The following is a 57671-nucleotide window of genomic DNA, read 5'->3' as shown; positions in this document are numbered from 1 at the left end:
TTATTGGCCTTAAAGAACAATCTTCAGTATAAAAATATTAAAGAAACTATAGATGAAGAAGGAAGGAAATTGACACCACAGAAAGTAGTTATTCGGAACATACAGACTATTCTTTCTGGATTACTTGCTAATAGTGAAACTATCAATAAAGCTGGGAAATTGGCTATATTAAATAATAAAGTTTTGGAAAATCAAGATGTAACTAGCCTAACTTATAGTGAACTAGTTCAAATTTTAGAATATATTGACATAAATGTTGTTCCATATATAAATGACAAAAATACAGCAGGACAAGACTTACTCAATTTGTTTTTTACCACGTTTAATAAATATGTTGGTAAATCCGATAAGAATCAAGCTTTTACCCCTGATCATATATGTGATTTTATGAGTAAAGCGGTTGGAATCAATAAAAATTCTAGAGTGTTGGATCCTTGTTGTGGCAGTGGTTCTTTTTTAGTTAGGGCTATGACTGATGCTATGGACGATTGTGATACAGAGACGGAAAGAAATCATGTAAAAAAAGGGCAAATTTATGGTATTGAGTATGAAGAAGGGGCATATGGATTGGCTTCGACCAATATGCTTATTCATGGTGATGGAAACTCTAATGTTATTCAAGATTCTATGTTCAATAAAGGCCAGTGGATCGAAGAGGCTGATATTAACGTTGTACTAATGAACCCACCGTATAACGCCACGAAAAAACATTGTGATCCTGAATATACAAAGAAATGGTCAAGTAAGAAAAAAGAGGATCCATCTAAGGGATTTCATTATGTTGAATGGGTAGCCAGACATGTATCAAAAAATGCAAAGATGGCTGTCTTACTACCAATGCAGACGGCTATTGGTAATTCAAGTGAGATTAAATCTTTCAAAAAGAAAATGTTAGACTCGTACACGCTAGACGCAGTTTTTTCTTTGCCTGTAGATACTTTTTATCCTGGTGCCTCTGCAGTAGCATGTTGCATGATTTTTGATTTATCTCAAAAACATGCACGATCAAATAGAGACACATTTTTTGGTTACTTCAAAGAAGACAACTTTATAAAAAGAAAAGGTCTGGGGAGAGTTGAAAAGACTGATGAAAAGGGAAATAGCCTTTGGAAATCTACAGAACAAACATGGCTTGACGTATATAGAAATAAACGTGAAGTTCCAGGCTTATCAGTTATGCATAAAGTTACGGAAGAAGATGAATGGCTTGCTGAAGCTTACATGGATACGGATTACAGCAAGTTGGACGAAAATCTTTTTCAAAGAACTATAAATGAATATCTTGCTTATCTAATAAAGGAGACAGTTTAGAATGGAACTAAATACGAAAAACTGGAAATTCTTTGAGTTTGATAAAATATTTGTTATAAAGAAGGGGTTTTATAACAAGAAGCCAGAAGCAAGTGGAACTGGAAGCATACCCTTTCTGGGAGCTTCTGATAAAAACCATGGAATAACCGAATATTATACTCTTGATGAAATTTCATATGCATCGAAAACAGGTGATGGCAAAAATGCTCCTTTAGAAGATAAATTATTTTCTGGGCACTCTGTATGCGTTACGAATAATGGCTCGGTGGGATATGCTTATTACATGGATAAGCAATTTACATGTTCTCACGATGTAAATCCACTTTATAGAAAAAACGGAGAATTTAATTTTTATACTGGAATGTTTGTTGCCGCTGTCATTATGAATGATCGATATAGATGGGGGTATGGTAGAAAATGGCGACCCTCACGTATGAAGCATTCTAGAATAAAACTTCCAGTTCTATCGAATGGGGAATCACCAGTGATCGATAGTAAAAATACGTATTCTGACCAGGGATATATTCCTGACTGGGATTATATGGAGCGCTATATTAAATCTTTGAAATGCAAAGTACCTAAAACAAATAATAAAAGAAATATCAGGGAATTGGACACACATAATTGGAAAACCTTTTACCTACATGATATATTTCACGCGTGCATGGGGAATGGAATTGACGCAATAAATATATCTACAGACAGTCCAATATATAATTATGTTACTAGGAATAGAAATAATAATGGTGTAATTGCTAAAATTGATGCTATTAATAATGAAAAGCCATTTTTGTCTGGGAAAATGACGTTGGCATTAGGGGGGACATACTTAGGAACGTGCTATGTTCAAAATAAAGATTTTTATACAGGGCAGAATGTTGCAGTTTTAACGCCTAAAGAAAATATATCTATTTACTCTAAATTATTCATTTCTGCAATCATTAGAAATGAATGCATGATAAAATATCAGGCTTTTGGTAGGGAGCTAAATTCTCATTTTAAGAAGGACTTCACCCTAAAATTACCTGCTAGAATTGATAATTCTAGTAATAGTATTGTAGATAAAGGAGGATCTATAATTAATTCAGAGGGATATGTTCCTGATTGGCAATTTATGGAAGAATACATTAAATCATTACCAAATGGTGATTTAATTTAAAAAGACCAACATTCTCAACTAAACAGTTGAAATGTTGGTCTTTTACTATAGGATCAGCTCATCTGTTCCTAGCGTAATATCGATCAGTTTATAGCTAGGAGTATCCTTAAAAAGTTCAATGATACAATGCTCATTTTTAAGCAATCTTATTTTTTTATTTTGAGCTGCATCTGGATCGTGGGCAACAAGTTCGATTTTTTCTTAACTGTCTTGTGAAGCTGCAAAGCTATATCAGCTGTTATGGGGACAGCTGCTGTAGGCGCTAACGCACAAAGTGCACAAGCAGATACTGTCTCGGATAACGGAAATGTTGCGGTTGTTCAACAACAACCTACGAATGATAAGCAAACTGCACAAAATGAATTAGATCAAGCAAAACAAGAACAAACACAAGCTCGATCAGATGCAGATAAAGCTCAAAATGATTTAGATAGTGCAAAAGATGCTGCTAAAACAGCGTCTGATGATGTACATAAGGCAGAAGATGAAGTTGCTCAATGAAAGAAGAAGCAACACCAGAAAATATTGAGAAAGCCAAAGATGAGATCGCTACTCAAGAAAAAAATGTGGCTGATGCTTCTAAATAAAGCGGTAGATAGTGCGGCTGATGTTTCTACCAAGCAAATAGCTGTTAAAATGCTGCGGAAGATGTAGATAAAGCCCAAACAAGTGTTGACCAAGTTCAAAAAGATGTAGATACAGTTCAAGCAAATGTAGATCAAGTACAACAAACACTTGACGGCACGAACGCTAAGAAAGTACAAGATAACTTAGATAAAGCAAAAGAACAAGTTACAAAAGATAGTGCTGATCTCAACGAGAAGCAAGTCCAAGTCGGTAAAACACAGCAAGATTTATCTAATGAGAATAAAAATGTTTCAGAAAATATTCAAACTGTAAGCAAAGCAACTGAAGATGTCTCAACTAAACAAGCAGTAGCTGACAAAACTGCTGGTGATAAAACACAAGCTAAGTCGGTTGTTGACCAAGCAAGCAACGTGGTTGATACAGATCAAGCTAAAGCAGATGAAGCTAAGAAGACCTTAGACGGAACTGATGCACAAGGAATCATTGATACGGCGAAAGCAGCTAAAGGGAAAGTTGCAGTTGATCAGATCGATGTTCAACAAAAACAACAAGCTTTGGATAATGCTACGACAAATAAGCAGAAATCTGAAAATGATTTAAATAGCGATAAAATAGCTGTTGATACAGTTAAAAAAGATGTAGATAATAAGCAAGCAGAAGCTGATAAAACACAAGCTACTTTTGCTCAAGCTAAGGCTAAACGTGATCAAGCACACGATAAAGTTGCTGAGATCACAGATAAGTTGAATAGTATCAATACGATCGTATTACCTGATGGATATGGTAGTGTTAAATCTGCCAAGGAATTAGATTGATTTAAAGATCAAGGATTTTCATTAAATCACTTTAAGCATAGTGAAGCTGATAAAAAAATCAAGATTACACCAACTAATTTGACAACTGAACAGCAAAAAGAATTAACTCTTTGGATTGCTAGCCTGCTCAATTCAGCTCGTGAGTCAATAAATGCAGCTAAAAATATTGTGAGTGATCAATCTATCAAATATGCTCAAATTGTTGCTGATAATTATTGAGATAAGTTCGATCACGATACAAGTGCTTTAGAGAAAGCAAGAAAAGAGACATTTGTTGCCGCTTCTACTATGTCTGAATCTATTGCAAGAAGATATGTATCATTTGGTGAATCTAATTTAGATAGTGTCAAAGAGGGAATTTATAGATCAATTTTAGGTATGATTTTTAATGATGCCTCATCTGGTTGGGGGATGCTACCCAATTAACGGCTCTATGGACAAATAGTAGTGATAAAGAATATTTTGGCTTTTCAATTGACAAGTATGGAGTATTACATTTCGAAAACTATGCGGGCTTGTTGTTAGGAAAGGATACTACTACAGAATATCCAGTGGTAAATGATGCTGAATTTTTACAAACACAGTTAAAGAGTTCACAAAAAAGTGATCTTCAGACAAAACAAGTGGCTTTTGATAGTGCCGAGAAGCAAAATAACGACGCACAAAGCGTTTTAACTTCTTCTAAAGGTAATTAATTTATCTAATTTGGAAAAAGAGCTCGCTCAGAATCAAAATACGTTCAATTTTGCAGTTGCTAGCCTAAACCGAGTTCAAACTGATTTAAATAATGCTAAAAACATTTTATCTCAAGATCAAGCAAGAGCTGCTGAAGCGCAAAAAGCAGTTGATAACTTAAGTGCAGATATCAAAGTAAAACAAGCTAACTTAGACAAAGCAAAGGCTGTTTTGTCTAATAAACAGCAAGCATTAAAAGCAGAACAAGATGTATTGAATGCTAAAAATGATACTTTAGCTAAGACCAAAGCAGATCTTGATAGTGTAAAACAAGCTTTGAAAGATGCTCAAGCAGACTATGATAAGGAAGTTGCTACTTTGAAACAACTTCAAGAAAAATTATCTGAGCTTGAAAACGCTGATACGATCCTAGTCACAGCACAAACTAATTTGAGCAATGCTAAGCAAAAATTAGCAAGTGCTAAAGCAGATGTTAAAGCTAAGCAACAAGCTTATGGTTTGGCGAAAGCTAATTTAGATGCTAAAAATGCTAAAGTCGATTCAAAACAAGCAAACTTAGACAGATTGGTTGCTAAAGAGGAGGCAGAAAAAGCACTTGAATTAGCTGAAAAGAAAGCTAAGCAATTGGCAGAGGAAGAGGCTAAACGTACATTCTTCTATCAAGCTGGGAATAAGATCTTAGATGGTAAAGGTAATGTTGTCCCAGGATATACAACAAATGGCACACAAGTGTTCAATGCGCATGGAGAGTTTGCTGGTTATCTGACGACAGATGTTAAAAGTCGCCGTGTGAGCCAAGAAATCAAGAAACAAATGGCTGCACAATTACCACAAACGGGTGAAAAGACTGAACAAACTTTTGGTAAGTTAGCTGCTTTGATGGTTGGGATCGCAAGTGCCTTAGGATTAGCTGAGATTGATCGTCGTAAGAAAAAAGAATTTTAATATATAGATAATATTTTTAATAGAGCTCTGAAGTCATTAGACTCAGGGCTTTATTATGTTTTGAAAGGAGTAAATTTTGAGTGAATTTACAAACAGTAGAATCAATTTTTTCAATAGTCGGAAACATTGTTGTTGCAGTGTCATTGTATATAACGCTTAATGAGATTGTAAAATCTGAAAAGGATAGGCAGAGAGAAGTAGCTAATAAAGTGTTTATTTGGTGGGATAAAAAAAGTAGTAAGACTAGAAGTAATATTTTTCAAATTTCCAATCATTCTTCAGAACCAATTCATGATGTTGTCATATCTACAGAAAGAGAGCATGGAGATTTTAACACTGAAACACTTCATCAAACCATAGTAATAGGTATTGTTCCACCAGGGGATTTCTACGTGGAATATAAACCACATATTGAAAGATCAATGAATGCTAGACCTGTCCCTGTGATTTATTTTGTTGATTCGTCTGATAGATACTGGAAAAGGGAGTCCAGTGGTAAGTTGATAGAGTTAGATTATAATATTGCTATTGATGGTGCAAAAGTTAGTTTGCCGCAAGAAGAAGTAATATTGAATAAAGTTAATTCTTGAATACCTCCTTACGGATATAAAAAGTCGAAATACGATATTTTTCATCAAATATCTGTTTTCGGCTTTTTATGTTGTATTAAAGTTTATTTCAAATTATCTGTATATTTAAATCTTACAGACTTTATGGAGGTATTGTTATGAAAAAAATTGCGAAGTGTTTAAGGCCAAGTGGTAGCAAAATGGGAGCAATTTGCTATCGTTTTTTGAAGTTATAGTGAAAAATGCTCCCATTTTGCTACCACTAATTTTAGGTTGAAGCATTGCGAGCGCTCCGCCTCCGCCCACCGCGCTTAGAAAGTATATTGGCTTCAGTCGCTAATGCTCCTTGCGCAAGGCGTTAAGACGCCTTTTGCACGTATCATAGCCTACAGATCGCTACACCCCCAAGCGCTTCGCGTGCTGGCGCAGGATTGTAACAATCTTTGTCTATGAACTGTAAGAAAACGTAACGTTTAATAAGCATTGGAGGATATATCATGGAAAAACAAAAACAGCCTTTTTATCGAAACAAGATGGCAATGATTTTGCGCATCTTCAGCCTAGGAAACACAGTTATGGCATTTGCAACATTTTTACGTGGAATCTATCTGTATATGTCTTTAGTGTGAACACTAGGCTTTTATTCAACCTTATATATCTTTTTTGTCCCAATTATCATTGCGATCACGGAAGTGTTGCATACTAAAGCTGTCGAATATGGTAATCAATTATTTGAACAAAAGCAATTGTTTGAACAGAAGCGGTAAGAAAGATTGAGGGGAAAACAAATGGACGAACTAGATAAAATCACTCGTAAGATCCAAGATCTTATGAAATTAGCACAAGATAATCCAGACGATGAAGAAGATCAGACTGCACTTTTGCTAGCACAAAAACTATTGTTGAAATATAATTTGTCGCTAGAAGATATCCGTTCAAATACTAGTCAAAATGCTCCTGAAGTTTCAGAAATGGATGCTAAGTCTTTGACGCGTATGCCGTGGTGGCAAGTAAAATTGCATGTAGTATTAGCTAAGAATTTTCGCTGCAAGAGTATAAGACGAAGAAGACACCAAAAAACGACATTGATATTTTTCGGCTATGAAGCATATGCTAAGATTGCACTTAGTGGATAGATGTCAAAAAGAATGGAAAACGTGGCTATTGTATAAATGCACATCAGTTTTCCGGTAGCTCCAGAGCAAAAGTGTTTAAAGAAATGTTGAATTATTTACAAAATCATTATGATCTAAGCAACACGATCGTGTTGTCTAATAGTGATGGTGGCTCTGGATATGAACCTGAAGTTTTTCAAGAATTAACATTAGGCTGTAAGCAGCATGAACACTTTTTAGATAGATACCATCTCAATCGGAAAATACGTGAGAGAATGTATTTTTGTCCACAAGAACTATTAAACAAAATGATGGTAGCAGTAAAAAATATTCAAAAGATGACGTGATAAGAGTATTAGATACGATGGAATCAATAGCAGAGGCAGAAAAGGACAGCAAAACTAGAAAATATACAAAATTATTGCGAGAATATTTAGCCAGAAATTGGTCATACATGAAACCGTTGAGATTAAGAGAGTTTTCAGTATCGATCTCAAGGGGCGGATTAGGTGTGTGCGAAAGTTGGCACAGACCATTTTCGTATCGAATGAAACGCCAAGGACGGAGTTGGGGACGTTCGGGAGCAGAGAATATGGTCAGATTGATAAATACGATTCAAAATGAAGATTTTGAAGAAGCAATGCGATCAAATTTTGAAAAAGTGATCGGTGAAGTAGAAAATATCAAAGTAGACATCAATAAGTTATTAAGACCGATCCATGAACCGCATGTTGGAGTTAAACAGGTAGCATAATAAACGACAACGGCTCACATACAGAGCTTGGGGGAATGAAGCAAATATTTGAGCACTAAGTTCTAAAAAATATCATAAAAGATAAAGGGGCGTAGTGTACACGTTAATATTCAAAAAATAAATATAATATAAATAGAAGAGTAAAAAAGTATTAAAAAGAACAGTGAAAAATGGTAAAATGTAAAAAATAAAGAACGGAAAAAGCCTAATAAGACGGCAACTAATACAAATCACAGGAAAAGCTTATGTTTAGGTTAGCGGGAACTTATTTTGAAAATGGCTTCTAAGAGCAAACCGAGGATTAGCGAACGCATACAATTTTAACGATCATCTTGCTAAGATGGTCGTTTTTTGCTATCCTTTGGTGCAAAAGGAAGTGAGCGACATGAGCTTTTATCAGGGGAAAAATTTTGAATTGTGCTATCCAGACAAAAAATATGCCACTGATCTTTTTTGGGCGATCGATAATGACCGGACTGAACTTGAAAAGTGGCTTCCATGGGTAAAAGAAACCAATACCGTCAAAGACGAAGAAAATTTTCTTAAATATGTACAAGCACAAAATGAACAACAAAAAATGCTAGCCTTGACCATTATCGTTGATAAAACAGCTTGCGGGATGATCGATCTGCATGCCTTAGATCTAAACGCTAAAACTGCTGAAATTGGTTACTGGTTAGCGAGTCCTTATCAGCATCAAGGCATCATCACTGTTGGCGCTGAGCAGCTAGTCCAATATGCCTTAACTAAATTAGGGCTAGTTCGAGTAGGGTTATTGGCTGACGTAAGAAATATCAACAGTTTACGAGTTGCCAAGCGTTTGGCTTTTAAGCCAGAAGGAGTTTTACGTTCGTATTTACGCCACAACGGCCAAAATATTGATGTCTACTCTTTTAGTAAACTTAATACAGATTAAATAAAAAAGGCTTTAGCTAAAAACTAAAGTCTTTTTTATTATAGATTAGCGTCGGTTTTGAAATTCAACGGCGAAAGGTCGGTTGATTCTGTGATCAATTCAGCAATGACTTTTTCAGTTTCCGTCAACCCAAGTTGTTGCATTTCAATCGAAGCTGTCGTCAATAATTCAGCTAATTTTTCATCAGATAGATTTTTTGCCTTGGTATCAGTTTCCCGAATTATCTGGGTGAATTTGACTGCTAATTCTTTTTTAAGGTCGGAAACTTTTTGTCCAAATAAAGCATAGTGGGGGTCAACTAAAATACCTAATAGTTTATAGACCCAATAAGCTGAATCTTTGGAATAAGTTTTTTGCCCAACTTTATAAGCAGGGTGGACATCGGTCGCGCCAGCATAAAATGGTACGAAAACACTTTGCGCGGTCACACCCATGGCCAACCAGTGTAGCCCAGAGACTTCAGGCTTATGATCAGGTCGGATCTGTAAGAGATGTGATTCTTGGGTTTTAGCCAAACTAATTGGTCTGAATTTATGCTTTTGTTCAGGAGAACCAGTTCCGATCGGGTCATAAGGCGTATTTTGGAAGTGTGAGCCTAAAACATATTTTAAATCATCTAAATAAAGCAACCGATCCGCTTTTTGAATGAAGGGAAGCTCTTCACTCATCGGATCTTGTGTCACACTTGGAGTTAAGTACTTTTGTCCATACCAAACACGAGGTGTACTGTAGATCTCATCTGCCAGTTCGTGTGTGCCAAAAATATTACGGAAATTAAAAGTAGTTGGATCTGGATTCAAGTGATTTTCTGCCACAAATTCTTGGATCGAACTTGAATACATAAAATTATCGGGATCATTAAAGTCGATCTCTTGGATCGCTAGTTGGTTTGCGACCACGGCATAATGGTCATCAGGGATACGTTGAGCTACAAAATGATGGCCAGAACCAGTTTCAAGGTACCATACTTCATCTTTATCAGAAAATAAGACCCCATTTGTCTCACAAGTACCATATTTTTCGACGATCTCGCCTAAGCGTTTCACCCCTTCTCTGGCTGACTTGATGTAAGGTAAGACAACCGTGACCATAGCTTCTTCTCCGATGCCATCTTTAACTAAAGGATCAGCTCCTAAGACCCGTTCGTTGGCATAGGCACTTTCGGTAGCACTCATTGCTACACCAAATTCATTGATCCCATCTTCTTCAAATAACCCGAATTCACTTGTCCATTCAGGGGTTGCGCTGTATTTAAAACGCACTTTAGGCAAGGGCATCTTAAAGCCGTTATCATTTGAAACAAATTCTTGTTCTGCGCTAAATTCTTCATGGGGATGCACTACCATGTGTTTAGGCCAGGCACTTTTAGCATCTTCGTTGCGCCCAATCACAGTAGAGCCGTCTGCCATGGCTTTTTTACCGACTAAAATGCTAGTACATGCAGAAAAATCAAAACCTTTATAGATCATCATAAAAGACATCCTTTCAATTAATAGTTATTCTTATTCTAACAGATATTAATGAGGACAAAAATACTTAAACGAAACGTTGCGCCTAAAGCTAATTTTTGTCATAATTAGATGTGTATCTTTTTAAAAGGAGATGAGCTAGATGCCATTAGTTCACATTGAACTTATCGAAGGTCGTAGTCAAGAACAACTAAAAGCTTTGGTCAAAGACGTAACTAAAGCCGTAGTTGAAAATACCGGCGCTCCAGCAGAACACGTTCATGTTGTATTAAATGAAATGCAAAAGGATCGTTATGCTGTTGGTGGCGTATTAAAGAGCGACGAAAAATAATAAAAAGTCGAGATGTTTTCATCTCGACTTTTTATTAGGCTAATTGTAAGTATTCTTCTAGGTAATGTGCTAAGCCATCTTGTTCGTTAGTTAGTGGGGTGATATCGTTTGCCAAGGCTTTTAATTGCTTGGTACCATTTTGCATTACGACGCCCCAACCAGCATAATCGATCATTTCAGCATCGTTATGTTCATCACCAAAGGCAATAATATTTTTACGATCGATCTTGTAGGTATCGGCTAAAAATTTAACACCATGGGCTTTATCGACACCTTTAGGCGAGAGTTCTAGGATCGGATTAGGTCCACCCCAAACACCAACATTGATTTTATCGCCAAACTCTTTTTCCAAGGCAGTAGCCGTTTTTGGAAGTTGGTTACGTTCAACTAACATTGTCATAGCGGAAGGATTTTCAGTTAAATTTATGCGGTTTAAAACTTCATTGGCTTGTAAAGTTACCGGGAAAAAGTCATCGATCACAGTATTAGGAACATCAGCTAAAGCCATATTTTTACCTTCAGCAGCAACTACTTTGATCCCTAATTTTTCTTTAGCGGCTAAAATGTCAAAAGCAATATCTTTATTAAAGGTCAAGGCATATTCTTTTTCCCAATCTTTGTGAGGAATATGTCCAACTGCACCATTAAAATTGATCATGGGCGTTTTTAAGCCAAGAAAGTCATAATAGTGCTCAGAAATTCGATTAGGACGACCAGTCACGATCGAAACGATGTGTCCGGCTTTAGCTGCCTTATTTAGGACTTCTTTTGTTTTAGGAGTTATTTTGCTTTCGTTATTTAATGTAGTTCCATCTAAGTCGATAGTGATTAATTTTTGTTCCATGCCATTCAATCCTTCATTAAGTAGTATATCTGCTTTAAGTTATCACATATCTTATTAAATTACAAATTCTCTTTATGGTAAATTTTGAAATATTTTTAACACCTGTTTTTTTCAGGGATAGTGTATAATTTATAGTGGCTTAGTGTTATCTTAGCCATTTCATTTCAGCGTGCAAGTATTATAAATTAAGAAAGGTAAACTATCGTAGCAACTGTTTTGTTTAGTTGTATTACGTAATAGTTGGTAGGGTGAATTAAAATGATTGAAATAATTGAAAAGCAGATCAAAGATATCCCAGTTTTGGAAGTTATCAAAGCTGATAAACGCAATGAAGCCTTACCATTAGTTATTTTTTACCATGGATGGACCGGCTGTAAAGAAAAGGTACTGACCGAAGCTTACGAACTTGCCAAAAGAGATCTTCGGGTCGTTTTGCCTGACGCAAAATTTCATGGTGACCGCAGAGTAGGTTCAGTTGAAAAACATCGCCTACAATTTTGGGAAATCGTAGTGAATTCTGTCAAAGAATTTCCAGTGTTGGTTGATGAATATCAAAAGACTACTGGTATTTTAGCTGGCAAAATAGGTGTAACCGGGCTTTCAATGGGGGCTATTACGACTTGTGCTTTGATGACTGTTTATGACTGGATCACTGCAGGAGTCAGTTTGATGGGAACACCGTGTCCCGTTGACTTTGCTCGCCAATTGATCACACAGGTAGTTGGCGATGATGAATTACCCCATGAATTGATCGAACAGCAACTATCTCAGTTAGCAGTCCTAGATTTATCTAAAAATCCACAAAAAATTGCCGGTCGACCAATGCACTTTTGGCATGGAACGGCAGATGAAATGGTACCATATGTTGATGATCGCGCATTTTTTGAAAGTATCAAGGGAAATGACTATGCTAAAAATGTGACGTTTACGACAGCAGAAGGCCAAGGACATAAAGTGAGCTATGCTGCGGCCGTGGAAATGGCAAAAAAATTTGCTACATATTTCAGTACTAATAAATAAGTTTAGAAAGGAAACTATATTGTATAGTTTAGGTGAAAACAATGGAGAAGCGTGAAAGCGAAGTAATAAAAAAAGAAATTTTAGCTGCGTTAGAGACAGTTATTGATCCTGAATTAGGGATCGATATTGTTAACTTAGGTTTGATTTATTCTGTTGATTTAAAAGAAGATGGTCTTTGCACCGTTCAAATGACTTTAACTACAATGGGGTGCCCGCTGACAAATGTTTTAGCTGATATGGTCGAACGCTCGCTAAAAAATATTGCTGAAGTAAAAAAAGTTGAAGTCGAATTTATTTGGGAACCAGCTTGGTCAGTTGATCGAATGACAAGTTACGCTAAAATGGCTTTAGGAATTCATTAATTGGAGGCATTTCAGTGTTTAAAAGAAAGATAGCAGTTGTTTTTTATGTCATCTTGATTTCGTTTTTTTGTGTTTACTTATTTTTTAAGATCCAAGAACGTGATCTTATCATGCAATTAAACAATAATAACTTATCATTTGATGCGTATGTGGTGACGCTAAAAGAAAATACCTCTTTAGCTGATTTTAATAAAAAAGTTAAAGAAAGTAGTTTAACTGATATTCAAATTCATTACCAAGATAAAAAAGATAAGATAACTTATTTCTACGGTAAAGGAGATTATACGACCCCACCGTTACTTTCGGGGCACTTTTTTGCCAGTTCAGATTTTGAATCTGATGTTCCGTTAGCGATTGTTGGTAAAAAATATAAAAATAAGCTTTATATACCAAAAGATCAATCGTATTTAAAGATCAATGGCTCTTATGTACCGGTGATCGGTGTAATGGGGGATAGTTATACCTCTGATTTAGATAGTCAAATTTTTATTGCAGCGTCAGTTAAAACTTTGGCTAAGTTACAAACAAATAATTTTAAGATCGTGATTGATATGACTTCGCCTGTAAGTGCTAGCACTTTAAAGAAGAAGCTCGGTTTAGCGACAGCAATCAATTTGGTCAAGAAAGATTTCATTATCTCTAATAAATCGTGGATCAACTCACACTGGACCCAATTGGCTGGTTTGTTGGTTGCTGCGGTCGGAATCTTAGCTCAAATGGCTGTGTGGCTTGTTTCCGCTAAGAGACGCTACATTGAAGCTGTTTTCTTACAAACCAATAAAGCTAAATTTATTTTCGAAGAATGGCGCACCTATTCGATTTGGGTTGGCTTAGGAATGATCTTAGGTTCAATGCTAGGGATGTTTATCTTCCAATTGACAAGTTATACCTATTTATTAGCCTTTATGGGCAGTCTATATGTAGGAAGTATTATATTATTTTATCTTTTGATCAGTTTAAGGCTGAGAAAAGAGTAGTTTAGAGGTTTTAATGTGAATTTACCAGTAGATTTTAAAGAAAAGTATCAAGAACTTTTAGGCGATGAAGCCGAAGCATTTTTTGCGAGCTTTGATGGTAAAGTCCAAAAAGGTTTTCGGTTAAATCCCTTGAAAGAAGACTATAAAAATGTCACAAATTCATTGGCAGATCCAGTTGAATATGTGGAGACTGGGTATGTCGGTGAAGTTAGTGGCCGAACTTTAGAGCATCAAGCAGGTTATATCTATAGTCAAGATTTAAGTGCAATGTATGTTGGCGAAGTTGTTGAAGCTAAGCCAGGCGAAAAGATCTTGGACTTGTGTGCTGCACCGGGGGGGAAATCGACCCAGTTAGCTGAAAAAATGGCTAATCAAGGAATCTTAGTTTCAAATGAGATCAACCGCAAACGAGCTACGATCTTAGCGGAAAATATTGAACGTACAGGGGCTAGAAATGTTTTAGTCTTGAACGAAGATCCCGCAACTTTGGCTCAAAACTTTGAGCAATATTTTGATAAGATCGTAGTTGATGCGCCATGTTCAGGTGAAGGGATGTTTCGAAAAGATCCACACGCGATGACTTATTGGCACAGAGACTATCCCGTGCAATGTGCTAAACGTCAGCGTGAGATCCTAGTAGAGGCTTTAAAAATGTTGCGTGTCGGTGGTGAGTTGGTCTATTCAACGTGTACGTTTGCACCAGAAGAAGATGAACAAATCATTGCGTGGTTGTTGGCTGAATATCCTTATTTAGAAATCGTGCCTTTGAAGCATCATCAAGGAATGGATCAAGGAGTCCCTGCTTGGGCAAATGGAGAGGCTTCATTAAGTGGTACGGTACGTTTAATGCCTCATCATTTTAAAGGTGAAGGGCATTTTATTGCTAAGTTAAGCGATACTCGACCAGCACAAGTAAAGAAAGTAAAAAATAAAAAGAAAAAGCGTCAAGCAAGTTTATCAACTGAACAAATAAACTTGTGGCGTGAGTTTGCAGATAATTTCTTAGTCGAGTCACCGTTTAAAGTCAGTGAACTTCGATGCTATGGGGATCATTTGTATTATTATCCTAAAAATGGACCGGATATTTCAAAATTGAAATTTATGCGTCCTGGGCTATTATTGGGAGTCTTTAAGAAGAAACGTTTTGAACCTAGCTATACGTTAGCTTTAGCTTTAAAACCAGCGGAGGTCAAAGCTACATTGAACTTAACTCGATCTCAATGGGAACAGTATGTAACTGGCAATACTGTCTCAATAGCCGAAAAGAAGAAAAATGGATGGTATTTATTGATTTGTGACAATAAACCATTTGCATTTGGAAAACTAGTTAATGGGACAGTTAAAAACTTCTTCCCAAAAGGCTTGAGATTTTGAGATTCCAATAAAAAGTGCCAAGTTAGTGGTTTTCACTAGCTTAGCACTTTTTTTATTTATCAAGATAATTTTCTTTGAGTGTTTTGATCACATCAGCGGTGAAAGCATCATCGAATTTTTGACTGATAAAATAGCCGACAAAGTAAGGCGAGACGATAAAACGAGGAGTTACCTTACAGTAAAGTTTATCGGCTAATTTGTAAAAGAAGAGATTATAAGCCTCACAGCGACCGTCGTTAAAGTCTTTTAATACAAAAGAGACTACTTGTTTGATATAATCAGCGGCTTGAGTGATGCTTTGTTCATCAAAACAAATGTTAAACTCTAAAAAGCCCATGATTGGATGGTCAGAGATGTTGATAAAGGCACCATTTTTTGCCTGAATGGTTTTTCCAGTAAAATATGCAGGATTTATTTCGCGATATCCATCTGCTTCTAGTAAGGCCACGATCTGCATATGAGGATGTGAAAGTGAGCCACCAGAAAGTTTGCCAAAGTTTTTGTATAATAAGACGCTTTGGTATTTGGGATCATTATAAAATATTTTCCATTTTTCGATCGCGTATGCCAAAATTTTTCGCCATTCAGCCGGAGCATAATTAGAAATATTACCATCGTGTTTAGCCGATTCAATTAAAACGAATTGGTCGGTTTTTTCAAGGGTCGGGTATTTATTTTTTAAAAAGATCATGTCATCTTTTTGATCATAAATATTGATCAGATTATCAACATCGCAAAAGGGGCAGACGGTTTCTTTTTGCCCCATCGTTCGTTTCTTTTTACCAATACTGCGATTAAAAACTAAAAGACTATTTGTTTCCATAAATTTTGTCCCTTCACAATTAAATCAACACGATAAATTATAACATATGTTATAATAACTGATTAAAAGTTAGTATTGATCAAAAGGATTTTTTCGGACAAACAATGGTCAATCCCAAAATAAACATCAATGCATTTTAAAGTAATCAACTTGTGCAAAATTTAAAAAGTGTTGTATTTATTTTGAAAATGTTGTAATCTAATTGTAATATAATTCTTTTATCGAGGTGCGATATGAAATATAAGTCCAGATTTGCGATTTGTGCTGTGATAGCAATGCTTGCATTGATTTGTGGAGGTTATTTCATCTATCAGCAACAAACCCACTTTAACAAAAATGTACAAATCAACGGAGTCAACGTTGGTGGTTTAACGGCAAAGGAAGCGGAAGAAAAACTAGCTGCACTTAAAGTTACTAAGAAGGTGTATTTAGATAATAAGTTGATCTATACTTCGCAACCGGCAGATTCCGAGTTTACTAGCAAAGATATTTCTAAATTCGAAGCTGCACTAAAGAAGCAAGCAACTATTTTTCCTAGTTCTAAGAAACAAAGCTTTACGATCACTCCAACTACGTCAAATGGCAAGAGTACGGCATCTTTAGCGACTAATGTTAAAAATGTTTTGACTGAAGCAAATAAGACTAGAACAGCTGCAGTTGATGCATATGCTATTTTGAAAAATGGTAAAGTAAGTGTCGTTAGCGCTAAAAAAGGTGATCAATACGATGTCAGTGTCTTGTTAAAACAACTTGCTAAACAAGAAGGGCAAGAAAAAATCTATCTAAAGGCCAAGTATATTCAGCCAGTTAGCGCAGATAGCACTGAAGTTAAGACCGAAGTGACTAAATTAAAGGAATTAGCTAAACGCAAGCTCACTTACACTGTGCAAACAACTAAATATGAGCTCAGTGCTAGTGATTTAGTCACTTCCGCTCGTTATCAAAATGGGAAGTATGAACTTGATACAACAGCACTTAAAAATAAAATTGCTGAAATAAATCAAAGTCAATCGACTCTAAACAAGAGCTTTACTTTTAAGACAACTGAAGGAAATGAGATCCAAGTTCAAGGTGGAACTTACGGTTGGGCAATTAGCACAACAAAAGCTGAAAAGACTTTGACTAATGCATTACTCAACAATAAAACTTCAGTAGACGCTAAAAGCGATGTTTACGGTGAAGGTTACAACACGGGTGGTATCGGATATGATGTCACAACTAATAATGGGATCGGGACAACTTATGTTGAAGTTTCGATTCAAAAGCAACATTTGTGGGCTTACAAGAATGGTCAACTGGTTGCTTCGATCGATGTCGTGACAGGAAAACACAGTACGAATAACGATACGCCAACTGGTGTTTACTACATCATGTATCTTCAAACAAACACGACACTTACAGGTTCAAAAGCAGATGGTTCGTCTTATGCTAGTGCAGTTAAGTACTGGGCTCCATTTACGCTTGATGGTTGTGGGTTCCATGATGCTGATTGGCGGACAAATTGGTCAAGTACAGCATACCTTGATGATGGTTCATTAGGATGTGTCAATATGAAACCAAGTGAAGCCGAAAATGTCTATAATAATTTGAGCCAAAACGAACCAGTCGTAATATACTAATAATCAAAAAGAGTTCTGAAGTTTTTCTTAACTTCAGAACTCTTTTTTGGTTGATTTATAAATTAGCTAGTGCTTCTTTAACTGCAGTATGTTGTTTGGTCAATAGTTCAACTCGACTAGCGATCGTGTTGAGTCCCATATCGATCTCTCGTGTTAGTGCTGAATCTGCTTTTTTAGGTTCAAAGAAAGCTTTAAATTCAGCGAGACGTTGTGGTTGATCAAAGGCTTTGGCAACGACGGAAACGTAAGTAGGAAATTCCATATCACCACCAACAGTTTGTTCTAACCAATCCCAATTTTGGCGCATCCAATCCCAAGCTAATTGTTGACCTTGGGGATTGGCTAAAATCGCACTAAACCATGCCCGTAAATCTTGTGGCTTGATCACATCAGTAGCAGTAAAAGCTTTAACTAACTGAGCTAATTGGGGCTCATCTTGTGAACTTGTAAGGGCATTTAAGAGGTCTGCTTTATAACTAGCATCAGTTGTTGTTTGGTATTCTTTCCATAGATGCGCAAATGTTTCTGGGGTATTGAAATTAAGAATTTCATTTTTCAAGCAGACACTACGAATATCGGCAGCTAAACTGACCCAAGAACCATTTGAAGCAACAAAAAGTTGATGTAGCGAAGACATTAAGGCTTTATTTTTAGCATATAAAGCGGCTACTAGAATAATTGGACGAGACATTTTTTGATCAAATGAATCGTTTGGTTTAGCTTCGTAGCCGAGTTTTTCTAATTGATTTGCACTTAGCATATCATATAGTTTTTCCAAATTTTTCTTTGCATTTGTATCAGTAGTGACAAAATGTTTTAAATCGTTGGCAACGGCAAATAACGCCGTGTTGATCAAATTTGAGGTAGTTGGATTGGTAATTTCAGGTAATAACGCTACAATTTGTGCATAGCTGATCTGTTGTGCTTGTGCTAAGAGATGTAGATCTTGGAGAAATGCAAAAATAGCAATATCATCCAACTCTGCCAAATGAGCTAATAAGTTCTGACGTAAATTTTGATCGTAATCAACGATAAAGTGAACATCGTTGCCGACATTTAAACGTAGTGGTTGCTTATTTTTAGCCCGAAGTTCTTGATAATTAGGAATAACTAATTTTTTAGTAGTCATTAAAGCTGGTAGCTCAGGATAATTACTTTTCAAAGGTATTTGCCAAAGTTGCTCGGAGTGCTCGTTTTCACTCTTGAAGAAGCGTTGTTGTTCTAAAATAAGCTTATTATTGACTAGTTTAGCCTTTACGACAGGATAACCAGGTTGAGTGAGCCAACTTTCCATGATTGCTTTTAAATCAATGTTGGCAGCTTTACCCAGGGCAGACCAAAGATCATCACCTGTGGCGTTACCGTATTGATGTTGTTTGAAATAATTTTTAAGTCCTAAGCGTAAAGCATCATCACCGATCAAAGAACGGACCATAACTAACATGCGAGCCCCTTTAGCGTATACGATAGCACCATCAAAGAGCGCATCGATCTCACCAGGATCTTTAACGGGAGTGTAAATTGATTGCACGCCGGCAGTTGCATCACGATTTAAAGCCAAGGGGACTTCAGATGTTTGAAATGCTTTCCAAATATCAAGTTCAGGTGCTAGTTTGTCGATCGCAACATATTCCATCATATTAGCAAAACTTTCATTTAACCAGAGATCATCCCACCATTTCATTGTAACGAGATCGCCAAACCATTGATGCGCCAATTCATGGGCGATAACAGTAGCAACACGTTGCTTATTGGCGAGCGTGGTGTTGTCTTGATCTAATAGCAAGTAGACTTCACGGTAGGTGACTAGGCCCCAGTTTTCCATAGCACCTGCTGAGAAATCAGGTAGGGCAACTTGCCAGCTGTGGGGAAGTGGGTAGGGTGTTTGATAATAATTTTCGTAAAATTCGATCGAGCGCTTAGCAATGTCAAGTGCAAAAGCTAAATTGGTTGCAGCATGAGCTTTGGTAGCAAATACGCCAATCTTGACACCACTAGTAGTCGTAGTATATTTTCCTTGAAGTTCACCAAAGACAAAGGCAACTAAATAAGTCGACATCTTAACTGTTCGTTCAAAGTAGTGCACACCTTCACTGACCTTTTCTTCAGGCATATTGCTCAAAGCAATTTCACCGGGCTGTTCATCAAATTTAAGTGCCAATTTAAAGGTAGCTTTTGCTTCTGGTTCATCGACACAAACAAAGGCTTGGCGTGCAGCAGAGGTTTCAAATTGTGTCCCGACTAACTGCTTTGTTTGACCATCAACTTGATAATAAGAAGGATAGATTCCCATCATTGTATCAGTTAAAGGGGCACTATATGTAATCTCAAGCGTGATTTTACCAGGAGTGACATTACTAATGATCAAGGCATCTTTAGTGTTATCAACGCTAAAAGTAACCGGTGTATCATTAAGCGTAACTTTAGTGATCGTTAAATCTTTTTGATGAAGTAAAATCGTTGTTTCAAGTGCTTCACCAACAATTTTAGTAACACCGTTGATCGTCTTTTTTTGGCGGTCGATATCTAAATAGAGATCATAATCTTTAGGATTAAATGTTTCATAAAAATGTGTTTTTACTGTCAAAAAATCACCTTCTAGTTTAAGTTAGTGACATTATATGACTTTTTTAAGGGAAATAAAAGTAAAAAAAACTCTCCTTTTTTAGAAGAGTTTTAACTGTGACGATTAAAATTTGTAGCTGCTTGTTGAGCATAACTTAATAGGTCTGGGGTAAGTAAATAGGGTGCTTGCTTTAATTCGGTAACATTTTTACAACCTAAAAGTAACATAATTGCTGCTAGCTGTTCTTTTAAAGCTTCAATATGGGCGATCAAAGCTTCTTCGCCTTCATGTAAAAGAAGATGTAAAAAGTGGCCGGATATTCCAACATTATCAGCACCTAAAACAAGACACTTGATAATTTCAAGGGCTGTTTTGATTCCACCAGAAGCCGTAAAGGAAAAATCGTTACTAAACGGCCTAGCTAAGATCAAAGTTTCAGCGGTAGTTAAGCCAAAATATGTTAAGAAATCATATTCTTTGGCTTTTCGCCGTTCATTTTCGATTGCAATAAAGTTAGTTCCACCTTTGCCAGATAGGTCAACGTATTTGATACCTATTTCCGCTAATTTAGGAAGGATAAGTGGTGAGATCCCACCACCAACTTCTTTTATGATCAAAGGGGTCCTTAAATTTTGATTCAAATTTTTTAAATTATCAAGCCAATAAAAAGAACGATCACCTTCAGGCATTACTAGTTCTTGTGCGACATTTAGGTGGATCTCGAGAGCATCTGCGGCAAACATTTCGATTGCTTTTTGACAATTTTCTAGGGGATGATCAGCACCTAGATTTCCGATCAACAGATTTTTTGGCGCAAATGAACGTAATTTTCTAAAGCCCGTAGCATAGGTCTCTGATTTTAAAGCAACACTTTGCGAGCCTGTTGCTAAAGCAAGTCCTGTTTTAGCAGCTACAGTAGCTAATTTTTGATTTATTTTATCAGTTTGAGGGCTACCACCTGTCATAGCATTGATAAAGAAAGGCACAGCGATATTTTTTCCAGCTAGTTGACTGGAAAGATCAATCTCATCAAGACTAAGTTCAGGAATTGTTGCCGGAACGAGTTTGATTTTTTCTAAACCATTAGTACTATTTTCTTGATAGAATTTTTCAGCGATAAAGACATGTTCGTCTTTTCGGTGTGCATGAGCATCCATAAATTAACCACCTTTTTGCGGATTATAAACACAGATATCTAAAGGAGTGATGCCATGTTCTTGCCAGGCCAAAAGCAGTTCTTTAGATGGCAGTGCTTGATCTAAGATTGCAATGCCACAATCACCACCACCAGCACCTGAAGTTTTTGCTTGGGCACCAAACTCAAAAGAAAGTTCGATCAAAGCACGTAAAGTATCGGTTTCGATCACAACTTGAGTTATTTGTTCTAAGGTTTTAAGTAGTTGACGATCACGTTTGATTTGTGTTTGGATTGCTACTAAGTCATGTTCTTTAAACGCAGTGATCATCTTGGTCAAACATGCTTTACTACCAGCTAAAAAATCGCTATATCTTTGTTTACGTTCATCTTTTGAGAGCGATACTTCATTAACGAGTTTAGAAGTAGAAGCAGGGGAACCAGTCCAACCGATCAGCAAGCGCAGGTCACTTGGAGGCGTTAAACTTTCAATTTTTAATTTAGGCCATGGTAACGCCAATAATTCGGAGATCGAATGTGTTTTAACCTGCTCCATTAGCCAGTTACGGTCACAAGAATGGTATGCGATCCAACCACCAAAACTACTTGCAGCAATATCGCCCAGCGAACCATTTTTTTGAACGGTGTAATGAGCAATGGCAGCAAGCTTGAAAATCTCTAGTGAATCCAACTTTAGGTCATAAAAAGCGTTTAAGGCTTTTACGACAGCTACTGTTACCGCGGCCGAAGAACCAAGACCATATTTTTTTCCTTCAGGACTATCGAGATCACTATCTAATTTTAAGGTATATGTAGTAAGTTCTTTACCTTGCTCGTGGGCATAATGTTCGGTGATCTTGGCAGCTGTTACAACGTAGTCAAAGTCGTGGTCTTGTTTAGCTGGGATCAGTTGCTCAGCTTGGTGAGCCCAGAATAATTTTTTATTTGTAAGTTGTTTTGAAGAAAAACAGCCTTGAGTCGATTTTTCAACAGTAGCATAAACAAATTGGTCAACTGCAATCAAAATAGCAGGTTGACCTGGTTCGACAACAGCATATTCACCGGCAATATATAATTTTCCGGGAGCTTTTACGGTAAGCAAGAGATCAATTCCTTTCACGGATTTTAAGATGTAATGATTTTTGCGCCAGGACCAGCAGCTGAAACTAGTAGTTGCTCATCAGCAAAATGTTGTTTTAGTTTTGCTAAGATCGCTTGTAGATCTTTACCTTGGCAGATGACTTTTACGTTTGGACCAGCATCCATTGTATAGTAGCATTCGATGCCATGTGCACGTAATTCCTCGACTTGTGTGATTGCCACTAAACTTTGAGCTTCGATGTAGTTGAAGTGTGGCGTTGCACTGAGATTTAAGGCATGCATACGCATTGCACTGGATTCGGCAATTTGGCCCATTTTAGTAAAATCTTTTGCTAAAATCGCTTGTTTGATATTTTCCAAATCAAGTTCAGCTTGCTTGATCCAAGCTGGATAGTAAGGAGAAGTGTTCACGACTGTTTGCATGCCAGCACGAGAGGCCACTTTTTTTTGTGCCCCATTAACCACGATCGCGATCATTTTAATATCCCAAGTTGGATTTTCAATGAAAGGTACGGCATAAGAAGAAGCATCATCGTATCCTTTTTTCCATTCAACAAAACCACCATAGATCGAACGGCAAGCAGAACCAGAGCCACGACGCGCTAAACGCGAAAGATCTTTAGGCGACAGCTCTAAACGGTATGCTTTACTGCCAGCAAGTGCAAGGGCCGCATACGCTGAAGCAGAAGAAGCAAGGCCAGCCATAGTAGGAACATGGTTGACCGATTCTATGATAGCTGGAGTTGACACGTTTGCTTGTTGTCTAATTAGATCCATAAATTTTGTGACTTTAGTAGGATCCATCTTTATCCCATTTAAGATAAAAGTATCTTGTGTTGCGTTGTCATCTAAACAAACAGTAGTGTCAGTGTAGAAATGATCAAGCGTTAAGGATAAAGAACCATTTTGGGGGATGATCAATTGTTCATCTTTTTTTCCCCAGTATTTAACTAGTGCAATATTAGTATGTGCACGAGCCGTGACCTTTGGTGTTTGCATGAGGGGATTTTTGCTATATAAATGTGAACAATCATAATTGAAGATATAATTGCGAAAGAAATATAGCCCGTCCTTTCTTTTAATGTAGATAAAACACTTAAAGTGTATGTTTAACTATCACATTCAAAAAACTACAGGTAAAGATATTAGCTTCACATTTTTACTTTCAGACTAATATTAGATTAAAAATTAAGCGCCATTTTCGTTTAGTGGTTCGATCCACGAAGAAATAGCGCCATTTTGGCACATCAAGCTAGCTAGTTTACGCGCAGCATTTTTTGTTTTTGCTAAACAAATAAAACAGCCACCACGACCACCGCCAGTTAGTTTAGCGCCAAGTGCACCACTTTTTTTAGCAAGTTTGATCAAGGTATCGACCTTGGGATCACTAACACCTAATTGAGCTAATTTTTCTTGGGCTGCATCAAGTGTTTGTCCTAAACCGACAACATCGTTACCTGCAAGTTGCTTTCGTGCTCGGTAACTAAGTTCACCAAGCGAAGTGATCAATGAACTTGTCTTAGTCGGAAATAGTTCTAGTCGGCGTTTAACTTCAGCAATGGCTTCTGATGTCTGTCCCTTAATGCCACTATCACAAATGACTAAATAAGCAGACAAGTTGATCGGAATCGTATCGATCATTTCATCACGAATCATCCAGATCGGAGTGTCAGAAGCAGTCGTTGCGGCATCAAGCCCACTTGGATTTTTATGAGTATCTTTTTCAGCCACATTAGCTAAAGAAAGCAGTGTGGCTTGATCTAGTGGAAGTCCCAAAAGATCATAAAGCGCACGAATGATCGCAATTGCTACCGATGCTGAAGACCCCATTCCGCGTTCAATCGGTAGGTCACTTACAACTTCTAAAGTAAAGCCAAAAGAAGTCTTATCTTTTAAAATATATGATACTAAATGACTGATTCCTCGCATGAAATGAGGGACTGAATTTAAGGGGCCAGTATAGTATTGACTTACAAGGATTTGTTGTTCATCTGGCCGCAAGGTAATTTTAGCTTTAGTTTGTAAGGTTTTTAGTGGTAACGCAATCGCTGGCTGTTGATAAACAACTGCATGTTCACCGATCAAAATGATCTTAGCGTGACTATTACCAATACCCGTCTTTTTTTGTGTGCTGATCAAAGGAGAGCACCCTTTCTAAATCAAACGATTTTATTTATTAAATTCTCGGTGTGATCAACACCCGATTTTTCGTTATTTCAAATCATAAATCGATTAGAGTTGAAATCAATAATTTATATAATTATACCATATCTAAACGGCATACAAGATAATTAGTGTACCGTATTACGCAATCATTGTAAATTATACTCGTTAAGTGGGGCAGGCTCAACCATACTTTTATTAATATTAGGCAGTAATTGAAAAATTTAGTAATTGTGTCACCTAACATTTAGAGTGTGATAGAATGGGTGACAGAAGATTAATTAAAGTCGGTGATTTTAAAATGGATAAGTCAAAAACTTATGCGGTCGTGGATCTAGAAATGACGTCGCCAGCACTTGATGGAACTGGACGGATCATTCAATTTAGCTGCACGTTTATTGAAAAAGGAAAAATAACGGATACTTTTAACACTTTGATCAATCCACAAATGCCGATCCCACCTGAAGTTCAACGTTTGACGGGTATTAAAAATAGTGATGTCAGCAAGGCGCCTTTATTTATTGATGTTGCCGATACGATTTATGCTTTATTGCAAGATACGGTTTTTGTAGCGCATAACATTATGCAAGACTATCGCTTTTTAAATGCTGAATTTGAGCGGGCCGGTTATCCAGCTTTAGAGCTAAAAGGGGTCGATACTGTCCAATTAGCACAGATATTGTTACCAACACAGCCCTCATATCGTTTAGTTGATCTGGGAAATTATTTAGGGATCAAACACGAAAGACCACATCAAGCAGACAGTGATACGTATGTTACAGCACAGTTATTTTTATTGTTGCAAAAACGTTTAGAATTGCTCCCTGCAAGTGTGTTACAAACATTATGTAGCTTAAGTGATGCTTTACTATATGATACGGCTGAATGTTTCAAAGATGCTTATGAAGCTAAGCGAAAAAAAGCTGAACCGTTACCACGAGATTTGATGAGAGTGGAGAATTTAGTGATCCGTCGCCCACAATTTGCGACAAAACACGGCGAAGCATTGCACTTTCCCACTGAGAAAAAAGAACAGACTGATCTTTTTTCGGGCATAATCGAATGGCGTAAAGAACAAGTCAAAATGATGGAAACGATCGCTAAGTTTTTAAGCTCAAAGACAGAAACTAAGTTATTGATCGAAGCGCCTACAGGAATGGGAAAAACACTGGGATATGTTTTACCGGCTGCGTATGCTTCCACAAATGAGCGTAGGATCGTGATCAGTACAGCGACAACAGCACTACAAAGTCAATTAGCCGAAGAAATTCAGGTAACTTTAAAAAATATTTTGCCATTTGAGTTAGATGTGATCGTTTTGAAAGGAAATGAGCATTATATCGACTTAGATAAATTTTGGCGTTCTTTAAAGCAACCATATAACAAAAATTCGCGGCTATTACAGATGCGTCTAGTCGTTTGGTTACTCCAAACAAAAACAGGTGACCTAGATGAGTTACGTTTGACTAGAAAACAAGACCCCTTATTTGAAAATATTGCTCATACAGGAGTAATGGGGTTAGATGCTGCCAGTCCATTTTATGGGGTGGATTACTTACGTTTAAAAGAAGTTGCTAAAAAAAATGCGTCATTTATGATCACTAATCATGCTTATTTACTGACACATACTGAATATTTTACCGGAAATGATCTAGAATTGATCATTGATGAGGCGCAAAATCTACCGGCAGCAGTAATGCACAATGTTCAACAAGTCTTTGATTTTGATGCGATCAAAATTTTGTGCGATACGTTATTAGTCAAATTAGAATCTAAAATATCGTTTTCTTTTGAACAGCTGATCGAACAAAAATTTACAACCAAAAAGCAATACCATGTTTTGCAAAAGCACCTTCAAGTATTAGACCATGACATGTGGACTTTACGAGCAAATCTTATGCGACGGTTCTTAAGGTTACGTGCTAATGGAATCACAGAACAGGCAATAAGTGAAAAGAAATTTATGGGCTTTTTAAAAGAAAATATGGGGCTGATCACGAAGTTAGCCAAAGCATATACTGGATTTTTAAGTGAAGTTTCAGCTTTGCAAAAGAAATTTTTTAAGGCTGCGGATTCGCAAAAAATTGACCAAACTGCAGTAATGTACTTACTTGACTTTTTCAAATTATCTGAACAGTTGATCAGCCAATTTGAAGCTTGGTCAAAATTAAATTTAGACGATTTAGAGAAAAATACTACTAAACAGCTGATTTGGATCAGTATGGCATCTCAGGAAACGGCTCATTTACGCTTGCATTTTAGTTATTTAGACGGTGGTGAATTCTTAAAGCAACAAGTTTATTCACGCTTTGAACACGTGCTATTTTTGGGGGCTGGTCTGTTTACTAAAAAAACGCGCGAATATACCTTACATCAATTAGATTTACCAGTGACAACGCGTTTGTTGAGTTTTAAAAGTACGTTTGATTATGAGCGACAAGTTTTAGCCATGATCGCCAAAGACGCCCCCAATGTTGGTCAAGCAGATAATGAGAGTTATCTAAATTATTTAGCTCAAACAATTTATCAAATGACCTCGCAAAATCCTTGTCAGACAATGATTTTGTTTAATTCACTGGATGAATTGGAACAGGTGTATGAGAAATTGGCAAATCTAGGGCTAACTAAAGAACGAGAAGTCTTGGCCCAAGGAGTTAATGGAACTCCGGAAAAACTAAAGAAACGTTTCGTGTTAAATCAGGCACAACAAACGATTCTATTAGCAACCGGAACTTTTTTTGAAGGCATTGACCTGCCTGATAAGCTACTGGAATTGCTGATCATCGTTCGGTTGCCGTTTCAAGCACCGACAACCTTGTTTAATCAAGTACGTTACGAGCGGGTTCGTCAAGCAGGGAAAAATCCATTTTCTACTTTGGCATTGCCTGAAGCGGTCTTACGTTTAAAGCAAGGTTTTGGTCGCTTGATTCGTACACCGGCCGATCGTGGTGTTTTTGTATTACTAGATTCACGTATTTTGACCAAACGTTATGGTCAAGAATTTATGCAAATTTTTCCCCCAGAATTAACGCTTCACCAAGTGAAAAGTACTCAATTACCAAGTAAAATTGCTGATTTTTTAAAGAATACAGAAGAAAACTTTTAAATTAAGAGAACCACTTGGTATAATGAACTAGGTTGAGCTCTTGTAAATTTTTAGTATCGTAAGCGGGCTAAAAAATCTGCAAATTGCAAATTTTTATGAAGGAAGAAATTGAATGAGACGAACGACAAGAAAGAAAAATAGACCTAAACGCCGTATCATAACTTTAACGATCCTAGGAATCTGTGCTTTGATCGTTGGTCTGTATGTTCTAGCAACTTCGCCGATACGAAGTGCACGCACACAAGCGGTCCAATTGGCCGAAAAATATGCGAATTTAAAAACAGAAGATAAGTTTTATTACTATAATCGTGATAAAACTTACTATACTGTGGCAGGTACCAATAAAAAGAACCAAAAAATCTATGCTGTGATCGCACAAAATGGTAAAAAGATCAATATTTACCAACAAAGTGAAGGAATCAGCGAAGCTAAGGCAAAAGCGCTCACTAAAAATTCTAGCAAAGTCAAAAAAATTACACATGTTGCTTTAGGGATGTATAAGAATAAACCCGTTTGGGAAGTAAGTTATACAAATGAATATGGTAATTTGTGTTATGATCTGCTTAATTTTAAGGATGGTAAGGTCATTAAAACAATTCAAAATATTTAATATAAGGGGAGTTAGGCAAAATGAAATTTTCAAACCGTGTGCAACAAGTATCACCATCAGTTACTTTGGCGTTATCTGCTAAAGCTAAGAGTTTGCAGAAAAAAGGGTTAGATGTCAAAAATTTGACTGCTGGCGAACCAAATTTCAATACACCAAAACATATCAAACAGGCTGCAATTGCAGCAATTGAAGCCGGAAATTCAGATTTTTATACGCCTGCTTTAGGGATCAAAGAATTACGCGAAGCAATTGCAAAAGTAACAAATGAACAGTATAAGACGAATTATACGTTTGATAATGTGGCTGTAACTGTAGGGGGGAAATTTGCTCTATTTGCAATCGCTCAAGCAATTTTTGATCTTGATGATGAAATCTTGATCCCATTGCCTTATTGGGTAAGTTACAGTGAACAAGTAAAACTAGCCGGGGCAAAACCTGTTTTTGTTTCGCCTAAAGAAGGTCAGTTAAAGGTCAATGTAGCAGAATTAGAGGCAAAACGAACTGCTAAGACGCGTGCAGTCATTATTAATTCACCACAAAATCCTTCAGGAGCTATCTACAGTCGTCAAGAATTAGAAGCAATCGGAAATTGGGCAGTTGAAAATAATATCTGGCTAATTGCTGATGACATGTATAATAAGTTAGTTTATAATGGAAACAGCTTTGTTTCTTTGTTCGAACTTTCAGAGAAGATCAGGAAACAAACGATACTTGTCAACGGATTTTCAAAGACGTATTCTATGACTGGCTGGAGAGTCGGTTATGTCTTAGCGAATAAAGAATTAATTGCCAAATTAAGTGCCGTGGTCGGCCATGCTACGGGCAATTTAGCAGCTGTCAGTCAATATGCCGCTTTAGCCGCTTTAAATTCAGATCAAAGTTGTGTGGAAGAAATGCGTCAGGCTTACGAACAACGCCTGAATGAAATTTATCCCTTGTTAAATGAAATTCCTGGTTTTACCTTACATACAAAACCAGAAGGTGCTTTTTATCTCTTCCCAGATATTAGACAAGCATTAGCTAAAACTGGCTTTGCTGATACGACCAGTTTTGCTGATGCACTTTTGGAAGAAGAATATGTAGCAGTTGTTCCAGGGGAAGCCTTTGGGATGCCAGGATATATTCGGTTGAGCTATGCTGCTTCTTTGAGTGATCTTCGTGAAGCAATGGTACGCTTGAAGAGATTTGTTGAAAAACATAGTAAATAAATTAGGAGGTATTTTTTTAGTGGAAACTATCAGTATTATTAACGCTAAAGATTACGTTGACCAAAAAGTAAGAATCGGAGTTTGGTTAACAAATAAGCGCTCTAGTGGTAAAATTGCCTTTTTACAATTGCGCGACGGTACAGCTTATTTTCAAGGAGTAGTCGTTAAAAATAATGTTTCTGAAGATGTTTTCAAACTTGCAAAAGAAGTAAAACAAGAAGCAAGTATGTATGTCACAGGAACGATCCATGAAGATAAGCGTTCACCATTTGGCTATGAAATCGAAATTGAAGATATTGAACTGGTAGGCCAAAGTGAAGATTACCCAATCACTCCTAAAGAACATGGGACAGACTTTTTGATGGATCATCGTCATTTATGGCTTCGTTCAAAACGCCAATTTGCAATCATGCAAATTAGAAATGAAATGATCCGTGCAACTTATGAATTTTTCAACAAAGAAGGCTTCATCAAGTTAGATGCACCGATCCTTACAGGTAGTGCACCTGAAGGAACAACAGAATTATTCCACACTGAATACTTTGATAAAGATGCCTATCTTTCCCAATCAGGACAATTATATGCTGAAGCAGGTGCGATGGCTTACGGTAAAGTATTTACTTTTGGACCAACTTTTAGAGCTGAAAAATCCAAAACAAGACGTCACTTGATCGAATTTTGGATGATCGAACCAGAAATGGCATTTATGCATCAAGAACAAAGTTTAGAGATCCAAGAACGTTATATTGCTTATTTAGTTCAAAAAGTCTTGGAAAATTGTGACTACGAATTAGATATTTTGGGTCGCGATAAAGAAGTTCTTAAACGTTATACTGAACTACCTTATCCACGGATCTCTTACGATGATGCAATCAAACTTTTACAAGAATCAGGTAAATTCCCTGATGTTAAGTGGGGCGAAGACTTTGGTTCACCTGAGGAAACTTATTTAGCAGAACACTTCAGTAAACCAGTTTTTGTTTTGAACTATCCAAAGGCCATCAAGCCATTTTATATGAAACCACATCCAACTCGTGAAGATTTAGTTGTTTGTGCGGATCTTTTGGCACCTGAAGGTTATGGCGAAATTATTGGTGGTTCAGAACGTGCTACCGATTCAGAATATTTGGCAGAACAAATTACTAAAGCTGGACTTAACAAAGATGACTATGAATGGTATCTTGACTTACGCCGCTATGGTAGTGTGCCACATTCTGGCTTTGGACTTGGTTTGGAACGGGCCGTTACTTGGATCACTGGTGAAGACCATATTCGTGAAGCTATTCCATTCCCACGTTTATTGAACCGTATTTACCCATAAGCAATAATGGGTAAACAGGACATGACCTTTTGTTATGTCCTGTTTTTTATTAAGAGGGTGAAAAAATATGGATGAGATTTTACAACGATATTTAGCAGCTGGTCACATGACCTTGTCTAATCTATTGCTTGAAAATTACCGCAATTTAGGGATGAATGAAGTTGAATTCATACTTTTATTACAAATTATGAGTAAAACTCAACAGGGAAAAGCGATCGATCTAAATGAGATATCGCGTAATATGAAGTTAGATGATAGTCGGTTAGGAAATCTTTTAAGGGGGTTACTTGAAAAAAAGATTTTACAATTAGTTCCGGCTACAGATGCAGCAGGTAGAAAATACGATAAATATGACTTTAGTCTACTTTATGATAGATTAACTATGTTTGAAGAAAAAGAAGTTGTCCAAAAGGTCACAACAGCTAAAAAGGTTACAAAGGAAAATGTTTATCAAGATATTGAAGTTGAATTTGGAAGGCCATTGTCGCCGATTGAGCTTCAAACCATTGATTCATGGTTAAACTTAGATAATTATTCGCCTGAATTGATTTTATTAGCACTAAAAGAGGCTGTGTTAAATCAAGTATATAACTTGAAATATATCGATAAAATTTTGATCAGTTGGGAAAAACAAAATATTAAAACTAGTGCTGATGTGCAACGGAATCGGCAAAAAAGGCGTTTGGAACTTGAAAAAAAGGATACACAACAGCCAACTCAAAAGCGTAATGAAAAGAAGCCACCGATCCCAATGTATGATTGGTCAGAAGAATCATAAAAATGTTGTGTTTTAGGTTACAAGTAAAGAGGTAAAACTTTATGCTTACAAAAGAAGAAACTGTTACAGCAATTGAGGTTATGGGAGAAATATTTCCCAATGCAACGACATCACTCACAAAAACGGATCCTTTTCATTTTATGTTATCCGTTATTTTGAGTGCCCAAGCCACTGATAAGTCAGTAAATTTAGTTACTCCAGCGTTATTTTCCCGGTATAAGACACCACTTGAATTAGCAAATGCAAGTCGAGCTGAGGTCGAAGACTATATCAAAACGATTGGTTTATACCGTAATAAAGCGCGCTTTTTGATCAAATGTTCGCAAGAATTAGTTGCGAATTTCAATGGTGAAGTCCCACAAACGAAAAAAGAGCTAATGAGTCTAAGTGGAGTAGGGCGCAAAACTGCTAATGTTGTTTTAGCGGAATGCTTTGGAATACCTGCTTTTGCAGTGGATACGCACGTGAGTAGGGTGGCTAAAAGATTGGGCATGGTTCCTAAGACAAGTGATGTTTTAGAAATTGAAAAAATATTAATGGAGAAGATCCCACAAGATATGTGGATCAAAGCCCATCATCGTATGATATTTTTTGGTCGCTACCAATGTATGGCACGCAATCCGAAATGTGAAACTTGTCCATTACTAGAAATATGTCCAGAAGGGCAAAGTAGGGTTTGAATTAATAAAATCCGAACTTAATTAATGAAAAAAACATAAAATTAACAAAAATCCAAACAACATAATGAAATTTTAGTAGAAATATGATAAATTAATACATGGCATATAGATTTTAATTGATTGATGTGATCGTGAATGAGCTGTTATTTAGAAGGAAAAACGTTTATATAAAAAAGACAACATGTGGAAATTAATCGTTTAATGGTCTTTTATCAGCTGACATTTATTCAAGTGATTAAAATTAGTTTGCTATTATTTATTCATTGAAGTGGCCTTTTGATGAATAAATAATAATCGAATTAGAGAAAGGAAAACTATGTGTCTTTTTATTTGAAGGAGCAGGCATTTGGTGCAAGCTACTTTAGATTCCACTTACATAGTGATTGATTAATGCTATGAAAAAATTAAAAGTTTATCGTCTTTCGTTAGGCTGGCAAATTATGTTAGGTCTAGTGATCGGGATCATTTTAGGAGTCGTGTTTACCAACGATAAAAAGTTTATCGCCTTTGCCAATGGTCTAGGCTCAACTTTTATCAATATGATCTCAATGATCGTTTTACCGATTGTATTCTCCAGTCTGGTTGTCGGGATCGCCAATATGGGGGATATCAAAAAGTTAGGTCGAATCGGTCTAAAGACGCTGATCTACTTTGAAGTTCTTTCGACGATTGCCTTTATTATTGGGATGGTTGTTTCAAATTTTGCTAAACTAGGCTACATGCTAGATTTGAATAAGCTTTCTCAAGTCGATATTTCTTCATATGTAAAAACGGCAAAACAGGCTTCCCACAGTGGTTTAGGCTCGATTTTAATGTCGATCGTGCCTTCTAACTTTTTTGAGGCCTTAGCTGCTGGCGAAATACTACCAGTGATCTTTTTTTCCTGTCTATTTGGATTAGGGATCGCTGCAATTGGTGAAAAAGGCAAGATTTTATTGCAATTTTTCCAAGCTGTAGCAGAAGTAATGTTTAAAATTACAGGCTGGATCATGCACTTTGCTCCATTTGGAGTTGCAGGCCTAATAGGAGCTACTGTAGCTCAATTAGGGCTTGAATCTTTGAAGCCTTTAGGGTTATTTATTGTAATGTCATACGTGACAATGGCGGTATTTATTCTAGTTATTTTAGGTATCGTTTCACGGATGTTTGATTTTAGGATCTTAGATCAATTGCGAGTTGTAAAAGATGAGCTAGTACTAGCGTTTACGACTGCTAGTTCGGAAGTCACATTACCACGATTAATGGAAAAAACGCAAAAATTGGGAGTTGATCAAGCAATCAGTTCTTTTGTGATTCCAACCGGTTATACCTTTAACTTAGATGGTTCTGCGATCTATCAATCTTTAGCGGCGATCTTTTTGGCACAAGCATATCATATCAACCTCACACTGAGCCAACAGCTGACCTTATTACTTGTTTTGATGATAACATCTAAGGGGATGGCAGGGGTCCCTGGAGCGTCTTTTGTAGTCTTGTTAGCGACAGTTTCTACGATCGGTGTTCCAGTGTCTGGGTTAGCTTTGATCGCTGGAATCGACCGTTTAGTTGATATGGGACGAACTGTTGTTAATGTTGCTGGAAATGTTACGGCAACATTGATCATTGGTAAATCGGAAAATGAATTTGATCAAAAGAAACATGATGATTATGTGGCAACCTTTAAATAGTTATTGTTTTTAAAAGTTTTAGCTATGATTGTTTATAAATAGTAATACCAAAAAATAAATATTTTTAAAGAGCTCGTTACAAATAGTGAAACCTGACTATTGTAACGAGCTTTTTATGAACTAAAAAAGCTGTGTAAAGCTAGAAAACTAGCTTCACACAGCTTATAAGAAAGCCCCCTAAGTATAGAGCTTAAGGGGCTTAGTAATAAGTTTTTAACTTTATTGTGGTGGGTTGCCACCGCCACTACTTGCTTGACTTGCAGCCGAAGAAGATGATTGCGAAGAATTTTCCGCTTGTGATGCTTGTTCAGCGCTGGAAGTATCAACTGGTGGTTGTTGTGACTGCGATGGCACCGTAGAACTACTTGATTCGATCACGGATTGAATTGAAGAACTTTCTGAGTGTGAAGAACTTTCTGAGCTTTCAACAGATGAGCTTGAAGAACTTTCGCTAGAAGAACTAGAGCTCGAAGATGAAGAACTTGAAGACTTAGTAGAAGAACTGCTACTTGATGATGAGCTGACAGCTTCTTTGTAGCCTGCAAGATATAGTTCTTGGACACCATTTACTTCACGGGTATAAACGTTACTTGGACGCTTCCAATCAGTATTGGACTTGCCTTGTGAGAGATAAGTCATAATACTCTTATACATTAGCGAAGCAATCGCAATCGAGCTACTATCTAGATAATTACCCGACTGGTACGGGTGATCATAGCCGACCCAAACGGAAACAGAATAGTTCTTAGTGTAACCATCAAACCAGGAATCCATCGCTGCATTGGATGGGAACTGATCGGCTACATCTGAAGGATAAGCGTTAGTACCAGTTTTACCAGCTTGGTATAATCCGCTGATATTAGCCTTTGTACCTGTTCCGTTTGGTGAAGTGATAACTTGTTTGAGCATATCGGTGATCATGTAAGCTGTTGAAGACTTCATGACTTGTTTACCAGAACTTGAGTATTCTTTACGTTCGCCATCACCGGTAACGATCGCACTGATATATTGTGGGGTGTAGTAAGTACCACCATTAGCAAAAGCAGCGTAAGCAGCTGCATTTTGTAAGGTCGATGATGGTAATCCGATCCCATTTTGATATTCAAGTGTCTTATTATAGTTAAAGCCAAGCTTAGAAATAAAGTTTTGGGCCTTAGTGATACCTACAGCAGATAATGCTCTAATCGCTGGAATATTACGTGATTCGATCAACGCTTCCCGCATTGTCATGGTACCTTTATATTGTTTATCGAAGTCATATAAATTGATGTTTGTTCCAGGATAGACATAACTTGTATCTTCTAAAGTATGGTAAGTTGACCAGTTTAGGTATTCGATCGCTGGTGCATAATCCATTAATGGCTTTGCAGTCGAGCCGTTGGTGCGATCAGTTTGGACTGCTCGATTCAGTCCGAAAGTAACGTCACCAGTCTTCCTCCCACCTAACATTGCGACGACATTACCGTTATTTGGATCAATTACTGTCGTAGCAACTTGTAATTTATCATCTGGGAAAGAAAGATATTCATCAGTGTTAGCGATATTGTAGATCCGCTTTTGAACCGACATATCTAAGTTAGTGTAGATTTGAAGACTATCTTTATATGGATCATAGCCTTTCTTCTTAGCTTCTGCGATAACTTGCTTGATGTATGCATCAGCAATTTTTTCAGTCGTAGAAGTTGATTTTTTATTAGAACTTTGGCTAACTAAACCGTCTGTGACACTTTCTTTTTTAGCAGCGGCAGCTTGTGCTTTGGTGATTTTTTTATTTGCCACCATTGCATTTAAAACTTCGTCACGTCGTTGCTTAGCTAGTTTAGGGCTAGTGTATGGGTTGTACGAAGACGGAGCGTTAGGTAAGCCAGCGATCAAAGCTGTTTGCGCTAAAGTTAGCTTATCTAAAGTTTTGCCATAATAATATTTGGCAGCTGTCTGCATGCCGTAACAACCTTCACCCATATATACTTTATTGACGTAGAAAGTTAAGATCTGGTTTTTAGTATATTTACGGTCTAAGTTGATCGCGAGCCAAGCTTCTTGGGCTTTACGCTTTAAAGTTTGGTCGGAAGATTTAGTTGAAAAATAGGAGAGCTTGATCAACTGTTGGTCAAGGGTACTCCCACCTTGTAAACCAGAAGAACCGGTAGCATTAGAAAAAGCAGCCGAAATAATTCTCAATGGGTCGACCCCATGGTGTTTATAGAAGCGCCGATCTTCTATCGAAACTATGGCATCTTTTAATTGTTGCGGAATGTTTTTTTCAGAGACATAGGTCCGATTTTCGGTCCCTAATGACATGACTTTTTTACCGTTTGAGTCATAAATAACAGTTGAACCGGTACTTTGCAACTTTTGTTCGCTCAATTTAGGGGCGGTCCTTGCATAAGCAAAAAAGACTGTAGCTCCAGCAATAAGTGCGATAAAGAAGCAAGCGATAAGTGATAATAAAATTTTTAGCCATAATGGCTTTTTCTTCTTTGAACGAGAGTTGCCACTACGTTTATTTCTTGAGCGGCTATTTTTAGAACCCTGTGTTCGCGAGTTTTTAGGATTGTTGTCCATTATGTTACTCCTTTATTAAATTATTTATTGATCAAGCGATCAACGTATTTTAAATATGGAATACGGGGTTGAAGTTCATAAGCGATCTCAAACCCATCTTGTGCAATAACTTCTTTGGGAATTGATTTACGTCCGTTATTTTGGCGATCCCAATAGTAAAATAAGGTTTCTGACGGCATTAAAAAAATTTGAGCATCGGCTACAAACTTTACGATCGTAAAACAAATACCATCCTGTTTGCAACAAGCTTTCATATGATTGATCTGATGCTCGTGGAAATTACTGAGAGGAAAAGAAGTTTTATTTTTAGTTTCTTTAGCCTCAAAGTCAATATATTTACCCTGATAGACCCCATTATAGTCAGTAGTTGAAGCCTGCTTAAAATAGGCTTTTTTGATTACTGCAGCGCTACGCTTAGGATAAAAAACATCTACGATTTGGACTGGGGTGGGCTTTTTATGAATGACAGCAATTCCAGATTCAAGATAGTACTTATTACTTTCATTTATTTCGTCTTCTAAAGACATTCCGCGTTTCCCGTAGACGATATTTTTAGTACGTTTAGTATTACTTGAACCGATTTTTTTGAGATATGATTTGCCATTTGGATAGTGAATTGCCATAGATAAATATCACGCTCCTACCCGACTAATTATACCAATTAGAATAGCAGTTGGCAAAGTTTGCGAAGATTTGAGATATAATAAGAAAAGAGGTGAGAAAATGCGTTTATGGATAACAGGTTATCGTAGTTATGAGCTAGGGATATTTAAAAATGATGATCCTAAAATCGATGTGTTGAAGTATTGTTTACGAAAAGTATTTGAACGAAAAGCTGATGAAGGGTTGGAATGGATCATTTCTGGTGGACAACTCGGGATCGAACAATGGGCGTTAACAGAAGCGGTTGAGTTTACTAAGGAATTTATGGGGATAAAAACAGCATTAATGTATCCGTATGCCGAATTTTCAAAAAATTGGCAAGAAGAAAAGCAATTAAAGTTGCTACAATTAGAGCAACAAGTAGATTTTTTTGCCAATGTTAGTAAAACGCCATATACCTCACCCGCACAGTTAAAAAATTACCAACAATTTATGTTAGCCCATACTGATCAAGCAGTCATGATCTATGACCCAGAGTATCCTGGAAAAACAAAATATGATTATGATATCGTCAAAAAATATCAAGAAAAACATGCCTATCAATTAGAGTTGGTCGATATGTATCAACTGCAAGACGAAGCGCAACAGTACTTAGAAAATAAACATACAATGGATTAAAAATTTAAATTTTAAAATATTATTTACAAACATCTACTAAAGATGATATAATGAATTCGTTATGAGTTAGGTTCCTAATATGTAAATGAGGTGCAGTTTCGATGGAAAATGTAAATCTTACGCCTAAGGACATCGTAAATAAAAACTTTGCTAAGGGCCTTCGTGGGTACGATCAAAATGAAGTTGATGAATTTTTAGATCAAGTTATTCAAGATTATGAAACTTATGCTAAAGAGACACAACGTTTACAAATGGAAAATGATCGTTTAGTAAGTAAAGTTGATGAATTAACAAAACAACTTGAAGTTGGTTCTTCAGGCCAGACGACTCGTCAAACCTCAAATATGACCAACATGGATGTTTTAAAACGATTGTCTAATTTGGAACGGCATGTTTTTGGTGCTCAACTTAATGATGATAACGATCGTAGTAATCGTTTCTAATAAGATTTGTTAATAATTAATTGTGTAGTTTTCTGGTAATCGCGGTCTATTTTAGATAGGCTGAGGAAAGTCCAAGCTTGCACAGGCTGAGATGCTTGTAGTGATCGTGCTTGCTGAAAAAATAAGGCAAGGTACCATTATGGTAACGGCGGATAAAAAGGCTAAAGTCTTATGACCATGTCTGAGTAGTCCTGAAAAGTGCCACAGTGACGAAGCAGTAGTGGAAACATTACTGGTGGAACGCGGTAAACCCCGCGAGCAGGTAACCCAAACTTTGGTAGGGGCGCTTCATGACGGAAATGAACTAATCATGGGGGCGAGTTTAATAACTCGGAGATAGATGATTACCACCGATTTTAGCTCCTGGGCTAAATGACGTACAGAACGTGGCTTATAGAGGACTACATAACAGGAATGACTAGGATGGAAGGAGTACTTTTATCCTAGTTTTTTTATTTATGAAAATGAACTTTAAAAAGGAAGTAATAAAAAATGAAAGAATTTGATTTGATCGCAACTTGTGCTGCGGGAATCGAAGCAGTAACTGGAAATGAATTAAAACATTTAGGATATAAGACAGCTGTTGAAAATGGCCGGGTTCGTTATAAAGGAACGTTGGAAGATATTATTAAGACTAACCTTTGGCTTAGAACTGCTGATCGTGTCAAAATTGTGATCGGTGAATTTAAGGCGACAACTTTTGATGAGTTGTTTGAAAAAACTAAAGCTTTACCATGGGATGAGTATTTGCCATTAGACGCTAATTTTCCAGTTTCAGGTAAATCGCAAAAATCCAAATTGCACAACGTTCCTAGTGTGCAATCGATCGTAAAAAAGGCGATCGTGGAAAAATTGTCGGCAGTTTACCATCGCCGTTCGTTTTTACCTGAAACTGGAGCAAAATACCCATTAGAAGTTGCTATTAATAAAGATAAAGTTTTATTGACGCTTGATAGTACTGGAAGTAGTTTATTTAAACGGGGCTACCGGGTCGAAAAAGGTGGCGCACCGCTTAAGGAAAATATGGCAGCTGCCTTAGTTTTATTAGCACATTGGTACCCCGAAAAAACATTTGTCGATCCTGTTTGTGGTTCGGGGACATTACCGATTGAAGCTGCTATGATCGGTCACAATATCGCACCAGGTTTTAACCGGGAATTTGTGTGTGAAACTTGGGATTGGATGCCTAAAGATCTCAGCGAAAAAGTTCGAGCACAAGCAGAAGAACAAGCAAATTATGATATTGAACTGGATATCTGGGGCTACGATATTGATGGAAACATGATTGAAATTGCTAAGCAAAACGCAGCGGAAGCAGGATTATTACACAGTATCAATTTTAAACAATTAGCTGTAAAAGACTTTAAAACTGATAAAGAGTACGGGGTAATTTTAGCCAATCCACCATATGGCGAGCGTTTGAGCGATGAAGCTGGCGTGCATAAATTATACCGTGAGATGGGCGATGTTTATCGTCCGTTAAAGACCTGGAGCAAATATATTTTAACGAGCGACTTAGAATTCGAAAAATACTATGGTCAAAAAGCAACCAAACGGCGCAAATTATACAATGGTTCTTTACGGACCGATCTTTTCCAATATTGGGGTGAAAGAAAGCCAAAAAATTAATCATTTAGGGCTTGTAGTGCTAAAGTGTGCGCTCCTTTATTTTGGCTATCAGCGATCCATTGGTTGATCACTAAGGGAAAATTTTGCTGCAGCTCGAGTAGTTGAGCAAGCTCTTTAGCAAAAGATTTACTATATTTTTTGGTAAGGCTATCAATGACGATCTTACTATCTGAATAAAAAAAGACATTCTCAGTTTCAGGAAAATGTTCAAGTAAGTATTCAAAACCTAAAATAGCAGCTTTAAACTCCGCTTGGTGATTATTTGAAGCTGTTATTTTTTGTTTAAGTTGGAATTGTTGTGTAGCGGTAACGAGTAGAATGCCCGTAGCGCTGTTATCCTTTTTAGTTGCAGCATCAGTATAAAGTTTTACCATAAGTATTTGACCTCGAAATGTGTAATTTTTGAGTGAAATAGCACGACCCCAAAAATATTTTTAAATAATTGTTAAACCACAAAATGAATTGTACAATTTCACTATAATAAGATTGTACAATCTAATCAGGGTATTTACCAAAAGAAAGGTGTTTTTTAGTTGAAACAAAAATTTTATTGCCAACCTGATATTCCAAGTTCGATCACTTGTTGGTCATATACTTTTATGATTTTTTTGACAAGTCTATTCTTATGGTTAGAAATAACTGTTTTTCAAATCTGGACTGCGCTAACTTTTGTGTTATTTTTACTAGTAACGTTGATTCAAATTTTTAGGCGAAAGATCATTTTAACTGAACGAGAAGTACAAATTAAAAATGTTTTATCGTTAAACAACAAGAAGATTTTTCGTTCGGAAATCAAAAAAGTTGAAAAGACCCGGATGCAATTGAAAATTACCGATAAATATCGTACATATTCGCTTTTGATGTTGCCAAAAAGCAAAAATAAATGTTTTGAGCTTTTAGAAAGTTCGGATTTAAATTAGAAATAAACCGTTTATACTAATTTTTTGGTTTTTAAGGTGACAAAACACGAAAAATGACGTATACTAAACTTAATTTTATTAAAGGAGCGCATGTGAAGTGAAGGATATTGAAATTGCACAACAAAGTGAAATGTTACCAATTGTAGAAATCGCTAAAAAAGCAGGACTAAGTGAAGACGAGATTGAACAATATGGTCCTTATAAAGCAAAAATCGGTCTCCCCTTGTCAGCTCGACCAAAAACAAAGCAAAAATTGATCTTGGTAACTGCAGTTAACCCAACTCCAGCAGGGGAAGGTAAATCAACTGTAACGGTTGGCTTAGGTGATGCTTTAAACTTAAGTGGTCAAAAGGCAATGATTGCCTTACGTGAGCCCTCCTTAGGTCCAGTTATGGGAATGAAAGGTGGCGCAACTGGCGGTGGTTATTCACAAGTTGTTCCAATGGAAGATATCAATCTTCACTTTACTGGAGATATGCATGCGTTAACGACGGCTAATAATACTTTAGCAGCTTTGATCGATAATCATATTTACCAAGGAAATAAGTTGGGAATCGATCAACGTCGTGTTATTTGGAAACGTGTTTTGGATATCAATGATCGTGCTTTACGTCATGTGGTGATCGGAATCGGTGGAATCACGCAAGGTATTCCACGAGAAGATGGATTTGATATCACGGTTGCTTCTGAAATGATGGCGATCCTTTGTTTAGCAACTGATATTGCCGATTTAAAGCGACGCCTAGGAAAAATCGTGATCGGATATACATTTGAAAAAGAACCTGTAACAGTTGATCAACTAGGTGTTACAGGCGCACTTGCGTTACTTTTAAAAGATGCATTAAAGCCTAATTTAGTTCAAACTTTGGCACATACACCAGCAATTATTCACGGTGGTCCCTTTGCTAATATTGCTCACGGTTGTAATAGCGTTTTAGCAACTAAGACAGCTTTACAATTGGCAGATTACACGGTCACAGAAGCTGGTTTTGGGGCTGATCTAGGTGCTGAAAAATTCTTAGATATCAAAGCGCCACAGTTAGGCAAATATCCAGATACGATCGTGATCGTTGCGACTGTTAGAGCTTTAAAGATGAATGGTGGAGTTGCTAAAAATGAACTTGATCACGAAGATCTTGTTGCGCTAGAAAACGGCTTTGCTAATTTAGCTCGTCATATTAAGAGTATGAAACGCTACAATATTCCAGTTGTAGTGGCGATCAATCGTTTTATGGCTGACACTGAGGCTGAATTGACAAAATTAGTTGAACTTTGTGCAGAGATTGATACTAAAGCTGTTGTAGCTGATGTTTGGGCTAAAGGTGGCACAGGGGCCTTGGATTTAGCACAAACTGTCATTAAAACTTGTGATAAAGATGTTGCCCCAGTCGAATTGTATGCTAAAGAGGACCTGCTTGAAGATAAGATCAAAACGATCGTAACCGAAATCTATGGTGGAAAAGATGTAGAGTTTAGTCCTAAGGCCCTTCGCCAGTTGCAGGAATTTAAAACATTTGGATGGGATAAATTACCTGTCTGCATGGCAAAAACACAATATTCCTTATCTGATGATCCTAAGAAATTAGGGGCACCAACTGATTTTACGATCCATGTGCGTGAATTTGTACCTAAATTAGGGGCAGGTTTCATCGTTGCTTTGACTGGAAATGTTTTAACAATGCCAGGTTTACCTAAGGTCCCAGCGGCGATGGGGATGAATCTAGCTGATGATGGAACGATCATAGGTCTTTATTAATAAAACTAACTTTTGTAATAAAGCCAAATGCGTCTAGTATTTGGCTTTATTTTTGTAAAAAATTGAGATAAGATGGATTTGGTACTATTGTTATGAGAGTATAAGATAGAGAAAGGATATTGATAAATGCCATTATATATTCTCTTGATTTTTGCAGTCGTTTTGCTTGATCAATTGATGAAAATCTTTATTCAACAAAATGTACCGCTAAATATCAGTTATGAAGTGCTTCCAGGGATCTTATCTGTGGGACACGTTCGAAATTATGGCGCCGCTTGGAGTATGTTTTTAGGGCAAAGGTGGATCTTGATCATTATTTCTATAATAGCACTTGTTATTTTTGGCTATTATTTTAAGAAATTGTACCATAATTGGGGATATGGTCTAGGCTTTTCTTTAGTGATCGGGGGAACACTTGGAAATTTGATCGATCGACTCTTTTCAGGATATGTCGTTGATATGTTTGAATTGAATTTCATTAATTTTCCAGTGTTTAATATTGCTGACTGTGCTTTGACCATCGGCGTGATCATTATTTTGCTAACAATGTTAAAAGATGAAAATTTCTAGATTTCTATCTCGTAAGCTCTAGGTTTGTCCTGGGGCTTTTTATTATGGAAAAAATCTTGCTATAATAAAGTTAATCAATAAAAGAAGGATGAGATTTGTTGAAAGAAGCAGTGATCACAAGCCAAACGGGGCGTTTAGATAAAGTGTTGACCATAATTTTTCCAGAATATTCCCGTTCTCAGATCCAACAGTTATTGGAGCAAGGAAATATTTTAGTTAACGCTACTAAACAAAAAGGAAAATATAAAGTTAAAACTGGAGATAAGATAGTTTTACAAGAACCAGAGATCAAGACACTTGCGGTCGAACCTGAAAATATAAAGCTGGATATAGTTTATGAAGATGAAGATGTAGTCGTTGTCAATAAACCACAAGGAATGGTTGTTCATCCAGCACCAGGACACGAAAAACATACGCTAGTAAATGCTTTGCTATACCACTGTCCTTTATCAACGATCAACGGTACATTTCGGCCCGGCATAGTTCATCGAATTGATAAGGATACTTCGGGCCTATTAATGGTTGCTAAAAATGATCAAGCGCATCGAAGTTTAGCGCAACAGTTAAAAGATAAGACTAATTTACGGGAGTATATTGCTTTAGTTCATGGTCGGATCAAAGAAGATAGTGGCACGATCAATGCTCCTTTAGCTAGAAGTCCTAAGGATCGTAAAAAACAAGCAGTTGTAGCTGGTGGGCGCGATGCGATCACACATTTTAAAGTCTTAAAACGATATCAGAATTATACTTTGATCAGTTGCCGTTTAGAAACCGGTCGAACGCATCAAATCAGAGTGCATATGAAATATATTGGTCATCCGTTAGTAGGTGATCCTTTATACGGCCCTAAAAAAACGATCAAGGGAAACGGCCAATTTTTACATGCTGCTAAATTAGGGTTTGAGCATCCACGAACTGGTGAATTTATGACTTTTGAAGCAGATTTACCGGAAGTTTTTAAAAAACAGTTAGCATATCTTGACAAAACAGCAGAAATAAAGTAAATTATTTATAAATAAATAAGCAAGTCCTTTAAGAGTAGTCCTGTGAGGCTAGCAAGGTACGGTTTTATAGTAGCTTCCACGGGTGGAGTCTATTTATTTAGCGCTATTCTTAGAGTGTATCTTTAAGAATAGCGCTTTTTTTATAATTTTTAGGAGGTTTTTAGCTGTGGCTAAGGAAATAATTGATGCAATTACAATGAAACGCGCATTGACACGAATGACTTATGAGATCATTGAAAAAAATAAGGGCGTTGATAATATCGTTTTAGTTGGGATCAAGACACGAGGAATCTATCTTGCTAAACGAATTGCTGCGCGATTACAACAATTAGAAGATGTAACTATTCCAGTGGGAGAACTTGATATCTCACTTTATCGAGATGATGTTCATCATGATGCGAATGAAAAAAATGAGCCAGTCGTTAAAGGTAGTCAAATTGCTTTTGATATCAACGATAAACATGTGATCCTAGTTGATGATGTGCTCTTTACCGGTAGGACGATTCGCGCCGCACTTGATGCATTAATGGATCAGGGCCGCCCAAAGACGATCAACTTAGCTATTTTAGTTGATCGCGGGCACCGCGAGTTACCAATTCGTGCAGATTTTGTTGGTAAAAATATTCCAACTTCATTAAATGAAGAAGTTTCGGTCTTTGTTGAAGAAATCGATGGTAAAGACGGAATTGAATTAAAGACAATTAAATAAGCTGACCGTTTTAATTGGCTCCAGAGAGGGCAAAAAGGGTTAAAAGACTTAAGTGATAGTATGCTTAAGTCTACCTTTTAGAGCCCGAAATGAAATATTTCGGGCTTTTTTCTTAGCAAAAACTAGGCTAAAAGGAGAATGAAATGAGTAAAAAAGAAGTTTTTAGAAATGAAGATGCGTTGTTAGATATCAATGACCGTCCCACCTTACCCCATTGGCTATTATTATCTATCCAACATTTATTTACGATGTTCGGTGCCACGGTTTTAGTACCGTTATTGATCGGCTTAAATCCAAGTATTGCGTTATTTTGTTCTGGGGTCGGAACGATCGTTTATCTCTTATGTACTAAAGCGAAGATCCCTGCATATTTAGGTTCAAGTTTTGCTTTTATTATGACGATGCAAGTTTTAATGAAAAATTATGGCTATCCTGCAGTTGGCCAAGGTGCAATCGCAGCGGGGCTAGTTTACGTGATCGTCTCTTTGATCGTCGGAAAATTTGGTTCAAGCTGGGTCGATAAATTATTACCACCAGTTGTAGTTGGACCAATTATTATTGTAATTGGACTTTCGTTAGCAACGACCGCAGCTAATGACGCAATGATGAATAATTCAAATTATGACTTGAAATTTTTTGGAGTTGCGATCTTTACACTTTTGATCACTATTATTTTTAATATCTTTCTACGTGGTTTTCCAAGTATGATCCCAGTTTTACTTGGGATCATTGGAGGCTATATCTTAGCTGTTATTGTTGGAATTGTTGATTTTACTGCCATGGTAGAAGCTAAATGGTTTACCTTACCATCGTTTGATGTCATGTTTGTCAATTATGATTTTAAATGGTATCCTGCTGCGATTTTAGGGATGGCCCCAATTGCCCTTGTAACAATGACAGAACACATGGGTCACATTATGGTTTTAAATAAGTTGACTAAACGTAATTTCTTTAAAGATCCTGGGTTGAACCGGACGTTACTTGGGGATGGTCTTTCAAGTGTTATTGCTGGTTTTGCTGGTGGACCACCAACAACTTCATATGGTGAAAATATTGGTGTTTTAGCCATGTCTAAAGTTCACTCAGTTTGGGTGATCGGTGGGGCAGCCTTTTTTGCGATCGTCTTTAGTTTTTGTGGCAAAGTTTCAGCTTTGATCCAATCGATCCCTAACCCAGTAATCGGTGGGATCTCGTTTTTACTCTTTGGGATGATCGCCTCAAATGGTTTACAAATTTTAGTTGATAATAAAGTTAACTACTCATTGAAGCGAAATCTAGTTATTACCTCAGTTATTCTGGTAGTCGGTGTGGGAGGCACATACTTACAATTAGGTAACTTCCAGTTAACAAGTATCGCTTTAGCAACGGTATTTGGGATCGTGCTTAACTTAGTATTACCTAAATATGCTTTTAGTGAGCGTTAAGCTTAGGAGGAAAAATAATGCAACATTTTGTATCGGTCGATGAATTAGATGAAGATAAAGTCTTAGCTTTGATCAAACGGGCACAATATTTTAAACAGGGTGGAAAACCTGAAAAAGACTTAAGTGAAGTTTATTGTGTCAATATGTTTTTTGAAGACTCAACTCGTACGCATACGAGCTTTGAAATGGCAGAAAGAAAGTTAGGTTTAAATGTCTTATCCTTTGATCCTAAACAAAGTTCTGTCAACAAAGGTGAAACTTTGTATGATACTTTGCTGACCATGGATGCGCTTGGCGTTGATCTGGCAGTGATTCGTCACTCAGAAAATCAGTATTATCAAAAGTTGATCGACTTAGCACCAACTCAGACACTTTCAATCGGAATCGTTAACGGTGGCGACGGTAGCGGACAACATCCGTCACAGTGCTTGTTAGATATGTTAACGATTTATGAGCAATTTGGTAAATTCAAGGGGCTAAAGGTAGCGATCGTAGGTGACATTACTAATTCACGCGTTGCTAAAAGTAATATGGAATTGCTAAATAAGTTAGGGGCAAAAGTTTTCTTCTCGGGTCCTAAATATTGGTATGATCCAAGCTTTGAGCAATATGGTACGTATAAAACATTAGATGAATTAGTTGCTGAAGTTGATGTCTTAATGCTACTTCGGGTCCAACATGAACGTCATGCTGGTGATCAAAATGAAGCGAATTTTTCTAAAGAACGATATCATCAAGAATTTGGCTTAACTAAGGAGCGTTATGAACGCTTAAAATCAGATGCAATCGTAATGCATCCTGGTCCGATCAATCGGGATGTTGAATTTGCAAGTGAGCTAGTTGAAGCACCTAAGTCACGTTTTAAAGCACAGATGCAAAATGGTGTCTTTATGCGGATGGCAATGCTAGAAGCAGTGATCAATGAACGAAATTTAGGAGGCAAAATTAATGAAGACATTAATTAAGAATGGTACAGTTTATCAAAATGGAAAACTTTTAAAAAATGATCTCTTGCTTGAAGATGACAAAATCACACTTCTAGGGACTGATTTAAGCGATGTGGCGTGTGATCAAGTGATTGATGCCCAAAATAAATTAGTTGCCCCAGGCTTAGTTGATGTTCATGTTCATTATCGTGAACCAGGTTTTACTCATAAAGAAACCATCAAGACTGGTTCTTTAGCCGCTGCGCATGGTGGCTATACGACAGTTTGTGCCATGCCAAACTTAGATCCAGTACCGGATACACCGGAAAAAGTGAGTGAATTAGTTGCATTAAACAAGCAAGATGGGGTCGTGAATATCAAACAATATGGGGCGATCACGAAAGGATTAAAAAGTGATCAGTTGTTAGACTACGCAGGGATGAAAGCATCTGGAGCGTTTGCCTTTAGTAATGACGGTTGTGGTGTCCAAACAGCAGGTACGATGTATCAGGCAATGCTTGCAGCTAAAAAACTAGGCGTTGCACTTGTAGCACACGTCGAAGATAATTCTCTTTTATTTGGTGGCGTGATGAATGCTGGAAAACGTGCAAAAGAATTAGGTTTACCAGGGATTTTGGGAATCAGTGAATCTTCGCAGATCGCACGCGATCTCTTGTTAGCTAAAGAAACTGGGGTCCACTACCATGTATGCCATGTTTCAACTAAAGAAAGTGTTGAATTAGTGAGATTAGCTAAGGCACACGGCATCAATGTGACTTGTGAAGTTTCGCCCCACCATTTGCTTTTAAACGAAGAAGATATCCCAGCTAATGATGGTTTTTATAAGATGAATCCACCTTTGCGTGCAAATGAAGACCAACAGGCTTTAATCGCTGGAATCTTAGATGGAACGATCGATATGATCGCAACTGATCATGCCCCACACAGTATTGATGAAAAGACGGGTGATATGCGGACCTCGGCTTTTGGGATCACTGGAAGTGAAACAGCCTTTGCATTGTTATATACACGGTTAGTTAAACAAGAAAAGATATTGACATTAGCGCAACTTTTAGACTTGATGGCTAAGAATCCGGCTGAAAAATTCAACTTTGCAGCTGGTGTACTTTATGCTGGAGCTACAGCGGATATTGCAATTTTTGATCTTGAAAATGAATTTGAGCTTAAGGAAGAATATTATTTTTCAAAAGGGAAAAATACTCCATTTACGGGACAAAAAGTCTACGGTGAAACATATATGACATTGGTAAACGGAAAAGTCGCTTATCAAAAGGAGGATTAGGCATGCAACGATATTTAGTATTAGAAGATGGCAGTGTCTTTAGTGGCAAGGCTTTTGGTTTTGAAGGGCAATCAACCGGTGAAGTTGTTTTTACTACTGGAATGACAGGCTATCAAGAAGCAATCACTGACCAATCATTTGCTAACCAGATTTTGGTCTTTACTAACCCCTTGATCGGAAACTACGGCGTAAACCTAGATGATTATGAATCGATCACGCCAAACTGTTGTGGGGTGGTTTGCCGTGAGGTTGCACGAGTTTCTGATAGTTGGCGAAAACAAAATGACTTTGATAGCTTTTTAAAACAAATGAAGATCCCAGGGATTTGCCATATCGATACCCGTGCCTTGACTAAAAAATTACGTGAACACGGTACGATGAAGGGATGTTTAGTTGATTCCTTACACGATATGGATCATACCTTAGATCAATTGCGAGCTACTGTTTTAAATGATCGAGTAGTTGCTCAAGTCTCAACGACTAAGCCATATCCTAATCCAGGTGAAAAACGCAATGTGGTCTTAGTTGATTATGGTTTAAAGCACAGTATCTTACGCGAACTTTCAAAAAGAGATTGCAATACGATCGTCTTACCATCTAGCGCAACGGCACAAGACATCATGAACCTTAAGCCAGACGGTGTCATGCTTTCAAATGGCCCTGGTGATCCTAAAGATGTTTTACATGCAGTTGAAATGGTCAAGGAGATCCAACAGCATTATCCATTATTTGGAATCTGTTTAGGACATCAGATCTTTGCTTTGGCTAACGGAGCAGACACATACAAGATGAAATTTGGTCACCGTGGTTTTAATCACCCTGTGCGTGAAATCGCAACTGGACGCATCAATTTTACTTCACAAAATCATGGTTATGCAGTTGATCCAGCTACAGTTGATAAAGATGAATTGATCATCACTCATAAAGAGATCAATGATGGTACTGTTGAAGGATTAAGACATAAAAAATATAAAGCATTTAGCGTGCAATTCCACCCAGATGCTGCGCCTGGTCCACACGATGCCGTAGACCTTTTTGATGACTTTATGCATATGATCGACCAACGAAAGGATGAAAAAAATGCCTAAAAGAACAGATATTAAAAAAATCATGGTCCTTGGATCTGGACCGATCATCATCGGCCAAGCTGCTGAATTTGATTACTCTGGTACGCAGGCATGTATGGCGTTACGTGAAGAAGGTTATGAAGTAGTTTTAGTTAACTCTAATCCAGCCACGATTATGACTGACACCGATATTGCAGATCGTGTTTACTTAGAACCGTTAACAGTTGAATCGGTATCCCGCATCATGCGTCAAGAGTATCCTGATGCACTTTTACCAACACTTGGGGGGCAAATTGGTTTGAACTTAGCGATTGCCTTACATGAAAGTGGAATTTTAGATGAATTAGGTATTGAATTATTAGGAACAAAGCTTTCGGCGATCGATCAAGCTGAAGACCGCGAAAAATTCAAAGAATTAATGCTTGAGTTAAACGAACCGATCCCAGCATCTAAGACAGTTAATACGGTGCAAGCTGCCTTAGATTTTGCTGCAGAAATTGGCTATCCGGTGATCGTTCGTCCAGCCTTTACGATGGGGGGAACCGGTGGTGGTTTGTGTGATACACCAGCTCAGTTAGCTGAAATCGCTGCTAACGGTTTAGATCTTTCTCCAGCAACACAATGTTTGATCGAAAAATCAATCATGGGTTATAAAGAAATCGAATTTGAAGTAATGCGTGATTCGGCTAATAATGCGATGGTCGTTTGTTCAATGGAAAACTTTGATTCTGTGGGGATCCATACGGGGGATTCGATCGTGGTCGCTCCGACTCAAACATTGACTGACCGTGAGTATCAAATGTTGCGTGATTGCTCCTTAAAATTGATCAGAGCTTTGAAAATTGAAGGTGGATGTAACGTTCAGTTAGCGCTTGATCCTAATAGTTTCCATTATAATGTGATTGAAGTTAATCCCCGTGTTTCTCGGTCATCAGCACTTGCCTCTAAGGCTACAGGCTATCCGATCGCTAAGATGGCGGCTAAAATTGCCGTAGGTCTTACCCTAGATGAAATTAAAAATCCGGTTACACAAACAACTTATGCCGAGTTTGAACCAGCTTTAGACTATGTTGTTGCCAAGATCCCACGATGGCCATTTGATAAATTTGCTCAAGCAGACCGAACATTAGGGACACAAATGAAGGCAACTGGAGAAGTAATGGCAATTGGGCGTAACTTAGAAGAAGCCTTACAAAAAGCAGTTCGCTCACTTGAAATCGATGAAAAAGATCTGCTAGCAGCTAAGGCCATGGAAGCTTCCGATGAAGAATTAGTAGCTAAATTAGTACATGCCCAAGATGATCGCTTGTTTTATATTGCAGAAGCCTTTAGACGTGGTTATTCTTTAGCAGAAGTTCACGAGTTTACTAAGATCAATCTTTATTACTTAGATATTGTAAAACATATTACAGAACTTGAAGCTCAGTTAAAAGAAGCACCAAACGATATCGAAGTATTAAAAGAAGCTAAATATTATGGTTTTAGTGATTACACGATCGCAAAACTTTGGCATAAAACAGTAGATGAGATCAGAGACTTACGGAAGGAAAATCAAATAATTCCAGTTTATAAAATGGTCGATACTTGTGCAGCTGAATTTGAATCACATACACCATATTTCTATAGTTCATACGATATGGAAAATGAAAGTCATCCTTCCGACAAAGAATCAGTGTTAGTTATTGGTTCTGGTCCGATCAGAATCGGTCAAGGTGTCGAATTTGATTATGCGACAGTTCATAGCGTTAAAGCGATCCAAAAGATGGGCTATGAAGCAATCGTGATGAATTCTAACCCTGAAACGGTTTCGACCGACTTTTCGGTATCGGATAAATTGTATTTTGAACCTTTAGATTTAGAAGAAGTTTTAAACGTGATTGAATTAGAAAAACCAGTGGGTGTGATCGTTCAATTTGGTGGGCAAACAGCGATCAACTTAGCTGCTGGTTTGGCTAAACACGGAGTAAACGTCTTAGGAACTAAAGTAGAAGACCTTGATCGAGCAGAAGATCGTGAATTATTTGATCAAATCATCAAGCAATTGGGCTTAAAACAACCAGTCGGAAAAACGGCTACGACAAAAGAAGGAGTTTTAGCTTGTGCACATGAGATTGGTTATCCTGTGCTTGTTCGTCCAAGTTATGTTTTAGGTGGACGTGCCATGGAGATCGTTAACAACGATACCGAATTAAATGAATATTTAGCTGAGAATGCTTACTTAGCCAAAGATCATCCAATTTTAGTTGATGCCTACCTTGAAGGTTACGAATGTGAAGTTGATGCGATCTGTGATGGCGAAGATGTCTTGATTCCAGGCATTATGGAACATATTGAACAAGCTGGGGTCCATTCAGGTGACTCAATGGCTGTCTATCCGCCACAAAACTTTGGTGCTAGTGTTAAAGAACAAATTGAAGATGCCACTCAAAAGTTAGCTGTCGCCTTAAAATGTGTGGGGATCATGAACATTCAATTTATCGTTCATCAAGGCGAAGTTTACGTACTTGAAGTTAATCCACGTGCTAGTCGTACGGTACCATTTTTAAGTAAAATCACCGGGATCAAGATGACCCAAGTAGCAACTCAAGTAATTTTAGGTAAGAAACTTAAAGAACTCGGCTACGAATCGGGAATCTATCCGGAATCGGAAATGATCCATGTTAAAGCACCAGTCTTTTCCTTTAATAAGTTAGCTGATGTTGACAGCTTATTAGGACCAGAAATGAAATCAACTGGTGAAGTTATGGGGAGTGATTATAGTTACGCTAAGGCTTTATATAAAGCCTTTAATGGCGCAAATATCAAGTTACCAGAAAATGGTAGTGTCTTGTTTACCGTTAAAGATAACGACAAAAAGACAGCTCTACAACTCGCTAAACGCTTTGCGCGGATCGGTTATCGCATCTTTGCAACAAAAGGAACCGCTGATTTCTTAAAAGAAAATGGGTTACATGCTTTAGAAGTCGGTAAGATCGGGCAAAATGATGCAGCAAAAGGAATTTTAGAAACGCTCCAAAATAATGAAGTAGATATTGCGATCAATACGATGGATCATGACCAAGAAAAAGTTTCGGATGGCTTTGTGATCCGCCAAACAGCAATTGAGCATAACGTGGCGTTGTTGACTTCATTTGATACCGTAGATGCGCTACTTAAAGCATTAGAAAATCGCTCTTACTCAACCGATGCATTATAGGAGGAAATTATGACAAGATTAGCAGTAAAATTACCCGGATTAGATTTGAAAAATCCTATCATGCCAGCTAGTGGAACTTTTGGTTTTGGCGATGTTTCTGCCGCTAAAAAGTTCGATTTAAATGAATTAGGTGCGTTAGTAGTCAAAACGACAACACCAGAACCACGAGACGGAAATCCCAATCCAAAAATCGCAGTATTAGATAATGGTGTTATCAATGCCGTGGGTCTCCAAAATCCAGGTGTTGATGTGGTCATTTCTGAAAAATTAGTTGCTTTAAAAGAAAAATACCCACAACTTCCAATTATCGGCAGTGTTGGGGGCTCTACTTTAGATGATTACGTGGAAGTTGCTAAGAAACTTTCGGATTCAAATTTAGTAACAGCTTTAGAATTAAATATCTCCTGCCCAAACGTTCATGAAGGTGGGATGGCTTTTGGAACTGATCCTAAGACGGCAGCTAAATTGACTCGTGCCGTAAAAGAAGTTTCTGCTGTTCCTGTATACGTTAAGTTATCACCAAATGTGACCGATGTTGTTGCAATTGCCCAAGCTGTTGAACAAGCTGGAGCAGATGGCTTGACGATGATCAACACTTTAATGGGGATGAGTTTAGATTTAAAGACTCGTAAGTCAGTTTTAGGTAACTTAACAGGTGGTTTTTCGGGACACTCGATCAAACCGATCGCAATTCGGATGATCTATCAAGTATCACATGCAGTTGATATTCCAATTATTGGGGTAGGTGGGATCAAGAGTGCTAAAGATGTGATCGAAATGTATTTAGCAGGTGCTAGCGCAGTTCAAGTAGGGACAGCTCATTTCTATGACCCACTGATCTGCCCACATTTGATCGAAGAACTACCTAGTTTGATGGATGAACTTCAAATTGATAGCCTAGAAACTTTGATAAACGAAGTCAAGGAGGCTAGATAGAGATGAAAATAACTCGTCCGATCATTGCGCTAGATTTTAATGATCGCCAAGTAGCCTTAGATTTTTTAGAAAAATTTCCCGCCGATGAAAAGCTTTTTGTCAAAATTGGGATGGAACTTTATTACAGTGAAGGTCAAGAGCTCGTTAAGGAAGTTAAAGCTTTAGGACATGATGTCTTTTTAGATCTGAAGTGTCATGATATTCCTCATACCGTTGAGCGAGCAATGTTTGTTTTAGGGAGTTTAGGAGTCAGCTTAACTACAACGCATGCTAGTGGCGGTAGTGAAATGTTAAAAGCGGCTAAGCATGGTTTGACGGAAGGTGCTTTACAAGCAGGGCAAGCAGAGCCTAAGTTATTAGCGATCACCCAATTGACCTCAACTGATGAAGCAATGGTCAAAAAAGAGCAACTATCAGCCGTAAGCTTGCAGGAAAGTGTAGCTAATTATGCGAAACTTGCCTATGCTTCCGGGCTAGATGGAGTAGTCTGCTCTGGGCATGAAGCTAAGCAAGTTGAAGCGTTAACGACGCCTGAGTTTTTGCGTGTAACGCCAGGAATTAGATTAGCCAATGATAGTGTTGGTGATCAAAAACGGGTCATGACACCAGATAAAGCGGCGAAAAACGGTTCAAGTGCGATCGTCGTTGGACGTTCGATCACGCAAGCCAAAGATCCTGTCGTAGCTTATGCAACTGTTAAAGAACTTTGGAGGGAAAATTAATGAAAGAAATCGCAAAAGATCTATTAGATATTCAAGCGGTCAAATTATCGCCTAGTGAACCATTTGTTTGGGCAAGTGGCATCAAGAGTCCAATTTATTGTGATAATCGTCTAACGATCAGCTATCCTAAGATTCGCACGGCAATCGCTCAAGGAATCGCAGCCTTGATCAAAGAAAATTATCCCGAAGCTGAAGTGATCGCAGGCACAGCTACAGCAGGGATTCCACATGCAGCATGGATCGCAGCAGAACTTAATTTGCCCTTGATCTACGTTCGTTCCAAGCCAAAAGATCATGGACGTGGAAAACAAATTGAAGGTGTTTTAAAACCAGGGGCTAAAACGGTCGTGATCGATGATTTACTTTCGACTGGCGGAAGTGTGTTAAAGGCAGTTAAAGCAGCTCAAAACGAAGGAGCCGATGTTTTAGGTGTAGGTGCGATCTTTAGTTACCAACTGCAAGCGATCACTGATAATTTTGCGGCGGAGAATTTGTCATACTTTACCTTGACAAATTATACTGAATTACTAGAAGCAGCTGTCGAAAATGACTACATTTCAGCTGATGAACAAAAAGTTTTAGCACAGTGGCGCTTAGCTCCAGAAAAATGGAACGGCTAGTTTAACTAGAAATAAACTGACATGAGTTATATCACTATTATCGTAATTGATAGGAGTGATATAACTCTTTTTTAGCTTAAAGTACATTTGTATTATACAAATAATTCAATAACTGTTATAATGGACAGGGTTTGTTATAATTATACTTTTATAAGGTGGGTGAGTTAAATGGCTGATGAAAAAAAGTCGCATAAGAAGCATCGCCATGGACGTAAAAAGAAAAAATGGGTGAGATGGGTCGTCGGCATTATCGCTGTCATTTTACTAGTTAATATTGCAATTGCAGGTAAATTTTATCTTGATGCAAAAAAAGCAGTTGATAATACATATAAGGCTGTAAAACACGAAAATAAACGGAGCTCTAAGGTTAGTTTAAGTAAGGGCCAACCATTCTCCGTACTTTTATTAGGGACTGATACTGGTGAATATGGCCGGACTGAACAAGGACGTTCTGATACGATCATGGTAGCCGCAGTTACTAAAAACAAAACGCAATTATTAAGTATTCCACGTGATACATTAGTAACGATCGCTGGCTATTCTGGTAATAATAAGATCAATGCTGCTTATGCTTATGGCGGTGTGACTGGAGCGGTCAATACGATTCAAAATTACTTAGATATTCCGATCGATCACTATATTGAGATCAACATGAAAGGTTTAGAACAACTTTCGGCTGCAATTGGTTCGGTCAAGGTTGAAAATGACTTAGATTTCACGAACATGGGAATCCATTTCCCTAAAGGTGAAGTAACGATCAATTCAAGTAATATTTTGGCTTATACTCGGATGCGTTATGAAGATCCGCGTGGTGACTATGGTCGTCAATTACGGCAACGTATGGTCGTGACAGCTTTAGTTCAAAAGGCTGCTTCGATCAATAGCATCACGAAGTATCAAAGTATTTTAAATGCGATATCATCAAATGTAAAAACCGATTTGACCTTTGATGATATTAAAGATATTCTTGCAAATTATAGTGAAGCTAAAAATATTGAGCAGGTTCAATTAAAGGGTACGAGTGAAACAATTGATGGTGTTTCTTATGAAGTTGTTTCTCAGGAAAATCTCGCTAAAGTACAAAAATTATTAAAATCTGCTTTAAATGTTAAATAAATGATATATTTTAGCAAATCACTTGATTTTTAAGCGCGATTCACGATATCATTACGTGTGTACAGGTAAAAAACAGTTTTGTTTATTACTTTGTGCTTGCGTATTTGTTCAAATCGTGTGGAAGTGATTTGAGCTGAAAGTAGCGATGACTTATGTGTGGAAGTATAAGTCATCGCTATTTCTTTTTATAGTAAAAAACACTTAAAATATATAGGATACTTTTTATTAGACAAAGTTTATTTTTATAAAAATAAGAGCGAAATTTTTTAACATTTCTATCATAATATAGTATACTTATTTATATAAAGATAAGGTATTTAACATCAAAATTAATAATGAGTAATGCTAGTAGAAAGGATATTCTTATATGAAGACACAACAAGAAAATATATTTTCTTCAAAAACATTAACTTATTTTTTACAGTTAGCTGAAACGATGAGTTATACTCAAGCAGCCCAAATTTTAGGGATCACCCAACCAGCTTTAACGCAACAGATCAAAAAACTTGAACGCACAGTCGGTGCACCATTATTTTACTCGGTCGGAAAGAAACTTCATCTTTCAGATGCGGGTTACACAATGCTTGATGCAACCCACCAAATCTATGAAACACTTAATCAAGCAGCTGATGAGATCCAACAATCGACCAGTGCAACGCAAGGGACGATCAATATTGGTATTTTAGCCTCGATCGAAGATAGTGTATTCACAGAATTTGCGGTCAGATATTACCAAGAAAATAGTGGGATCAAGTTATCGATCCATATGTTGACACGTAAAGAAATATGGGAGCGCTTAGAAAATAATACAATTGATCTAGCCGTAATGTACTTGCCAGATGATAGTATAAAAAACTGGAAACCTTACGAAACTAAGAAGATCTTGACCGAAGATCTCTTATTCTTGCATAATAATGAACGTTTGCAAAAGCGTAAACGTGTTCGCCTAAAAGATACTTTGAGTAATAAGTGGGTCACTTATCCACCACAATATTACTTAAATGATACGATCAGAGAAGCTTATAAAAATTCAATGGTCGATAGTCCAAGTAGTGTCGCTCACTTTGCTAAACCAGAACAATTATTTGAGTTTGCGAAAAAGACAGGGACCTACACCGCATTACCGACTTCTTTTGTAGCGGCTCATAACCATGGACAATTAGGGATCGCATTATTTGAACCTGAGATCAAATTTGATCTAGCCTTTGTCTTTAGGCGTGGGAAAGATCAAATTCCACGTATCGACAGTTTCTTAAAGAACTTTGATCGTTACATTTCGCAAGAAGATTATGTCGCTAGACTAAAGGAAAGCTTATAATTTTTAAGAGAGATCGGCAGTGATCTCTCTTTTTAAGTTGAATATATATTTAAGTTTAGGGCGGTCTATGGTACTATTATTAGAGTTAGATACTTTAGATAGGAGAGATCATTTGATGAAAGAATTAGTATTTGGTCATAAGAA

54 protein-coding genes and 1 other RNA gene (2 of these 55 running past the window's edge) are annotated in these 57671 nt (G+C 37.3%); 44 read left to right on the top strand and 11 right to left on the bottom strand.

All coding sequences use genetic code 11. The annotated features are described in order from the left end of the window. The 11 genes from FC32_RS08385 to FC32_RS08340 form a co-directional block, all read left to right on the top strand. A protein-coding gene (locus FC32_RS08385) for an HsdM family class I SAM-dependent methyltransferase (RefSeq protein WP_025088096.1) crosses the window boundary here: on the top strand, positions 1 to 1311 show its 3' portion. Its footprint begins 540 nt before the window's first position; the window shows 1311 of its 1851 coding nt (coding positions 541-1851); the start codon falls outside the window, past its left edge; it ends in the stop codon at positions 1309 to 1311. Position 1312: 1 nt separating this feature from the next. Beyond that, entirely contained in the window at positions 1313 to 2470 is a 1158-nt protein-coding gene (locus FC32_RS08380; protein ID WP_025088095.1) for a restriction endonuclease subunit S, read from the top strand. Between the two features lie 240 nt (positions 2471 to 2710). Next, positions 2711 to 2971, top strand: coding sequence for a hypothetical protein (locus FC32_RS08375; protein WP_025088094.1), 261 nt, complete (start codon positions 2711 to 2713; stop codon positions 2969 to 2971). Between the two features lie 497 nt (positions 2972 to 3468). Next, positions 3469 to 3873: a hypothetical protein gene (locus FC32_RS08370; RefSeq protein ID WP_025088093.1), complete on the top strand. Its 405-nt coding sequence runs from the start codon at positions 3469 to 3471 to the stop codon at positions 3871 to 3873. 404 nt (positions 3874 to 4277) lie between these two features. Continuing rightward, positions 4278 to 4568, top strand: a complete 291-nt coding sequence (locus tag FC32_RS08365) for a hypothetical protein (RefSeq protein ID WP_025088092.1) — start codon at positions 4278 to 4280, stop codon at positions 4566 to 4568. Positions 4569 to 4578: 10 nt separating this feature from the next. After that, positions 4579 to 5514 carry an LPXTG cell wall anchor domain-containing protein gene (locus FC32_RS08360; protein WP_056957386.1) on the top strand — a complete coding sequence of 312 codons (936 nt, stop codon included), beginning with the start codon at positions 4579 to 4581 and terminating at the stop codon, positions 5512 to 5514. 80 nt (positions 5515 to 5594) lie between these two features. Continuing rightward, positions 5595 to 6104, top strand: a complete 510-nt coding sequence (locus FC32_RS08355; protein ID WP_025088107.1) for a hypothetical protein — start codon at positions 5595 to 5597, stop codon at positions 6102 to 6104. Between the two features lie 476 nt (positions 6105 to 6580). Further along, positions 6581 to 6712, top strand: coding sequence for a hypothetical protein (locus tag FC32_RS11090; protein WP_268870046.1), 132 nt, complete (start codon positions 6581 to 6583; stop codon positions 6710 to 6712). Between the two features lie 159 nt (positions 6713 to 6871). Beyond that, positions 6872 to 7219, top strand: a complete 348-nt coding sequence (locus FC32_RS08350; protein WP_025088106.1) for a DUF7168 domain-containing protein — start codon at positions 6872 to 6874, stop codon at positions 7217 to 7219. 262 nt (positions 7220 to 7481) lie between these two features. After that, a complete protein-coding gene (locus FC32_RS11085; RefSeq protein ID WP_156399014.1) occupies positions 7482 to 7952 on the top strand; it encodes a UPF0236 family transposase-like protein in 471 nt (156 codons plus the stop codon). A 385-nt stretch (positions 7953 to 8337) separates the two neighbouring features. Beyond that, complete coding sequence (locus FC32_RS08340; RefSeq protein ID WP_025087446.1) at positions 8338 to 8868, top strand: GNAT family N-acetyltransferase; 531 nt, start codon at positions 8338 to 8340, stop codon at positions 8866 to 8868. A 38-nt stretch (positions 8869 to 8906) separates the two neighbouring features. On the opposite strand, the gene FC32_RS08335 is transcribed toward FC32_RS08340, so the two are convergent. Then, positions 8907 to 10340 (bottom strand): C69 family dipeptidase, encoded by a 1434-nt coding sequence (locus FC32_RS08335; protein WP_056957385.1) that lies wholly within the window; start codon positions 10338 to 10340, stop codon positions 8907 to 8909. 139 nt (positions 10341 to 10479) lie between these two features. On the opposite strand from FC32_RS08335, the gene FC32_RS08330 reads away from it, so the two are divergent. Then, positions 10480 to 10668, top strand: a complete 189-nt coding sequence (locus tag FC32_RS08330; RefSeq protein ID WP_025087445.1) for a 2-hydroxymuconate tautomerase — start codon at positions 10480 to 10482, stop codon at positions 10666 to 10668. Between the two features lie 34 nt (positions 10669 to 10702). On the opposite strand, the gene FC32_RS08325 is transcribed toward FC32_RS08330, so the two are convergent. Next, positions 10703 to 11512, bottom strand: a complete 810-nt coding sequence (locus FC32_RS08325) for a Cof-type HAD-IIB family hydrolase (protein ID WP_025087444.1) — start codon at positions 11510 to 11512, stop codon at positions 10703 to 10705. 258 nt (positions 11513 to 11770) lie between these two features. Between FC32_RS08325 and FC32_RS08320 the strand changes: the two genes are divergently transcribed. From FC32_RS08320 to FC32_RS08305, 4 genes are read left to right on the top strand one after another with little or no spacing between them, the layout of a single operon-like run. Continuing rightward, entirely contained in the window at positions 11771 to 12532 is a 762-nt protein-coding gene (locus FC32_RS08320) for an alpha/beta hydrolase family protein (RefSeq protein ID WP_025087443.1), read from the top strand. Between the two features lie 41 nt (positions 12533 to 12573). Next, positions 12574 to 12894 carry a metal-sulfur cluster assembly factor gene (locus FC32_RS08315; RefSeq protein ID WP_025087442.1) on the top strand — a complete coding sequence of 107 codons (321 nt, stop codon included), beginning with the start codon at positions 12574 to 12576 and terminating at the stop codon, positions 12892 to 12894. 14 nt (positions 12895 to 12908) lie between these two features. Next, complete coding sequence (locus FC32_RS08310) at positions 12909 to 13871, top strand: ABC transporter permease (RefSeq protein ID WP_025087441.1); 963 nt, start codon at positions 12909 to 12911, stop codon at positions 13869 to 13871. A 15-nt stretch (positions 13872 to 13886) separates the two neighbouring features. Beyond that, the gene (locus FC32_RS08305; RefSeq protein WP_025087440.1) at positions 13887 to 15245 is read left to right on the top strand and encodes an RsmB/NOP family class I SAM-dependent RNA methyltransferase; all 1359 of its coding nucleotides are present in this window, start codon (positions 13887 to 13889) and stop codon (positions 15243 to 15245) included. 52 nt (positions 15246 to 15297) lie between these two features. Here FC32_RS08305 and FC32_RS08300 read toward each other — a convergent pair whose 3' ends face one another. Then, on the bottom strand, positions 15298 to 16068 hold the full coding sequence (locus FC32_RS08300; RefSeq protein WP_025087439.1) for a DUF4931 domain-containing protein: 771 nt from the start codon (positions 16066 to 16068) through the stop codon (positions 15298 to 15300). Between the two features lie 233 nt (positions 16069 to 16301). Here FC32_RS08300 and FC32_RS08295 point away from each other — a divergent pair, with 233 nt between their 5' ends. Then, positions 16302 to 17687, top strand: a complete 1386-nt coding sequence (locus FC32_RS08295; protein ID WP_025087438.1) for a L,D-transpeptidase family protein — start codon at positions 16302 to 16304, stop codon at positions 17685 to 17687. Between the two features lie 55 nt (positions 17688 to 17742). Here the strand turns inward: FC32_RS08295 and FC32_RS08290 are convergent, their stop codons facing one another. From FC32_RS08290 to mvk, 5 genes are all read right to left on the bottom strand, one after another. Next, positions 17743 to 20274, bottom strand: coding sequence for a M1 family metallopeptidase (locus tag FC32_RS08290; protein WP_025087437.1), 2532 nt, complete (start codon positions 20272 to 20274; stop codon positions 17743 to 17745). Positions 20275 to 20363: 89 nt separating this feature from the next. Then, a complete protein-coding gene (fni, locus tag FC32_RS08285; RefSeq protein ID WP_056957384.1) occupies positions 20364 to 21410 on the bottom strand; it encodes a type 2 isopentenyl-diphosphate Delta-isomerase in 1047 nt (348 codons plus the stop codon). Positions 21411 to 21413: 3 nt separating this feature from the next. Beyond that, positions 21414 to 22490 carry a phosphomevalonate kinase gene (locus tag FC32_RS08280; protein ID WP_025087436.1) on the bottom strand — a complete coding sequence of 359 codons (1077 nt, stop codon included), beginning with the start codon at positions 22488 to 22490 and terminating at the stop codon, positions 21414 to 21416. Between the two features lie 23 nt (positions 22491 to 22513). Continuing rightward, a complete protein-coding gene (gene mvaD / locus FC32_RS08275; RefSeq protein WP_025087435.1) occupies positions 22514 to 23488 on the bottom strand; it encodes a diphosphomevalonate decarboxylase in 975 nt (324 codons plus the stop codon). Positions 23489 to 23677: 189 nt separating this feature from the next. Continuing rightward, positions 23678 to 24628, bottom strand: coding sequence for a mevalonate kinase (mvk, locus tag FC32_RS08270; protein ID WP_025087434.1), 951 nt, complete (start codon positions 24626 to 24628; stop codon positions 23678 to 23680). A 286-nt stretch (positions 24629 to 24914) separates the two neighbouring features. Here mvk and FC32_RS08265 point away from each other — a divergent pair, with 286 nt between their 5' ends. From FC32_RS08265 to FC32_RS08235, 7 genes are all read left to right on the top strand, one after another. Continuing rightward, positions 24915 to 27758, top strand: coding sequence for a helicase C-terminal domain-containing protein (locus FC32_RS08265; protein ID WP_235804346.1), 2844 nt, complete (start codon positions 24915 to 24917; stop codon positions 27756 to 27758). Positions 27759 to 27870: 112 nt separating this feature from the next. Next, positions 27871 to 28368: a cell wall elongation regulator TseB-like domain-containing protein gene (locus FC32_RS08260; RefSeq protein WP_056957383.1), complete on the top strand. Its 498-nt coding sequence runs from the start codon at positions 27871 to 27873 to the stop codon at positions 28366 to 28368. Between the two features lie 20 nt (positions 28369 to 28388). Beyond that, entirely contained in the window at positions 28389 to 29576 is a 1188-nt protein-coding gene (locus tag FC32_RS08255) for a pyridoxal phosphate-dependent aminotransferase (protein WP_025087433.1), read from the top strand. Between the two features lie 19 nt (positions 29577 to 29595). After that, positions 29596 to 30897: an asparagine--tRNA ligase gene (gene asnS, locus FC32_RS08250; protein ID WP_025087432.1), complete on the top strand. Its 1302-nt coding sequence runs from the start codon at positions 29596 to 29598 to the stop codon at positions 30895 to 30897. A gap of 67 nt (positions 30898 to 30964) precedes the next feature. Next, on the top strand, positions 30965 to 31675 hold the full coding sequence (locus FC32_RS08245) for a DnaD domain-containing protein (RefSeq protein WP_025087431.1): 711 nt from the start codon (positions 30965 to 30967) through the stop codon (positions 31673 to 31675). A 41-nt stretch (positions 31676 to 31716) separates the two neighbouring features. Continuing rightward, positions 31717 to 32355: an endonuclease III gene (gene nth, locus FC32_RS08240; RefSeq protein ID WP_025087430.1), complete on the top strand. Its 639-nt coding sequence runs from the start codon at positions 31717 to 31719 to the stop codon at positions 32353 to 32355. Positions 32356 to 32750: 395 nt separating this feature from the next. Next, positions 32751 to 34022, top strand: a complete 1272-nt coding sequence (locus FC32_RS08235) for a cation:dicarboxylate symporter family transporter (RefSeq protein WP_025087429.1) — start codon at positions 32751 to 32753, stop codon at positions 34020 to 34022. 219 nt (positions 34023 to 34241) lie between these two features. On the opposite strand, the gene FC32_RS08230 is transcribed toward FC32_RS08235, so the two are convergent. Further along, complete coding sequence (locus FC32_RS08230; RefSeq protein WP_025087428.1) at positions 34242 to 36587, bottom strand: PBP1A family penicillin-binding protein; 2346 nt, start codon at positions 36585 to 36587, stop codon at positions 34242 to 34244. 20 nt (positions 36588 to 36607) lie between these two features. Then, complete coding sequence (gene recU / locus FC32_RS08225; protein WP_025087427.1) at positions 36608 to 37210, bottom strand: Holliday junction resolvase RecU; 603 nt, start codon at positions 37208 to 37210, stop codon at positions 36608 to 36610. A 100-nt stretch (positions 37211 to 37310) separates the two neighbouring features. Between recU and FC32_RS08220 the strand changes: the two genes are divergently transcribed. The 4 genes from FC32_RS08220 (at position 37311) to FC32_RS08210 (ending at position 39940) form a co-directional block, all read left to right on the top strand. After that, positions 37311 to 37868, top strand: coding sequence for an SLOG family protein (locus tag FC32_RS08220; protein ID WP_056957382.1), 558 nt, complete (start codon positions 37311 to 37313; stop codon positions 37866 to 37868). 101 nt (positions 37869 to 37969) lie between these two features. Next, a complete protein-coding gene (gene gpsB / locus FC32_RS08215) occupies positions 37970 to 38311 on the top strand; it encodes a cell division regulator GpsB (RefSeq protein ID WP_025087425.1) in 342 nt (113 codons plus the stop codon). Between the two features lie 27 nt (positions 38312 to 38338). Then, positions 38339 to 38710, top strand: an RNA gene (gene rnpB, locus FC32_RS10450) — RNase P RNA component class B. A gap of 93 nt (positions 38711 to 38803) precedes the next feature. After that, positions 38804 to 39940: a THUMP domain-containing class I SAM-dependent RNA methyltransferase gene (locus FC32_RS08210; RefSeq protein ID WP_025087424.1), complete on the top strand. Its 1137-nt coding sequence runs from the start codon at positions 38804 to 38806 to the stop codon at positions 39938 to 39940. On the opposite strand, the gene FC32_RS08205 is transcribed toward FC32_RS08210, so the two are convergent. Further along, the gene (locus FC32_RS08205; protein ID WP_025087423.1) at positions 39937 to 40314 is read right to left on the bottom strand and encodes a ribonuclease HI family protein; all 378 of its coding nucleotides are present in this window, start codon (positions 40312 to 40314) and stop codon (positions 39937 to 39939) included. The two genes, FC32_RS08210 and FC32_RS08205, sit on opposite strands and share 4 nt — an antisense overlap. Positions 40315 to 40473: 159 nt before the next feature. Here FC32_RS08205 and FC32_RS08200 point away from each other — a divergent pair, with 159 nt between their 5' ends. From FC32_RS08200 to FC32_RS08125, 16 genes are all read left to right on the top strand, one after another. Then, the gene (locus FC32_RS08200) at positions 40474 to 40860 is read left to right on the top strand and encodes an EbsA family protein (RefSeq protein ID WP_025087422.1); all 387 of its coding nucleotides are present in this window, start codon (positions 40474 to 40476) and stop codon (positions 40858 to 40860) included. Positions 40861 to 40957: 97 nt separating this feature from the next. Then, positions 40958 to 42616 carry a formate--tetrahydrofolate ligase gene (locus FC32_RS08195; protein WP_025087421.1) on the top strand — a complete coding sequence of 553 codons (1659 nt, stop codon included), beginning with the start codon at positions 40958 to 40960 and terminating at the stop codon, positions 42614 to 42616. A gap of 126 nt (positions 42617 to 42742) precedes the next feature. Beyond that, positions 42743 to 43186 (top strand): signal peptidase II, encoded by a 444-nt coding sequence (lspA, locus tag FC32_RS08190; RefSeq protein WP_025087420.1) that lies wholly within the window; start codon positions 42743 to 42745, stop codon positions 43184 to 43186. Positions 43187 to 43284: 98 nt separating this feature from the next. Further along, a complete protein-coding gene (locus FC32_RS08185) occupies positions 43285 to 44190 on the top strand; it encodes an RluA family pseudouridine synthase (protein WP_025087419.1) in 906 nt (301 codons plus the stop codon). A gap of 166 nt (positions 44191 to 44356) precedes the next feature. Beyond that, complete coding sequence (pyrR, locus tag FC32_RS08180) at positions 44357 to 44899, top strand: bifunctional pyr operon transcriptional regulator/uracil phosphoribosyltransferase PyrR (protein WP_025087418.1); 543 nt, start codon at positions 44357 to 44359, stop codon at positions 44897 to 44899. Positions 44900 to 45042: 143 nt separating this feature from the next. Beyond that, positions 45043 to 46323: a solute carrier family 23 protein gene (locus tag FC32_RS08175; protein ID WP_056957381.1), complete on the top strand. Its 1281-nt coding sequence runs from the start codon at positions 45043 to 45045 to the stop codon at positions 46321 to 46323. 17 nt (positions 46324 to 46340) lie between these two features. Further along, a complete protein-coding gene (locus FC32_RS08170) occupies positions 46341 to 47288 on the top strand; it encodes an aspartate carbamoyltransferase catalytic subunit (RefSeq protein ID WP_025087417.1) in 948 nt (315 codons plus the stop codon). Next, on the top strand, positions 47272 to 48552 hold the full coding sequence (locus tag FC32_RS08165; protein ID WP_025087416.1) for a dihydroorotase: 1281 nt from the start codon (positions 47272 to 47274) through the stop codon (positions 48550 to 48552). The genes FC32_RS08170 and FC32_RS08165 overlap by 17 nt, the downstream gene beginning before the upstream one ends. A 2-nt stretch (positions 48553 to 48554) precedes the next feature. Then, positions 48555 to 49640, top strand: a complete 1086-nt coding sequence (locus tag FC32_RS08160) for a carbamoyl phosphate synthase small subunit (protein WP_025087415.1) — start codon at positions 48555 to 48557, stop codon at positions 49638 to 49640. Beyond that, positions 49633 to 52815: a carbamoyl-phosphate synthase large subunit gene (gene carB / locus FC32_RS08155; RefSeq protein WP_025087414.1), complete on the top strand. Its 3183-nt coding sequence runs from the start codon at positions 49633 to 49635 to the stop codon at positions 52813 to 52815. Before FC32_RS08160 ends, carB begins: the two co-directional genes overlap by 8 nt. A 9-nt stretch (positions 52816 to 52824) precedes the next feature. Next, positions 52825 to 53751: a dihydroorotate dehydrogenase gene (locus FC32_RS08150; protein ID WP_025087413.1), complete on the top strand. Its 927-nt coding sequence runs from the start codon at positions 52825 to 52827 to the stop codon at positions 53749 to 53751. A gap of 2 nt (positions 53752 to 53753) precedes the next feature. After that, a complete protein-coding gene (gene pyrF, locus FC32_RS08145) occupies positions 53754 to 54473 on the top strand; it encodes an orotidine-5'-phosphate decarboxylase (RefSeq protein WP_025087412.1) in 720 nt (239 codons plus the stop codon). Next, positions 54473 to 55093 carry an orotate phosphoribosyltransferase gene (gene pyrE / locus FC32_RS08140; protein ID WP_025087411.1) on the top strand — a complete coding sequence of 207 codons (621 nt, stop codon included), beginning with the start codon at positions 54473 to 54475 and terminating at the stop codon, positions 55091 to 55093. Before pyrF ends, pyrE begins: the two co-directional genes overlap by 1 nt. Positions 55094 to 55261: 168 nt before the next feature. Next, positions 55262 to 56209, top strand: a complete 948-nt coding sequence (locus tag FC32_RS08135; protein WP_025087410.1) for an LCP family glycopolymer transferase — start codon at positions 55262 to 55264, stop codon at positions 56207 to 56209. 367 nt (positions 56210 to 56576) lie between these two features. Next, positions 56577 to 57527 carry a LysR family transcriptional regulator gene (locus FC32_RS08130; protein WP_025087409.1) on the top strand — a complete coding sequence of 317 codons (951 nt, stop codon included), beginning with the start codon at positions 56577 to 56579 and terminating at the stop codon, positions 57525 to 57527. Between the two features lie 115 nt (positions 57528 to 57642). Further along, positions 57643 to 57671 carry the 5' portion of a manganese-dependent inorganic pyrophosphatase gene (locus tag FC32_RS08125; protein ID WP_025087408.1) on the top strand. The gene runs 895 nt beyond the window's last position, so the window shows 29 of its 924 coding nt (coding positions 1-29); its start codon is at positions 57643 to 57645; its stop codon lies beyond the right edge, outside the window.

The organism is Ligilactobacillus apodemi DSM 16634 = JCM 16172 (assembly GCF_001434405.1).
Classification (GTDB): domain Bacteria; phylum Bacillota; class Bacilli; order Lactobacillales; family Lactobacillaceae; genus Ligilactobacillus; species Ligilactobacillus apodemi.
This window is presented reverse-complemented; position numbering and strand designations above follow the sequence as displayed.

What these genes read in the sequence shown, in the direction of transcription:
- nth (WP_025087430.1), top strand. Translation starts at nt 31,717, where the DNA reads ATGCTTACAAAAGAAGAAACTGTTACAGCAATTGAGGTTATGGGAGAA.
- gpsB (WP_025087425.1), top strand. Translation starts at nt 37,970, where the DNA reads ATGGAAAATGTAAATCTTACGCCTAAGGACATCGTAAATAAAAACTTT.
- FC32_RS08260 (WP_056957383.1), top strand. Translation starts at nt 27,871, where the DNA reads ATGAGACGAACGACAAGAAAGAAAAATAGACCTAAACGCCGTATCATA.
- FC32_RS08255 (WP_025087433.1), top strand. Translation starts at nt 28,389, where the DNA reads ATGAAATTTTCAAACCGTGTGCAACAAGTATCACCATCAGTTACTTTG.
- FC32_RS08375 (WP_025088094.1), top strand. Translation starts at nt 2,711, where the DNA reads ATGGGGACAGCTGCTGTAGGCGCTAACGCACAAAGTGCACAAGCAGAT.
- FC32_RS08340 (WP_025087446.1), top strand. Translation starts at nt 8,338, where the DNA reads ATGAGCTTTTATCAGGGGAAAAATTTTGAATTGTGCTATCCAGACAAA.
- FC32_RS08235 (WP_025087429.1), top strand. Translation starts at nt 32,751, where the DNA reads ATGAAAAAATTAAAAGTTTATCGTCTTTCGTTAGGCTGGCAAATTATG.
- lspA (WP_025087420.1), top strand. Translation starts at nt 42,743, where the DNA reads ATGCCATTATATATTCTCTTGATTTTTGCAGTCGTTTTGCTTGATCAA.
- FC32_RS08165 (WP_025087416.1), top strand. Translation starts at nt 47,272, where the DNA reads ATGAAGACATTAATTAAGAATGGTACAGTTTATCAAAATGGAAAACTT.
- FC32_RS11090 (WP_268870046.1), top strand. Translation starts at nt 6,581, where the DNA reads ATGGAAAAACAAAAACAGCCTTTTTATCGAAACAAGATGGCAATGATT.
- FC32_RS08135 (WP_025087410.1), top strand. Translation starts at nt 55,262, where the DNA reads ATGGCTGATGAAAAAAAGTCGCATAAGAAGCATCGCCATGGACGTAAA.
- FC32_RS08300 (WP_025087439.1), bottom strand. Translation starts at nt 16,068, where the DNA reads ATGGAAACAAATAGTCTTTTAGTTTTTAATCGCAGTATTGGTAAAAAG.
- FC32_RS08175 (WP_056957381.1), top strand. Translation starts at nt 45,043, where the DNA reads ATGAGTAAAAAAGAAGTTTTTAGAAATGAAGATGCGTTGTTAGATATC.
- FC32_RS08230 (WP_025087428.1), bottom strand. Translation starts at nt 36,587, where the DNA reads ATGGACAACAATCCTAAAAACTCGCGAACACAGGGTTCTAAAAATAGC.
- FC32_RS08295 (WP_025087438.1), top strand. Translation starts at nt 16,302, where the DNA reads ATGAAATATAAGTCCAGATTTGCGATTTGTGCTGTGATAGCAATGCTT.
- FC32_RS08325 (WP_025087444.1), bottom strand. Translation starts at nt 11,512, where the DNA reads ATGGAACAAAAATTAATCACTATCGACTTAGATGGAACTACATTAAAT.
- FC32_RS08150 (WP_025087413.1), top strand. Translation starts at nt 52,825, where the DNA reads ATGACAAGATTAGCAGTAAAATTACCCGGATTAGATTTGAAAAATCCT.
- FC32_RS08160 (WP_025087415.1), top strand. Translation starts at nt 48,555, where the DNA reads ATGCAACGATATTTAGTATTAGAAGATGGCAGTGTCTTTAGTGGCAAG.
- FC32_RS08320 (WP_025087443.1), top strand. Translation starts at nt 11,771, where the DNA reads ATGATTGAAATAATTGAAAAGCAGATCAAAGATATCCCAGTTTTGGAA.
- fni (WP_056957384.1), bottom strand. Translation starts at nt 21,410, where the DNA reads ATGGATGCTCATGCACACCGAAAAGACGAACATGTCTTTATCGCTGAA.
- FC32_RS08335 (WP_056957385.1), bottom strand. Translation starts at nt 10,340, where the DNA reads ATGATGATCTATAAAGGTTTTGATTTTTCTGCATGTACTAGCATTTTA.
- FC32_RS08315 (WP_025087442.1), top strand. Translation starts at nt 12,574, where the DNA reads ATGGAGAAGCGTGAAAGCGAAGTAATAAAAAAAGAAATTTTAGCTGCG.
- mvaD (WP_025087435.1), bottom strand. Translation starts at nt 23,488, where the DNA reads ATGCAAACACCAAAGGTCACGGCTCGTGCACATACTAATATTGCACTA.
- FC32_RS08210 (WP_025087424.1), top strand. Translation starts at nt 38,804, where the DNA reads ATGAAAGAATTTGATTTGATCGCAACTTGTGCTGCGGGAATCGAAGCA.
- FC32_RS08350 (WP_025088106.1), top strand. Translation starts at nt 6,872, where the DNA reads ATGGACGAACTAGATAAAATCACTCGTAAGATCCAAGATCTTATGAAA.
- FC32_RS08170 (WP_025087417.1), top strand. Translation starts at nt 46,341, where the DNA reads ATGCAACATTTTGTATCGGTCGATGAATTAGATGAAGATAAAGTCTTA.
- recU (WP_025087427.1), bottom strand. Translation starts at nt 37,210, where the DNA reads ATGGCAATTCACTATCCAAATGGCAAATCATATCTCAAAAAAATCGGT.
- FC32_RS08245 (WP_025087431.1), top strand. Translation starts at nt 30,965, where the DNA reads ATGGATGAGATTTTACAACGATATTTAGCAGCTGGTCACATGACCTTG.
- FC32_RS08265 (WP_235804346.1), top strand. Translation starts at nt 24,915, where the DNA reads ATGGGTGACAGAAGATTAATTAAAGTCGGTGATTTTAAAATGGATAAG.
- FC32_RS08380 (WP_025088095.1), top strand. Translation starts at nt 1,313, where the DNA reads ATGGAACTAAATACGAAAAACTGGAAATTCTTTGAGTTTGATAAAATA.
- FC32_RS08220 (WP_056957382.1), top strand. Translation starts at nt 37,311, where the DNA reads ATGCGTTTATGGATAACAGGTTATCGTAGTTATGAGCTAGGGATATTT.
- pyrF (WP_025087412.1), top strand. Translation starts at nt 53,754, where the DNA reads ATGAAAATAACTCGTCCGATCATTGCGCTAGATTTTAATGATCGCCAA.
- FC32_RS08130 (WP_025087409.1), top strand. Translation starts at nt 56,577, where the DNA reads ATGAAGACACAACAAGAAAATATATTTTCTTCAAAAACATTAACTTAT.
- FC32_RS08330 (WP_025087445.1), top strand. Translation starts at nt 10,480, where the DNA reads ATGCCATTAGTTCACATTGAACTTATCGAAGGTCGTAGTCAAGAACAA.
- FC32_RS08205 (WP_025087423.1), bottom strand. Translation starts at nt 40,314, where the DNA reads ATGGTAAAACTTTATACTGATGCTGCAACTAAAAAGGATAACAGCGCT.
- carB (WP_025087414.1), top strand. Translation starts at nt 49,633, where the DNA reads ATGCCTAAAAGAACAGATATTAAAAAAATCATGGTCCTTGGATCTGGA.
- pyrE (WP_025087411.1), top strand. Translation starts at nt 54,473, where the DNA reads ATGAAAGAAATCGCAAAAGATCTATTAGATATTCAAGCGGTCAAATTA.